Genomic DNA, 56,730 nt, shown 5'->3' with positions numbered 1-56,730 from the left:
GGGCTTTGATCCCAACGCGGACAAGGAAGTCCTGAGCATGACGGTGCAAGCGGACGGGAAGATCGTGGTGGTGGGCAGGTTCAGCACCTTTCAGCCAAACGGCGCGGCCACGGCGACCACCCGCAACCGGGTGGCGCGGCTCAATGCGGATGGCACCCTTGATTCGGGTTTCTCTGTCGGGAGCGTGACCTTCGATGTCTATACGCTCGCAATGCAGGGGGACGGGAAGATCCTGGTGGCAGGCGATTTCGCCAGCATCGGAGGATCATCAAAGACGGGTTGCGCGCGGCTCAATACCAACGGCACGGTGGATACGACCTTCACTTCCGCCATCGGGAGCACCGTCAATAGCATCGCGGTCCAGGCTGACGGGAAGATTCTCGTCGGCGGCGACAGCTTCGGCATGGCACGGCTGAATGCCAGTGGCACCCAGGACTTTTCGTTCAGTCCCGGCGTGAGCGGCGGCCGGGCTTACAGCATGGCCATTCAGACGGACGGGAAGATCCTGATCGCAGGCTTTTTCACCTCTGTCCGGGGCATCCCGCGAAACTACATTGCCCGGCTCTTTCCCAATGGAACGCTGGACGCTGGTTTCAACCCCAATGCGAGCAGTTCCACGGGATGCGTCGCGCTGCAAGCGGATGGCAAGATCCTGCTGGGCGGAGGTTTCACCTCCCTGCGACCCAACGGTGCGGCAACGTCCACCCCGCGAGCGGGATTCGCCCGGCTTCTCAATGACCCGGCCACGCAGGTTCTCAGCGTGCCGACGACGAATCAGATCGGTTGGACCCGTGGAGGAAGCGCTCCCGAGTTCTCACGCGTGAGCTTTGAACTGAGCACGGATGGGGGAGCGCTATGGACCACGCTGGGCGCGGGGGTCCGGCTGGCCGCCACCCCGTCATGGCAAATCCAAGGCCTGACCTTGCCCACCAGCGGCATGATCCGGGCGCGGGGGGTGACCAGCGATGGAAATGGCAGCACGGGCGGTCTGGCCGAGTCAGTCTTGAGCTTCAGCAATCTCACCGCGCGTCCCGAGGTGGCTGTCTTCACGGGTGCCAGCGCCGCTGCGGTGGACGAGCGGTTGAACGGCGTCGGCACGGTGTCGTTCGCTTCGACTGCAGTCGGCGTCACCAGCGTGGCCCAAACTTTCACGATCAAGAATACGGGCGTGGCTGATCTAACCGGCTTGGAACTGAGCATGGCCGGTGCTGCGCCAGGGGACTTCATACTCGGTCAGCCCGCAGTGACGACACTCGCGCCGGGAGCAACGGCAACATTCACCGTGGCTTTCTCGCCCACGGTCATGGGTGCCCGAAGTGCGGTGGTGAACCTCGCGAGCAATGATGAGGATGAAAATCCCTTCAGCTTCAGCGTCCAAGGCACGGGCCTCGCCGCCACCAATGCGAACCTTTCCGCGCTGAGTCTCAGTGACGGCACATTGGCACCGGTTTTTTCCAGTGCCACCACGACCTATACCGCCAATGTCCCGCATGAGGTCACCAACGTGACGATCACGCCAACGAAGGCGGAGATCAATGCCAGCATCTCCGTCCGGCTCAACGGCGGCAGCTACACGACCGTCGCTTCGGGAAGTGCGTCCGGTCCACTGGCGCTGAATGCCGGCCCGAATACGGTGAACGTGCAAGTGATCGCGCAAAACGGCACGACGACCAAGACGTACACCGTGACGATCACCCGCGCCGGCGCGATCGAAGGTTCGCTAGATTCCCTGGATTTGAATATGGGCCTGGTGTTTGCCAAGGCCCTGCAACCGGATGGCAAGCTGATCATCGTGGGGTCCTTCACTTCCGTGCTGGGAGTGCCCCGGAATCGCGTCGCCCGGATCAATGCCGACGACACGCTCGATGCGAACTTTGATCCGAACGCGAACAACTACGTCGAAAATGTGGCGTTGCAGGCGGATGGCAAGGTGCTGCTGAGCGGAGTTTTCACCACCTTGCAGCCGAACGGGGCGGAAGCGCCCACCACCCGGAACCGGATCGCACGCGTGAATACGGACGGGACGCTGGACGCAGGATTCGATCCGAACGCGAACGACATCCTCTACACCGTGGTGCCACAGCCGGACGGACGGATCTTGCTGGGTGGCAGGTTCACCACCCTGCAGCCGAATGGAGCGAGCGTGCCGGTCTCCCGAAACCACATCGCCCGGGTACACGCGGATGGGACCCTGGATGCGAGCTTTAACCCCAATGCCAATTTCGACGTCAACGCCGCGGCGTTGCAGAAGGATGGCAAGGTGCTGTTAGGTGGCCTTTTCACCACACTCCAGCCCAATGGCGCGGGTGCCGCCACCACGCGCAACCGCATTGCGCGGGTGAATGCCGACGGAACGCTCGACTTGAGCTTCGATCCTAACGCGAACGACGAAGTCAGCAGCCTGGCGCTACAGGCGGATGGCAAGGTGCTGTTAGGCGGCCGGTTCACGACGCTCCAGCCGAACGGAATGCCTACAGCCACGAACCGCAAGCGGATGGCGCGGCTGCATGCCGACGGCACGGTGGACGCAGGATTTGATCCCAGCCTGAACGGCAATGTGATCAGCATGGCGCTCCAAGTCGACGGCAAGGTGCTGGTAGGCGGGGAGTTCACCTCACTCCAACCGAACGGGGCGGCAACGGCCACCACTCGAAACCGGATCGCCCGGCTGGGCGCGGATGGCGCGCTGGACATCGATTTCGATCCCAACCCGGACAGCTACGTTTACAGCATCGCCTCCCAGGAGGATGGGAAGGTGCTGCTAGGCGGTACTTTCTTCAAGCTGCGTCCCAACGGAGAGGTTGCGGGTTTTGCGCGCACAGGCCTTGCCCGGATTCTCAACGGGCCTGCGGCACAGAGCCTGACGATCGATGGTGGCAACCGCATCCAGTGGCTCCGCAGTGGTACTTCTCCGGAAGTGGAAGAGGTAAGCTTCGAACTGTCGACCGACCATGGCACCAGTTATACGCTCCTCGGTGCAGGCACGCGCATCAGCGGCGGCTGGGAATTGACCGGTCTTCCATTGCCTAGTGGGCAGATTCGCGCGCGGGGTCGTACTGTGGGCGGCTATCATGGTACGTCCGCGGGCTTCGTGGGGACCGTGACGAATTTCGGCGTGGCCGCCGCGCCTGAAATCCACGTCACGGGCAACGGCGTGAGCATCCCGAATGGTGCCGCTTTTCCGGATCTCTCCAATCACACGGACTTCGGCAGCGTCACGGTCTTCGGGGCGGCATCCACGCGCACCCGCACCCGCGTCTTCACGATCGCCAATACCGGAACCGCCGACCTGACCCTGAGCCAAGTGACCATCAGTGGACCGGATGCCGCGGACTTCACCGTGAGCCAGCAGCCCGCGGTGCTGGTTGACGCGAGCCGCGGCGCGACCTTTGCGATCACGTTTGACGCCAGTGCGGTTGGTTTGCGCGAAGCCGTGGTGACCTTTGACACCAACGATGCGGATGAAGGCCATTTCAGCTTCAACCTCCAGGGAACGGGCTTCATTTCCAACAATGCCGATCTCTCGGCCTTGAGCATCAGTGCGGGCACGTTGACACCGGCCTTTTCCACTTCCGTGACCGACTATGCGGTCAGCCGGCCCTTTGGCGAGATCAGCCTCTCCGTCACTCCGACGAAAGCGGAGGTCAACGCCAGCATCGCGGTGAGTTTGAATGGCGGAAGCTTCACCCCAGTCGACTCCGGCAGTGCCACGGGGGACTTGGCGCTGGGTGTGGGAGTGAATGTCGTGGACGTTCGCGTGACCGCGCAGGATGGCACGACGACCAAAGACTATATGGTGACGATCACCCGCGCCGCGGCGGGATCGGGCGATCTCGATCCCCTGGATGCCAATATTCTGGGCAGCACCGTGAATGCGGTGGTGGTCCAGCCTGACGGGAAGATCATCATCGGGGGGACCTTCACCTCCGTGCTCGGTGTGCCGCGCAACAACATCGCCCGGCTCAATGCAGACGGGACGCTGGACGCCGGCTTCGATCCCAATGCCAACGACAGGGTTTTCACCGTGGCGTTGCAGGACGATGGCAAGGTGTTGTTGGGCGGTTGGTTCACGGCGCTCCAGCCCAACGGCGCGGCCACTCCGACGACGAGACAGCGCATCGCGCGGCTCAATGCCGATGGCACGCTGGACACGGGATTTGATCCCAAGACGAACAGTTATGTGCGAAGCATTGTGATCCAGCCGGATGGCAAGGTGCTGCTCGCGGGCTATTTCACCACGCTGCAGCCCAACGGTGCAGCCACTGCCACGACGAGACAACGCATTGCACGGGTGAATGTGGATGGAACGCTGGATGCCGGCTTCGATCCCAAGTCGAATGCCTACATCAACAGCGTGGCATTGCAGCCGGATGGCAAGGTGCTGCTCGGCGGCGGATTCACCACGCTGCAACCCAATGGCGCGGCCACGGCTACCACGCGAAACCGGATCGCGCGGGTAAATGCCGATGGGACGTTGGACGCGGGCTTCAATCCCAATGCGAACGAAGCCCTCATCAGCATCGCCCTGCAACCGGATGGCAAGGTGTTGCTCGGCGGCGTGTTCACCACGCTGCAGCCCAATGGCGCGGCCTCACCGACATCACGCAATTGCATCGGGCGGGTGAATCCGGACGGGACTCTGGATGGAGGCTTCGATCCGAAGGCGAACGGCTACGTCTACGGCATGACATTGCAGGCGGATGGCAAGCTGCTGCTGTGCGGCTCGTTTTCCTATTTGCAGCCCAATGGCGCGGCTTATGGCCTCTCGGTCGGTCCCATCGCCAGACTCAATGCCGATGGCACGCCAGACAGGAACTTCGATCCCGGCGCGAATATGAACGTCTACGGCATTGCCTTGCAAGCGGACGGACGGGTTCTGATCGGTGGCGAGTTTGCCCTGTTGCAACCCAACCACGCTGGACCAAGCACACTGCGGTTCCTGTTTGCCCGGTTACTCAACGACGTTGCGACGCAGTCCCTGGAGGTTGCCGGTACGACGCAGGTGAATTGGCTGCGCGGCGGAAGTTCGCCTGAGGTTTCGCGTGTCTCGATCGAGCTGAGCACGAATGGAGGCGTCAGCTATAGCCCGCTGGGCAATGCCGTTCGCGTGGGCAGTTCGGCGAATTGGCAGCTCACTGGTTTGAGTCTTCCCTCCGGGGGGCTGCTGCGCGCCCGCGGGCGGACATGGGGTGGCTCTGAAAACAGCAGTTCCGGCTTGGTGGAGACGGTGATCGCCTTCGGTGACTATGCCACTCCCCTGGCAAGCTGGCGGCAGGCTCATTTTGGCTCTCCGGCAAATACCGGCAGTGGCGCGGACAGCTCCGATTTCGACAAGGACGGCGTGGTGAACCTGATCGAGTATGCCTTCGGGCTGAACCCGGCCGTGGCGGATTCCGGGCTGCTTCCCCAAGCCCAGCGCGTGGGAGAGGATTTCGTGATTTCCTTTACTCAACCTGCCGGTGTCAGTGGCGTCACTTACGGTGGGGAGTGGAGTGAGGACCTGACCACGTGGATCCCCGTGACTGATACGGGCGTGGCTCCGCAGCATACGTTCAGCGTGCCGATGGCGGGCAAGGAGGCGCTCTTCCTGCGGTTGAGCGTTTCAGCACCGTGAGGCTGGCCCAGCTCACCGGGAGTGCGCAGGCCGGGAGGACCGGCTTAGCGCACCCCCGGCGGGTGGCAATCCCGTGGTCGCCGGTCATGAGCAGTGACTCGGCCACGGAACCCCACCGAAACGTCAGGGCCGGAAATCTTCAGGCGGGCGAGGCTTTTCGGCCATGCCGGGGGCTCCTTGGGTGAGCCCCAGCAGGCCGGGGAGGTAGCCCCATGCGGAGCAAAGCGGTCGCGAGAGCCAACGGAACAGCGGGGGGGACAGGGGGATGGGGAGGGATCGCTGGTCGCCCGGCTTGGCTCCGGTCCGGCTGGGGGATGCCGGACCGGGGCCAGGTGCTCCGGTTGAATCGAATCGTTTCATCCGAGGGGGGGCGTGAAAGGGAGCGCATGAGCCGATCCAGCCAAGGAAGAGAGTCCCTGGGAGGGGAGAAGAGCGGGACTTTTCTGGATGGGGCGGTTCATGCGCGGATCAGGTCTGGGAGGGCGAACCCGAGTCGTGGGCAGCATCCGAAGTAAAATTACGTAGCGCTATCGGGATGATGCCCGACATGGCATGGGAGAATCTCCCATAAGGCGCGACTGGCCCTTGCGTAAAAACCCGTGTTAGGAACACTTGTGAGATGAGTTTTACCTCCTCCCAAGTGATTCGCGTCGGGCTGGCATGTTCGGCGGTGTTAGCCAGCCGCGGTTACGGGCTTGGCATCGAGTTCACCTATCATGATCCCGAGGTTCTTGCACGTGGAAATGCAGGGGTGGCGTCGAATGGGAATGCGTCCGCCGTTTACTACAACCCGGCGATGCTTGGAACGGGCGAGGGCTCCGACCTGCTGCTGAACGGATATGTGCTCGACTACAAGGTCTCCCATACCGGCGCGGGTGGTCATACCGATCTGAAGGACGGTCCGGCGGTCGCGGCCAGTGCCTTTGCCTCGACTCCGCTGAATGACCGGGTGTCGCTGGGACTGGGACTTTATTCTCCCTTCGGCCAGAAGAACGAATGGCCGGACAACTCGCCGCTGCGCGGCTATGCGACGGACACAGAGTTGCTATTCATGGCAGGCACGGCGGCGCTGGGATTCGAGGTGACGCCGAATTTCCGTCTGGGCATTTCCGGCAGCGCGGTGAAAAGCACGGCTGATATCAACCGCGGGATCTTCGTTCCCGGCGATACGTTTTCGGTGGAGGGCGATGGCAATGGATGGGGCGTCGGCGGTGGTTTCGAGTGGGAACCCTTCGAAGGTCATCACATTGGCGGCACGGTGCGCTACTGGTCGCCCATCACCTACAAGGGCAAGGAGACCGTGGTGCTGCGGGTGCCCTCACCGAGCGCGACGGTGGGACCGGTGCAGTCCGAACTGGAGTTCCCGCTGGAGGCGACGGCCGGCTACTCGTGGACGCCGAATGAGAAGTGGCTCTTCGAGGTGGACGTGACGTTCAATGACTGGTCGTCCTTCGACAACTTCGTGCTGGAGCAACCGGGCGGCAACATCGTGGAGCCGATGAATTGGGAGGACAGCTACATCATCATGGCCGGTGTAACCCGCAAGTGGGACTCGGGCTGGTGGGTGGGCGGCGGCTATTGGTTCTCCGAGAAGACGACGCCTGATTCGACTTTCAACCCGCGCCTGCCGGATGTGGATCTCCATGTCTTCAGCCTGGGCACCGGCTACCGCACGGAGTGCTGGGCGGCGGAGTTCACCTATCAGTATGGCTACGGCGAACCGCGCCAGATCACTGGCAGCGCGCCGGCCTTGCCCTCGGGGGCCAGTGCCGATGGCAAGCTGACGTATCATGCCCACGGCTTCGCGGCCGGCTTACGATGGTTCTGGTAGTCCAAGCATGAGCGATCCCTTCGACCACTGGATGCCATTCCGCCGGCGGGATGGAGCATGGGATGGCTCTCGTGTCAGCGAGCGGATCCGGCGTGAAGTCATCTCGCCGCTGGAGGCTCTGGTGGAACGCGTGAATCATCCGCGGGCGGAGATTCCCGAGGGCTCGCGGCAGTCTTTGGAAAACGTCTTCGCCTCGGTGAGCGAGAGCTTCGCGGCGACCGATCACGCGGGAGCGGTGGAATCGCTCGATCAAGCGTGGCACGGCTGGGAGGTGAAGCTGCAGGGCTTCACGCGCGGCGGCGGCGAGGTGTCACTGAAGCGGATTGGCAAGGTGCCGGACATCGGCCGTGAGGCATCGCGCCAGCTCTATCTGGCGGTGCGTGAGGCGATCGGAAATGCGATGAAGCATGCGGTGGCCGGCCGCATCGAGGTGCTGATGGTTCCGTGGCAAAAGGGCTGTGCGGTGACGGTGGCCGACAATGGGCGCGGAATTTCACCCACGAAGGCCGGAGGGATCGGCATGGACACGATGCGGCGGCGGATGGCGCGCTGCGGGGGAGAGGTGCTGGTGCATCCGATCGAGGGCACGGTGATCGAGTTCCGGCTGCCGCTGCCGAGCCGCACGCTGTGGGAGTGGCTGCTGGCCGGCAGCCGCGTCGACCGCGGAGTGAGCCCGGGCCGGGCGGAGGAAATCATCGGCCGGTGGCAGGAGCGGGTGGAGCGGTTCGGCGGTCTGGAAGTGGTTTTTTCGGAATGGCCGCTGGCTGCCGGGTGGATCGAGTCGCGGCTGCCGGTGGAGCGGCGTGCGCCGGATGATTTGACGAAGTTTCCGGAGTGGCTTGAGACCGAGCTGCGGCACATCGGGGCGGGCGAGGTGGTGGAAACGGAGCCGTCTGCGGATCGGGTGCGCTGCCGGGTTTCCTGGCACGGGGAAGTGGATCCGCTGCATTGGCTGGAGCTGGGTTTGGTGGCCTTGCTGTCGCGGCCGGTGGTGCTGCGGGTGACGGGTTCCTCCAGTCTGGAGCTGATCACGGCGCGGCGGCCGGATTTGCTGCCGGTATCGGCGAATGCGGGTTCGTTCGCGTCGCTGGTGCACAATACGTGGGCGGGTGGGCTGCCTGCGGCGCGCGATGACTTTTCGTCTTATCTGCACGATGTGTTGGCGCAGGAACTCGTCGCTGAATCGATGCGTTGGGAGATCGCGCGCGAGAGTTGTCCGCCGGGGCCCTTGCGGGCGCGCTATGACCAGTGCCAGCACGAGCTGCAAAAGATCGCGGTGCTCGCCCGCGGGCTCTCGCATGAGTTGGCGGATGGCTGAGGGTCAGCCCTCGAAGCCGGCGTCTTCCAGCAGGCCGCGGCCGGTGGCGGCGGTGACGGCGAGGACGTCGCAGCGTTCGTTTTCCTTGTGGCCGGCGTGGCCGCGGAGCCACTTCCAGGTGACCTTGTGGACCTCGGCGGCGGCGGAAAGGCGGAGCCAGAGGTCCTTGTTTTTCACCGGGCCATTAGAGGCGGTTTTCCACCCCTTGGCCTTCCAGCCCTTGATCCAGTTCTTGGTCATCGCGTCGATGACGTAGCGGGAGTCGGACAGGAGCTCGATTTCGCACGGCTCCTTGAGAGCTTCCAGCGCCACGATGGTGGCGAGGAGTTCCATGCGGTTGTTGGTGGTGCGGGTGTAGCCCTTCGAGAGCTCCAGCCGGTGGCGGCCGCAGACCATGACGATTCCGTAACCTCCAGGGCCGGGATTGCCCTTGCAGGCGCCGTCGGTATGGATGACCACGCGTTTCATGCAGAATGGGGCGCAAGGGGTAGGCGGCGGCCCGCCGGATGCAATGTTTTCTTCCGGCTTTCCGGCCCGTCTCTTGCTGATAGAAGGACCACGATGCTAACAGACCTCCTCCGCGCCGTGCTCGGCATTGCCAGCCTTATCGGAATCGGCGTGCTTTGCTCGGAGAACCGGAAGGCGATCGACTGGAAGCTGGTGGGTGGCGGGCTGGGATTGCAGATGATCCTGGCGCTGTGCTTCCTAGTGGTGCCCGGGGGCAGCGATGTTTTCAACGCGGTGGCGGAGTTCTTCGTCTGGATCACCGATTTCTCGATCGAGGGGTCCAAGTTCGTCTTCGGCGAGCTGGCGGAGCGCAGCACGATGGACCGGGTGATCGGGGGCAAGGGAGGGTTCGTCTTCGCGTTCCAGGTGTTACCCACGATCGTGTTCTTTTCCGCGCTGTGCTCGCTGCTGTACTATGTGGGCTTCCTGCAAAAGGTGGTGTGGGCCTTTGCCTGGGTGAGCAAGAAATTCATGAAGCTGTCCGGGGCTGAATCACTGGCCGCGGCGGCGGAGATTTTCCTGGGGCAGACGGAGTCGCCGCTGATGATCAAGCCCTACATCGACCGGATGAATCGCAGCGAGATCTTCGCGCTGATGACGGGCGGGATGGCGACGATCGCCGGTGGGGTGCTGGTGGCCTACATCGGGTTTTTGGGCGGGCAGGACAGAGCCCAGCAGGTTGCCTTCGCCAAGTTCCTGATGTGTGCGTCCTTCATGGGCGCGCCAGCCTCGCTGGTGGTGGCGAAGCTGCTGATCCCGCAAACGGAGCCGATCGATGACTCGCTGCATGTGCCGAAGGACACGCTGGGTGCCAATGCGCTTGATGCGCTTGCGACCGGCACTTCGGAGGGGCTGAAGCTGGCGGCGAATGTGGGGGCGATGCTGATCGCGTTCGTGGCGTTCGCCGGCCTGCTGAATGGCTGCCTGAAGTGGGTGGGCGGGATCTTCGACTATCCCCAGTTGTCGCTGGATGTGTTGCTGGGTTTTGTGTTCGCGCCGGTCGCATGGATCATCGGCATTGACTGGGCGGATGCTCCGAAAGTGGGGGCATTGATTGGCACCAAGCTGGTCTTCACCGAGTTCATGGCGTACCTTCAGCTCGGGGAACTCAAGAGTACGGGGGTGCTGAGTCCGAGGACGATTTTCATCGCGACCTTCGCGCTGTGCGGGTTTGCGAACTTTGCTTCGATCGGGATCCAGCTTGGGGGGACCGGTGGTATTGCGCCGGGGCAGCGGCCGACGATTGCGGCGCTGGGTTTCAAGGCGGTGCTGGCGGGGACGATGGCGACGCTGATGACGGCGACTTTGGCGGGGGCGCTTTACCGGTGGGCGGTGTGAGCGTGATAGGAGACGCGTCGACGGAACGTCGACACCCCTTAAGGCTGCGCCAGCAGGGGGTGGGTGGTGAGCACTTGGAAGAAACGGTAGGGAGCTTCGGCTAGGATGACGGGGCGGGTTTCCATGCTGCCCGAGCCTGCGGTGGCTGTTGTTAGAGGAGTGAGGGAGGAGAGGTTGCTGCCGGAGAGGAGCTGATAGGAGAGGCCCTTTTGCGTGGGGTAGCTCAGGGTGAGTTCGTTGTTGCCGTGTTTTTCCAGAGAGACTTTTGGAGCCGTTACGGGGATGTCGGTTCCGGAGATCGAGACGTCGTCGAAGAGGGCGCGGTCGTCGAAGGAGCCGAAGGCGAGGGCTCCGGCGGGGTAGGTGGTGTCATTGGCGGTGAGGCGTGGGGTGACCATGTTATCGACGAAGACGCGGATGGTGCCGGTGGCGGCGTGTTCGACGCGGATGGTCTGCCAGTTGCCATTGAGGGCGGGGGTGGGATTCGCTTCGAGGTGAATGGTGGCGCGCTGGGTGCCGGCCACTTTCATGATCACGGTGTGAATGGCGTCCGCTTTGCTGGAGGTGTGGGCGTAGTAGTAGTGGGTATCGTCCGCGTAGCCGAAGATGAGGACGACATCGCGAGTGGTGGTGGCGGCGGGTTCGAGGGTCTTGGCATGCACGGTGAAGGTGCAGTCGGTCCACGAGTAGCCATTCAGGAAAAGGTAGGCCTGGGGCCTGCGCACCGGCGGGCGATTGACTCCGGCCACGGTGAGCGCGGCGACGTGATTGCCGCTTTGGTTCTGGATCTCCCAGGTTCCGGAGAACAGCGGTGTCCACGGGCCGAAGCCGGACTCGAAGTTCGTCTCCAGCACTTCTGCATGCAGCGGCATGATGGCCAAGGCCCATGCGATGCCGGATTTGAAGGACGGGAACATGGCGGGGGAGGACCACCTTGGCACGGTGGCCTCCCCGGCGCCATCGACAATTTCCTTATGGCTGGAGCGGGATCACCGACTTCACGCGGAAGAAGCGTCTCACGGCGGCGACATCCAGCGTGGTGCGGGTGGTGAAGTCGCCGGAGTCCGCCGTGAATTGTGCGGGATCCAGCGCTGATACGTGCCATTTCGTGGACGTGCCCATGTCATTGGAGTGCTCCACGACGTAGCGGCGATTGGGTGCGCTGGTCCAGGTGAGCTTGGTCGCGCTGCCGTCCGCGCTGGCCTGCTCGACCTTGGTGACCCGGAAGAAATTCGAGGGATCGAAGGGATTGGTCATCGATTCATACTCATCCACGTCGGAGAAGCCATCGGCATCCTGATCGTGGTTTGCGGCGAGCGTGGTGAGGTTGCCGGCGTAGGCCATTTCGAAGGCATCGGAAATGCCGTCGCCGTCGGTATCGATGACTTCCATGCGGGTGGTCTTCACGCCAGCCAGCGAGATCCATCCGCAGTTGGCGCTCCATGCGTAGCCGGTGAACTCGCCGGTGACGAGGTCGACGCGGGGACGGTTGGCATTGCCGGGATCGAGGGTGGCCCAGCCGAAATTGATCCAGCCGGTGTTAGGACTCCAGGCCATGCCGTAGAGGTCGCCGGTTCCGTAGTGGTTCACGCCGTAGTCGGTGTTACTATTGTTGGCGTAGTTGATACTGTTGGCGGGGGTGCCGTCGCCGCAGTCGATCCAGCCGATATTGGGCGACCAGAGCCAACCGGCGCAGCTGAACTCGCCGAAGCGGAATCCGCGGTCGGCATCCGGGAGGAAATCGATCCAGCCGGTGTTGGCAGACCAGGCGTAGTGCGTGGAAGCATCGATGGTGGAGGTGGCAGCGCTGGCGGGTGCCATTAACAAGAGGCTGGCGCAGGCGAAGGAGGTGAGGTGGGAGAGCGGGAAGAGTTTCATGGCCGTGTGAAGTGAGGGTTCAGCGATCCGGCTCACGGCATGTTGTATTTGTTGGTGGCGACGACAGCCCCGTCCAGCGCGTGGCAGCCGACCGCGGTGGTGACACTGATCGCATTTCCGCCAACGCGTCGTGCGACGCATTGAGTTGCCACCGTGGCGCTGATAGCCGCAGTGCCAGTGGTAGTCCGCGCATAGCTGTTGGTGACCGTGTAGGCGCGGATTCCATACGCTGCGTAGGAGATCGCGTAGCAGTTGCTCACGACCGAGCCTGACGAGTTGTTGTAGTCGATGGCAGATCCCGCATAGGTGGACGAGGATTGCACCACGTGGCAGTTGGAGACCGATTGGCCGAAGATGCCGGTGCCCACGGTGTCGCGCACCGTGCAGTCGGACACGAGCTCGGCGCGGATGCCTTCGCCTCCGGATGTTTCCACGGAGCAGTTGCGAACCGAGTTCCTGGCTTCGTCGTAGTTCAGGATGATGCCGGAGCGCACTTTCGAGCAATGGACATTGTCCACATGGACGTTTCCTTCGAAGCCGTCGAGCGTGTCGATTGCGGCTGCGAATCCCGCGGCGACGCCACCGCCGATGATGAAGCCATTCCGTATCGTGACGGTTTGGTTGTCAGCGCCGGAAATGAGAATGCCTGCGGTGTTGACTTCAGTCCCCGTGGTGCGGCTGACGGTGAAGCCGTTCAGGTCAAGGGTGACGTTGTAAGTGCCGACATTGATACAGGAGGTCGTGCCGGTGGTGATGAGGTTGCCTGTGAGATAGTAGCTGCCCGAGGTGGTAATGGTGATCTCGCCGGTGGGGGCGACGGTAACGCCGGCTTGTCCGGCGACCAGCGGGGTGCGCGCTTCGATTTGATTGAGTGACTTCATCACGGGTGCCGGTGCGCCGGGCGGCGGAGTGAGGGAGCCTTGGCCGTGCACGGTGGCGGTGGCGATGAGGGCGGCAAGCGGGAGGAGAACGGTGGTCTTCATGGTGTTTGGATGATTGAGGATTGGATTGGGGTTGTCGTCGTGACGCCACGATGTCTAACGGACGGTTAGATTTCTGTGAATAGGACCACGGACGGAGGGAATGCCGTTTGAAGAGGCTCTGTTGTCCGACTTTGGTCGGAGGCTAGCGTGGATAGATCCATGTCGCGTGGCGCTTCAGCCAAGTGCCGGTGCGTCTCCTCATGAGCACATCTTCACAAACGGCGAAGCGGGAACGCAGGGAGAGTTGCGGGTGGCGATTTTCCAACGGAGTGCGCACCGCCGGAACGACGTAGTCGTTCCGCTACGATGGAGCCGTGTCGCCGGAACTTCGACACCCCTTTGAGTCAGGACGCGGCGGGCTGCCAGCGGAAGGAGGCAGTGGTGCCTTTGACTTTGAGGAGGCGGTAGCTGTCGAGAAGGTGCAGGGCGTTGCCTTGAAGCGGCGAGTCATCCGTGAAAAGAAACATGCGACCATGGGGAGCCATGGTCGCATGCGGTGAGGTCGTCGCTATGAGATCTGCTTCAGTTCGTTCGCAGGCGGAAGAATTCCCGCGGAGTGCCGCCTGCTGTGACGAAGACGGTTGCCTTGCCTTGTCCATCGAGCGTCACGCTCTTTGCGGTGGTCCATTGGGCGAGGCTTCCATTGACGCCGCGCTCCAGCGTGAGGGTCTTGGAGGGTTGCCGGGAGACGTCGATGCGCACGGTGCCATCGGGTTGAGGGCGAACGAGGGTGATCTGTGGGTCGGGTGCGCCGACTCCCACGAAGAGCAGCAGCACATCGTTGGCTCCGGAGCCGCTAGCAAGAAACCGGCGCAGGCGAAGGAGGCGAGATGGGAGAGCGGGAAGAGCTTCATGGCCGTATGGAGTGGAGGTTTGGCCATTCAGTTCACGGCATGTTGTATTTGTTGGTCGCCGTGACGGTGCCCGACAAGGTATGGCAGCCATTGGCGGTGACCACCGAGAGGGCCACGCCGCCAGCCCGGCTGGCGACACAGCTGGTGGCCATGGTGCCCGAGATTCCGAAGGATCCCGTAACACTCTGTCCGTAGCAATTCATGAGGGTGATGCCAGTGATGCCCACTCCCGAAATGCTGACTCCGTGGCAGCAGGTGGCGACGTTGGCAATGAGGCCAGTGCCGGACCCACTGGTGCCGTAGCAGTTGGTAGCGGTTTCCGCAGAGATACCAGGGCCTCCCACGGCAATACCCCTGCTATTGCTGACGGCTCCATCGGATGCGGAAATTCCCTCCTGCGTTGGCGAGACGGTTTCAGCGAAGCAATCGGAGACGGCGGCCGAACTGGGATCCGAGGATGCCAGGATCGCGATGGCGCCGGTTTTGCGAGCGGTGCTGGAGGAAACCAAACTGGCAAAGAGACCGGTGGCGCCCACCGTGGTGACGGAGCACCGCTCGATGCGGGTGCCTTCATAACAGAGATAGATTCCGTTATTCCGAACGCCGGAGACCTCGACGCCTTCGACGACGAGATTGGGATAAGGCGTGGTCGCGGTGATGCCGTCGTTCCATCCGGCAGCCGTGAACGTGCTGCCGGAGAGAGTGGTGCCGCCGCGGATCATGCCATTCCGGACGGTGACGTTGCCGGCGGTGATCAGCACGGCATTGCCGCCGCTTCCGGTGACGTTAGTCAGGGTGAATCCATTCAGGTCCAGGGTGACATGGCTGGTGCTGATGGTGATGCCATTCACTCCTGGCGTGGTGAGGGTGAGGTTTCCGGTGAGGTAGTAGCTGCCCGATTGGCTGATGGTGATGCCGCCATTGGCATCAATGGTGACGCCCGCTTGGCCGGCGACAAGCGGGGTGCGGGCTTCGACTTGATCGAGTGACTTCATCAGAGGGGCCGGTGCACCAGGTGGCGGGGTAAGCGGGCCCTGGGCGTGCACGCTGGTGGTGGTGATGAGAGCGGCGAAGGGGAGGAGAGCGATGGTCTTCATGGTATTGGATGATTGAGTTTTTTTGATCGGGGGTCGTCCTGGCGATGACACGATGTCTAACGGACCGTTGCGTTTCCGTGAATAGGACCACGGACGGAGGGGATGCCGTTTGAAGAGGGCCTGGCGTCCAACTTTGGTCGGAGGCTGGCGTGGAAGCCGAAGCAGTGAGTCCCTCGTGAAAAAAACATGCGACCATGAGGAGCCATGGTCGCATGCGGCGAGGTCGTCTCTACGAGATGTGCTTCAATTCGTTCGCAGGCGGAAGAACTCCCGCTTAGTACCGCCAGCTGAGACGAATACGGTTGCCTTGCCCTGCCCATCGAGCGTCACGCTTTTCGCGGTGGTCCATTGGGCGAGGCCTCCATTGACGCCGCGTTCCAGGGTCAGGGTCTTGGATGGCTGCCATGAAACGTCGATGCGGACGGTGCCATCGGGTTGAGGGCGGACCAGGGTGATCTGCGGGTCAGGTGCGCCAATACCGGTGAAGAGCAGCACCACATCGTTGGCTCCGGAGCCGCCCTTGTAGGTGATCTTGAAGGGCTGGCCGCCGGCGTAGATGGTGGATCCTTCGGGCATGCCATTGAAGATGCCGGTGACGGCGTCGTTGCTATCGTTGTCGATGATGGTGAAGGTCTCGTTGTTCAGGGGCTGGTAGTTCAGCGCGAGGTTCAGGGTGAGGCCGGTGAGGTTGACGGTGCCGGTGACCTGTAGGCGGCCGAAGCCGGTGCCGGGGACTTCGCTATTGATATTGCAGGCGAGGGTGCCGCCGGTGCCGGGGGTGGTGACGCCCTTGGGCTGGAGGGTGGTGAGGTTGAGCGTGCCGCCGTTGTTGGTGATCGAGCCGGTGATGGCATTGCCTTCCAAGGTGCCGCCGGTGAGGAAGATGGAGCCTTGCCAATTGACCTGCAGCTGCACTTTTCCGGCTTCCACGTAGAGTGCAGTCGATTGATCTCCTCCCACCGGATAGTCACCGCGATAGACGGTCCAAGTGCCGGTGCCTTTCTTGTGAATCGAGGAAAGCGGGCTGCCTTGGATCCGGACCTGTTGTGCGGCGGAGCCGAGCTGGTTGGTGCTGTTGCCGGCCAGCGTCAGCGTTCCATCGCCGAGCACGAGCGCGGCAGTCACACTTCCGTAGACGGTTAAAACGGTCTCCGAGTAGCCGTTGACGTTGAACACGCCGTTTCCTGAAAACCACACCGGTGCCGTATCGGCGATCTGATTGGATGCTCCCAGGGTGAGCTTGCCTCCACCCATTTCGACCGGGCCGGTGACGGCTTGCCCCGCGGTCTTCTTAAGGACGAGTTCGGAGCTGAGGTCGACCTTGACGATGCCGGTGTAGGTGTTGCCCTGGCTGCCGCTCCATTCGACCGCGCCGCCGGCCTTGATGGTGACCTGTGAAGGACTGCCGGAGATGACACCGGTCAGCTTGAGCGGGAAGCCGTAGGCGGCATGAATGGATGGAGTGCCGCCGAGCACGACCGGGCCGGGCAGCTCCGCTGCATTGCGGGCTCGAGATCGCCTTCCAGCGTAATGGTTTCTCCGGCAGGGAGGGTCATGGTAGAGTTCAGGATCAGGGTGGCGCCGGCGCGCACGGTGGTGCCCTTGGCGGTACTGCCGAGTCCATTCGGATTCGCGATATCAAGCTCGCCTTCCTTAACCTCCATGGTTCCGGAGAAGGTGTTGGCCGACAGGAGCTTCAGATAGCCGGCACCGGTCTTCACAAGGCTGGTAGCGGTCGGGCCGTCACCGATCACGGCATAGACTTCCAGGTAGGAATCGGGGTGCGGCAGGTATAGGGTGCGAGTACCGCCGCCGAAGGAGAGGGTTCCGGTGCTCGCGGTAGAAATGGTGGGACTGGTAGTGGCATCATTCACGAAATCCAAGGTTCCGCCGAAAGTGATGTTGCCGTTCACGTTTGCGTTGATGCGGCTATCGCCGCCCATCGTCACATTGTTGAGCGTCTGCGTGAAGGTGGTGTTGCCAGCGGCCGCCAGGGTGCCACCGAGGATTTCGACCACCGCATTGGCGGGGATCTGTTGGGATTGGCGGACCGTGCAAGTGCCAGCGACGATTTCAAGTTTGCCTCCGAAGCAGGCAATGCCCGCCGCCTTTTCCAAGAGAATATCGCCCTGCTCCAGCCGCAGCGTGCCGGTGAAGGTATTCGCCACAGCGCCGATGGAAAACTTCAAGTCGCCGTTGCCGGTCTTCACGATGCCGCCGTTGCCGGAAATCACGCCTTGGAAATCGGCGTAGGCGGGACTGACCAAGACGTTAAAGCGGCAGGTCGACTGGAGGTTGATGCCTGGCTGCCAGGTTACGCTGCTCGAGTTTCCGGTCACCTTGAAATTGTCGCCTGCCGCACCGGTGAAGGTGATGGACGTTCCTGCCGTCGGGAAAGTGTAGCTCCCGCTGGTGAGGTCCACCTCGATGGAGTCGATCTTGAGGTTGGCGATATTCAGCATGCTGGTGCGGGAAGTGGCGTTGGCGGGGAAGATGAGCTTCACCGGGGCGGCCTCGCCAGCGACAGGCACGCCGCCGGAGGACCAGTTGCCGGCAGTGTTCCAATAGGCGTTGGCACCCGCACCCGACCAGACGTGGGTGCCGGCATTGGCGCAGACCGCCAGGGCGGTGAAGAGAAGAGCGAGAAGTGTTTTCATGGCTGGAGGAGAAATTCGATTGGTGTGCTGCCTTCATCCCATGAGTTGTGGATTTGCGGAATAGGACCTCCGCCGGGGTTTCCCGTGTTTCCGGGGGCTTCTGCATACGACTTCGGACGGAGGCGGTGTGGTGCCGCGGAATGGGATTCACGGCGCGCGGTGCTTCCGCTAAGTGCGGCCTTCAACTTCCCATGACTGCGCCCTTACGACCTTCCAGCGAGCAGCTCGATACCTTGATCGAGCGGATCGGCGTGGTGCCCTTGAAGGACATGCTGCGCGAGCTGCTGCAACGCAGTGCTGCCAGCCTGAATGTGGAGCGGGTGGGTTATTGGAGCCTGGATCCCGATGGCCGCGCGATCCGCAGGGAGATGCAGTTCCTGCTCTCCAGCGGGACCCATGACAGTGAGCCGCTGGTGCTGGAGGCGGATACGTTTCCCACCTACTTCGCGGCGCTTCACGAGGGATCGAACCTGATCGTGGCGAGCGATACGATGAGCGATCCGCGGCTGGCCGAGTTCCATGACATCTATTTCACGCCGCTGGGAATCGGCGCGATGCTGGATGCGCCGGTGCATCGTCATGGCCGGCTCTTCGGGGTGGTGTGCCATGAGCATGTCGGCGGCCCGCGCGAGTGGACAGCGCAGGAAGTGGACTTCGCGCGCTACGTGGCGCAATGGATCGCGCTGGCGGTGGAGATTGATGAACGCCAGCGCGGGGAGGTTGCGCTGCGCGAGAGCGAGGCGCGCTATCGCCAGGTGATCGAGCACACGCCGACGCCGACGGTGGTGGTGGACATGGAGACGGGGCGATTCACGGATGCGAATGAGAGCGCGCTGCGCTTCTACGGTGTGGATCGTACTTCATTGCTGGCCGGTGGGCCGGCGGATTTCAGCCCGGAGTATCAGCCGGATGGCCGCTTGAGCATGGACGCGGCGCGCGAGAAGATTTCCCAGGCGCTGGGCGGTGAGACGCCGTATTTCGACTGGGTCCATCGCAGTGGCGACGGGCGGGAGATTCCGTGCTCGGTCCATCTGGCCCGCGTGCCGGGGAAGGGCGCGAGCGTCATTGCGGCGGTGACGGACCGAACCGAGCAACGCCGTACGGAAGAGACCATTCGCCGGGCACTGGAGAATGAGCGGGAGCTGAATGAGCTGCGCTCGCGCTTCACGTCGATCGTGTCGCACGAGTTCCGGACGCCGCTGGGGATCATCATGTCGGCGGTGGAACTGCTGCGGAATTACTTTGATAGGCTGGATGAGGCGAGGCGGTTAGAATTGTTCGAGGACATCCACAGTGCCACGCGGCGGATGGGGGCGCTGATGGAGCAGGTGCTGGTGCTCGGTCGTGCGGATGCGGGCAAGCTGACCTTTTCGCCGGTGCCGCTGGATCTGGAGGCGCTGTGCCTGAAGCTGACCGATGAATCGCAGTCGGCCACGGTGCGACGGTGCCCGGTGGAGATGACCTTCGAAAACGATCTCGCCGGGGCGACGGCGGATGAGCCGCTGCTGCGCCACATCTTCTCCAACCTGCTATCGAACGCGGCGAAATACTCGCCTGCCGGCAGCCCGGTGGAATTCCGCGTGCGGCGCGATGGCGATGCGGCGGAGTTCGTGGTGAAGGATCGCGGGATCGGGATTCCCGGGGATGATCAGTCCCGGATGTTCGAGGCATTCCAGCGGGCGGGCAATGTCGGGGAGATCCAGGGAAGTGGCCTTGGCTTGCTGATCACCAAGCGCTGCGTGGAACTGCACGGCGGCAGCATCGGCTTCATTTCGGAGACCGGTGACGGCACCGCCTTCACGGTGCGGCTGCCGGTGTTCGCCTAGTGGCTGACCCGTGCCGCGCCGCGGAGCATGGTGGAGGCGATGAGCAGGTAGAGCTCGGTCCATGCCTTGCGGGCGTCGGCGTTGAAGTCCTTGCCGAGCACGGACGAAAGCATGGCTAACAGAGCCTCGCCGACCGTGTCGTAGTGCTCGGTCTTCACGCCGTAGGCGACGTGGCGGGCCCCCAGTTCTTCCAGGGTTTCCGTCAGCTCCTCCGGCTTTTCCAGCAGGCTCAGGGCGGTGGAGAGCATTTCCATCAGCTTCGCGGCCTGGAGTTCGATGTCGGTTTTGAAGAGGGGGCGGAGCATGGGGTTGAGCTCGAACAGGCGCTGGTAGAAGACCAGGGCGGCGACGTGGGACTGGCGTTCCACGAGGGCGAAGGTCTTGCGCAGGCGGTGCTTTTGTTCGGGATCCAACACGCGCCCATGGTCGCACGGAACGCGAATTCCGGCACTCCGACTTTAGTCGGATGGTCTTTTCACGTATTTCGTGCAGGATGCCGCGTCTCCTCTCCCTATGAAGCGCATTCTTGTCATCGAAGACCAGGCCCCGATGCGGCGGAATATCGCCCTGATGCTGGAAATGGAGGGCTACGAGGTATTCACGGCGGAGAATGGCCGGGTGGGCGTGGAGACCGCGCGGCAGAAGCGTCCGGACCTGGTGATCTGTGATGTGATGATGCCGGAAATGGATGGTCACGGGGTGGTGCAGACGCTGCGTGGGGAGGATGCGACGGCGACGCTGCCGTTCATTTTCCTGACCGCCCGCAGCGACAAGACCGACATCCGGATCGGCATGAATTTCGGGGCGGATGATTACCTCGTGAAGCCGGTGGTGCGGGAGGATCTGCTGGCTGCGGTGGAAGCGCGGCTTGCGCGGGCAGAGGCGATCGAGGCAAGGGTCCAGGCCGCCGCGGCGGCGAATGGTGGGGGATTCAATCCCGACTACTCCAGTCACGAGCCACTGACTGGGATGGGCCTGACCAACCGCGAGGCGGAGGTGCTGCTGTGGGTGGCGCAGGGGAAGAGCAATGGCGACGTGGCCGGCATCCTCGGGATGAGCGAGAAGACGGTGAAGCAGCACATGGGGAACATCTTTGAGAAGCTTGGCGTGGAGAACCGGAATGCGGCGGCGATGCAGGCGGTGGAGGTGTTAGGGAGGCCGAGGGTTTGATCGCTCCATGAAGGTTTTCGGTTTGGAATCCCTTTCGCCCTACCTCGCTGCGGAGGGGTATTTCGTGAAGTGCGTGCTGAATTCTTCGGCCGCCGTGTTCTTTCCCGGCACGATCCAGCATCGTGACGTGAAGCAGGAAGGGGTGTCCTATGAGGACGACTATCGCGGGAATGCGATGGCGGCGACAATTACGCCGGGAATGATCGACGTCAGATTCCACCGGGACTATCCGGACGAGATGGTAAGATCGATTTCCAAGCGGCTGCTGGCGCTTCCGGAGATGGCGTGGGCGAAGGAATTCATGGTCCGCTATCAAGGGAGGGTGCTTTGAGGATCCCTTGGGATTCGGCTTTGCCCGCCGGGCGGATCTGTTAGCAAGGGAATGGATGCCAATGCCTTCGCCAAAGAAAGCCGCCGGATGGATCGCGATCGCGGTCCTGCTGGTGTTGGTATTGGTGTTGATGCAGTCGAGGGACCGGGCTCCAGCGTCTTCGGCCGGGACGAATGACTCCGCTCCAGCGAGGCCGGTTGGTTCGGCATCCCCTTCCTCCAAAGTGGATCGGGATCGGAATCGGGCGGCCGGGCGAAGCAAGCGCTCCTTCAGGGAACTCGCGGCCTTGGTCATGGGAGAAGGGCCTCCTGAGCGAATCCTCACCAAGGAACAGGTCGAAGCTTTCGTGAACGCGAGCAATCGCAGCGTGGATTCGCTTCTTTCGGCGTTCCGGTTGGGTGGAGATGATGCTTATCTCAAGGAGGCCTTGGAGAGATTTCCGGATCATCCGCAGGTCCTCATGACGAGCCTTTCACAGGTGCAGGATGCGGAGAAGCGGCTGGCCATCCTGGAGAATCTCAAGCGGGTGGATCCGACCAATGCGCTCGGAAACTGCATGGCGGCACGCTCGCTTCTGGCGCTGGGCAGGAAGCAGGAGGCGCTGGAGGAACTGCAAAAGTCTGTGGGGAAGCCGGTCAATGATTTCACGAACGCCTCCACTCAAAATGACGAGGAGGCTTACCTTGCTTCCGGGCTCACGCCCGCGCAGGCGAAACTGATGGCCCTCTCTGGAGGCAGCAAGTCGCTGCTGCTGCAATTTCGCACCCTCGCCGACGGGATGCGGGACATGCGGAAAGACTATCAGGCCGCGGGAGATGACCAGTCCGTGGAATCCCTGCGCGAAATCCAAATCGGAATGGCGCGGCAGCTTCAGGAAGGTGGACGCCTCGTGGACTTCCTGGTGGGAACGGTGGTCGAGAAAGAAGCCCTCAAGGGTCTCGAGTCGGAAGAGGCGACTGCCCGCCTGGAAGAACTCAAGCAGCAGAAGGAACTCCTCGTTGGCAGAACGAATCAGGTCGCAGAGCTGATGAAGGATTCCGCGGTGCCGGAAGGCGACTGGCAGCTCTACTTCGACCGAGTGAAGCTCTTTGGTGAGAACGCCGCGAACGAATGGATGTTAGAGAAGCATCCGCAGAGGTGAGAGAGTCTGGCGCGCTTTGCACGATGATTCGGGCTTGTCGCCGAGGGACCTGAGCCGTCAGCGTAGACCGGTGAAATTCACGCTTCTCCCCCTCCTTATCATCGCCCTTTCCTCCGCCACTGCTTCCGCCGGCTTGATCAGCCCGACGAAGGCGGAGGTGAAGAAATTCGACAAGGCCGACACCGATAATGACGAGGTCATCAGCCGGACCGAGTTCGCTGCGCTATTGAAGACCTTGACCAAGGCCAAGAATGGCGGTCAGGGCAATGTGGCCGATTTGCAGGCGGTCGCCGATGCGTTCTTCGACTACTTCGACAATGACCACGATAACAGCATCGATCTGTTCGAGTGGTTTGTGGCGCGCACCTCGCTTCCCAGCGATCCCCAGCTCCCGGACATCGTGACCTTCCCGGGCCTCGACTTGAATGGCGATGAGTTCGTGAAGGCGGGCGAGTTCGTCAAGGTGCTGAAGGACATCCTGCCCACCAAATTCGTGGTGACTTGGTTCAAGAGCTTGTCGGTGAACTGAGGCGTTTTTTGCGTCTCTGCCGCCAAAGGAAGAAGGCACCCCAGCTTGCCGAGTAGGCGATCAACAGAAGCCAGTGGGAGACGATGAAGACCGAACAACCACGTCCCGGAAGATCGACGTAGACCTGATGGGTGTGGTGGAAGGGCTTGGGGAACCAGAATCCGAACCAACCCAATGCCGGCAAGGTATCCTCCGGAGTCTCGCGTCTGACGACCTTGAACAGCGGGTGGTGCCGGGTTGACCCGCGGTCCATTTCGGGGCTGTTCCAGAACCAGTACCACATGACCTCTCCGCCTCGCTGGCGGACATACACGCGTCCCCGGTTTTCGATCCGGATCTCCGCTCCGGTGTCGTAGTGTCCGGATTCCTGCCATGCCCAGAGGAAGAACAGGAAGCCGGGAATCCCGAGCCAACAGATGCGCGAACGAAAGAAGGCGCGAAGCATGGCGGTTGCTTGAACGGGCAAACCCGCACCCCCATTCACAACATCACGAAATTACTCCCAGCTCCTTACCGGTGGCGACGAAGGCTGCGATGCCCTTGTCGAGCTGCTCCTTCGTATGGGCGGCGCTGATCTGGGTGCGGATGCGGGCTTTGCCCTGGGCGACGACGGGGTAGAAGAAGCCGATGGCGTAGACGCCTTTCTCTAACAACTTGTCGGCGAACTTCTGGGAGAGGGCGGCATCGCCGAGCATGACGGGAGAGATCGGGTGGTCCTTGCCGGCGATGGTGAAGCCGGTGGTGGCCATGGCGTTGCGGAAGTAGTCAGTGTTCGACTTCACGCGGTCGGCGAGTTCGGTGGAGGCTTCGAGCATTTCGAAGACCTTGATCGATGCTGCGACGATGGGCGGGGCGATGGTGTTCGAGAAGAGGTAGGGGCGGGAGCGCTGGCGGAGGAGGTCGATGATCTCCTTCTTGCCAGAGGTGTAGCCGCCGGATGCGCCGCCGAGGGCCTTGCCGAGGGTGCCGGTGGTGACGTCGATCTTGCCGAAGAGGCCGCAGTGCTCGTGGGTGCCGCGGCCGCGTGCGCCGAGGAAGCCGGTGGCGTGGCAGTCGTCGAAGTGGACGAGGGCGTTGTATTTCTCGGCGAGGGCGTGGACGGCGGCGAGATTGCAGATGATACCGTCCATGGAGAAGACGCCATCGGTGGTGATCAGCTTGAAGCGTGCGCCGGCGGCATCGGCGGCCTGGAGCTGGGCTTCGAGGTCGGCCATGTCGTTGTTGGCGTAGCGGAAGCGCTTGGCCTTGCAGAGGCGGACGCCGTCGATGATGGAGGCGTGATTGAGGGAGTCGGAAATGACAGCGTCTTCCTCGGTGAGGAGGACTTCGAAGAGGCCGCCATTCGCGTCGAAACAGCTGGGGTAGAGAATGGTATCCTCGGTGCCGAGGAAGCGGCTGATGGTTTCCTCGAGCTGCTTGTGGAGGGTCTGGGTGCCGCAGATGAAGCGGACGCTGGCCATGCCGAAGCCCCAGCGGTCGAGGGAGGCCTTGGCGGCGGCGACGACCTCGGGGTGATCGGCGAGGCCGAGGTAGTTGTTGGCGCACATGTTGATGACCTCGCGGCCGTCCTTGAGGCGGACGGTGGAGTTCTGGGTCGAGTCGATGAGGCGCTCGCGCTTGTAGAGGCCGGCGGCTTCGATTTCGGAAAGCGTCGTGCGGAGGTGGCTGGCGAGCGCGTCGGAGAACATGGCGGGGTTGGTCTAGCAGGGATTGAGGGTGAGGGAACGCGAATGATGCGCAGGGGATTTGCGGATTTGGAAAATTAACCGCAAAGAGCGCAAAGGACGCAAAGATCGGAACAAGAGCCTGAGGTGCGCGTCCTTGGCCCCTTGAGATGAGCTTGGTCGGATCTGACGGCGCGCGATTTTTTTCGCACGGGAATGAATGCGGAAAGCGGTCGCTGCGTTTAGTCAGTCTCCCCCTTTTGATCATGAAAATCCGAACGATGTTGTTGCTGGGGTGGCTGCTGGGACTTGCCGCAGCCACTGGACAGGAGGCGAAGCCTGAAGCTGCCCCGCCCGCGAAGCCGGGGCCGGAAATGGCGCCGGAAGATACCGATGTCCCCGAGGGGCCGGTGGAAACGGATCCATTCGCTGTCGGAGGGCCACCGGAGACGGTGGTGAAGATTCCAGTCAACCGCGGGAAGGAAACCCGGGCGTCGCTACAAGTCCGCTTCGAGGTCTGGGAGATGGAAACCAAGGTGCTGGCGGCCCGGCTGGATGCTGTGCACGGCTCCGATGAGCTGGAGGTGTTGCGAAAGGAGCTGCTCGCAGATCCCGCCGCGTCCCTCCTTCACTCGCTGGTTTCGTCCACTGACGAGAAGTCGCGGACGACGGACGAGTCGGTCCTGGAGTTCATCTATCCGACTGAATACGAGCCGCCGGAAACGCCACCCGCCGGCATCGATCCGAAGGATGCGAAGAAGGGCAATCCAGCGTGGGAGCGATGGCTGGAGTCGGCGGGGAAATACGCGGTCCCGACGTCTTTCGAAACCCGGAACACGGGTGAGACCCTTGAAGCGGCCGTTCAGCCGGTGGAGGCGGAGAAGAAGACGTGGGACGTGAGCGTTTCCTTTGAGAACGTGGCGCTTGTGGGAATGATCTCCTATGGTGCGGACGATCTCATGATCGAGATGCCCGCGTTCTCAACGACCCGGACCAATGGCATTGTCCGGCTGCGGGAGGACCAGTGGCGGATCAAATCCGTGCAGGAAGCGCCGCGCGGCAAGGATGCCAAGCCGACTGGCAAGAGCTGGCTCACGCTGGTGCGGGTGGACCGGGCGCGCTGAGACACAACGTCGTGCTTTTTGGTGGCCACTGGAGGGGGTGGACCTGTTGGATGAGGAATGCCGTCTTACCTGCCGCCCGAGTCTCCGATCACCCTCGATCTGGAGGCGGGCGGGGAAGAGCAGGCGATCCGGTCGGTGGCGGGATTGTTAGAGGGCAAGGCTGGCATTCGCGACCATGCGGCTTTCATTGGCGCGGTGCTGGAGCGGCAGAAGATCAATCCGCCCTTGTTAGGGTGCGGGATCGCGCTGCCGCATGCGCGGACGGGGGCGGTGTCGGAGATCGTGTTCGCGGCGGCGCGATGTCGGGAGCCGGTGGATTTCAGCGGGACGGCGGTGTCGCTGGTGTTTCTGTTCGGGGTGCCGCCGGACCGGATCGCGGAGTATCTGGCGATGACGGCGGCCCTGGCGCGACGGCTGAGGGATCCGAAGATCGTGGCGGACTTGATGGGGGCAGCGGACGAGGCTTCTTTCCGGTCGATCCTGGAGGGATGACATGAGCACGGGGGCGGGCAGCAGCAGCACGAACTTGGGAACCGGCACCCGCCGGCTGGTGCGGCTGCGGATCTGGTGGGGCGAGCGCTTCCACTTCAACGAGTGGCAGGCGACTTTGTTCTGGGCGGCGGTGATCGGATTCGCGGGGGCGTGGACTTCGATCGGCTTCAAGGAGGCGACGGAGTGGCTGCACCGGGTTTTCACCGGCCATGGCGAGAGTCCGGCCGAGGGCTATGTGGAGAGCTTCCGGGCGATGGAGCCGTGGCAGCGGCTGCTGGTGCCGACGCTGGGCGGCTTGCTGGCGGGGATCACGTTGTGGTTCGGCAGCCGCTACAAGACGGCGGCGCACTCGACCGACTACATGGAAGCCGTGGTGGTGGGAGACGGGAATCTGGCGGTGCGGGTGAGCTTGATCAAATCGGTCTCTGCGTGGTTTTCGGCCGCGTCCGGAGCTTCGATTGGGCGGGAGGGTCCGCTGGTGCAGTTGTCATCGCTGGCTGCGTCACTGTTCGGGCGGTGGCGGGCATTTCCGCTGGCGCAAAAGCGGCAGCTGGTGGCGTGCGGGGCGGCGGCGGGGATCGCGAGTGCTTACAATGCGCCGATCGCGGGAGCGTTCTTCGTGGCGGAGATCGTGCTCGGCTCGTTGGCGATGGAGGCCTTCGGGCCGCTGGTGATCGCCTCGGTGGTGGCGGTGCTGGTGACGCGCTCGCACTACGGGGCGGAGGCGCTTTACGCCGCGCCGGCGATCACGCTGCAGTCGAATCTGGAGCTGCTGTGGTATCTGGGGCTGGGCTTGGTGAGTGGGTTGCTGGTGCCGGTGTTCTTGTGGCTGCTGAAGGCGGGCGAGATGGCGTTTTCGCGGTTGAAGCTGCCGGCACCGGCGCGGCTGGCGCTGGGAGGACTGGTGGTGGGTGGCTTGGCTTGGTTTCACCCCGAGGTGGCGGGGAACGGGCGGGCGCTGGTGTTCTCGGTGCTGCATGGTCCCGGGGCCTGGCAGATCCTGGCGGTGACGCTGGTGTGCAAGGTGGTGGCGACGAGCGCGACCTTCGGCTCCGGGGCGGTCGGCGGGGTGTTTACGCCCACGCTCTTCACGGGGGCGGCGATCGGCTATCTGCTCGGGGTGCTGGCCTCGGTGGTGGCACCGGGTGCGGGACTGCACCCGGAGGCATTCGCGCTGGTGGGGATGGGGGCATTCCTGGCGGCATCGACGGGTGCGCCGGTGATGGCGATCCTGATGCTATTCGAGCTGACCTTGAACTATCAGGTGATCCTGCCGGCGGTGGTTGCCAGCGGGGCGGGGTATTACCTGTGCCGGGCGATGGGGGTGCGGCCGCTTTATGGCGAGGCACTGGAGCGGAAGGGCGCGGTGATCGTCGCGCAACATCTGGCGACGCTCAAGGTGGGCGACCTGGTGGCGAAGGATGCGGCGGTTCTTTCCCCGAATGCATCGTTCGGCGAGGTGGCGCGGGCTTTCCTGCAGAGCCGCCGGGATTCGCTGCATGTGGTGGATGGAGAGCACCTGGCCGGGGTGATTTCGCTGCACGACATCAAGCCCTATCTCGATCAGCCGGAGCTGGAATCGCTGCTGATCGCCCGCGATGTGATGCACGAGGACGTGCCGCGCTGTGCCCCGGACCAGACGATGGGCGAGGCGCTGGAATTCTTCAGCCGGGCGGAAATGGAGCGGCTGCCGGTGACCAAGCCGGACGGGACTTTCCTCGGGGCGATCGCGCGGGCGGACGTGCTGCTATTCTTGGCGGGGAAGCCGCGCGCGGCGGGGGCGTGACGGTAGCGGGTCCGCGGGCGTGGCTGCCGCCATGGCCGCGGCGGTGTCGGTCTGCAGGGCGGTGACCGCGCGGACCAGCACAATCGCGATGAGGTGTAGCGCGATTTGGACTCCAGGCACACCTGCCGATGCCGCCGCGAGGAAGGTGGCGCTCCACTCGAAACTGGGGTTGTTGAGGATCTGCGGCGAGTTGTCGGCCAAATTGCAGAGGATCCACAAGGTCCACCAGGTAGGCAGTAGGAAACTTGGCAGGCCTTCGCGCATCGTGGACGCGCGAACGATGTCGCGCATCGCCACGAAGGGCTTCCACAGGTTGGCGATGGGAATGAAGTACCAGCCCACGGCCCAGCCTGGGGTGTCCTGCAAGTAAGTCTGCTGCACTTGGAAATCGACCCGCTTACGGAAGCGGGCGACTTCGGCGAAGAGCCACGCGTTTTTCGCCGAGCGGACGATCCATATGCCGAAAACGATCATGCAGGCGAACATGACAAAGCCGAGGCCGTTCATGATGCCCTCGATCATCTTCACCCGCTTCTGATCTGCGGCGAAGGCGGTGAGGGTGTAGGCGAGGTGGAGCCCGCCTCGCGCGAGATTGACGAGGGCGCCTAAGACCAGCAGGCCCACAAGCCAAGCGGCGAGCGTGCGATTGTCGCGATAGAGACGGTATTGGCTGGCGACGTCCGGAGTGGCCTCAGCTGCCGGAGCTTCGATAGCGGCTGGAGCGGCGTAGGGATTGAGCTCTTTCTCCTCGGGATCCATGAGTGGAAGGGAATGAGGGGGCAGCTATTCGGTTTCCGAATCCGGAATCACGGGGAGGTTTTCCGCGGGAGCGGGGCGATTGACGGGGCCCGGGATGCGTGTGGCGGCGACCGGTCGCGGGCCGCTGCCCGGCATCACCATGGGTTGGAGGGGGACGGGCAGTCCTTCGTTACGCCAATCCAATTGCCTGAGACTGATGCGAATGATCAGCCAGGCCACGCAGATGCCGGGGATCCAGATGGTGGCCGTATAGAGAGGGGAAGGAGGCATGAATTTCCGAAGGAGACCCGAGACGACGAAGGAACCCCACCAGACGACCACGATGTAGACGAGGGCGCGGGGCGTGCGCTGCCGGAAGGTCGCGTCGGCGATTTCCTTCATGATCATTGGCGGAAAGATCCAGTTCACCAAGGGGATGAAGTAGCTGCCGATGGCCCAGCCGTGCGAGATCTTCGAGCCCGGATGGATGGTCTTCGCATTGGTGATGATGAGGTGGAGCCAGCCGAGGTAGCTGATGACCGACGCGGTGACGCTGATACCGATCGCAAGCGTCACGATCGCCTCCCACACGGGGTGCGGGGGAGTGAACCATTGCAGGGTCAAGGTCAGGCAGAAGATCCAGATGAAGGTAATCGCGGCCCAGCCCCAGCTGCGCGGGTCCTTGATGCGCGAGTCGGGCTCTCCCCCGGTGGTGTTGGCCGGAGCTTCCGGCGCGGTGGGATCGGATGCCGGCGGCAGATAGGGATTGTTCTCAGGGTCGGTGGGCATGGGAGGCGGACCCAGATATCAATTTCCGGCCCGGACCGCGGCACGAAAAAACGCCGCCCGGCGTGACCGGAGCGGCGTTTGGAAAGAACAGGGGCCGGACTGATTACTTGGCGGCGGGCTTGGCCACGGCCTTGAGGGCGTCCTTCACGGCGTCCTCGAAGGCACCGTCGGCCGGGTGGCCGTGCCAGAGGAGCTTGCCATCGGTGCCGAAGACGCAGGCGTGCGGGATGCCTTCGCTGGCGACGCCGCTGGAGCCGCCGGCCATCACCGGGTACTCGACGCGGGCCGGCTTGATGAGCTTCATGATCTCATCCTTGCTGCCCTGCTGGCGCTCGAGGCCGACGACCACGAGGCCCTTCTTGTCATAGCGCTTCGCGAGCTTGGCCATTTCCGGCAGGCTGGCAATGCAGGGGCCGCAGTGCACGCCCCACTCCTCGACGACGACGACCTTGCCGGCGAGGCCTTCCTTATCGAAGGGTGCTCCGTTGACGACTTCGGTCCACTGGACCTTGCTGACCGAGGCGTCCGGCACGGAGGCTGCGGACTTGTCCTTCTTGTCCGCGGCAAAACCGGGGAGGGCGAGCGCGATGAGCGCAACGAGGGCGGGGATAGCTTTCATGGTTTGATAACGAGTGACCCTCTATAACGTCGAAAATCCGGCAGCGATTCAAATTTTTGTCGTGAGATCGCAGGGAGTGAAGGAGTTCCGTAAGTCGGAAGTCTGGTATTTCGAGGAAGGGAGGATAAGTTGTCATACAAAATCTTTTATGGGAACCGGGCAAAAAAACGCTTCGATAGGGGCAACCGGCGGGGAGTGCTGAGCGTTTCAGCCGGGATCACCCGTAACCTCTCCTCTCCATGAAAGCCCCATCCTCCCTGCGCACCGGCTTGCTCGCGTTCGGCCTCTTCGTGCCGCTTTGCCTCGTCCACGGCGCTCCGCCGGAGGACGCCTACGGGGTGTGGGAAACCACCCATGGCATCAGCGGCGCGGGTTCCGCGGTGGATTCCGATGGTGATGGGATCCCGAACGGCATCGAATTCGTCATTGGCGGTGATCCTTCTGGTCCGGGATCGGACTCCAGCAGCCTGCTGCCGACGATCACCGTGGATGAGGATTACGTGACGTTCTCGTTCCGCCGCAGCGATGACTCGGCTCCCTACAATCCTTTCGTGGAATATGGGAGCGACCTGACAGGCTGGACCCAGGCTGAAGGGGGAGTCGATGGAGTAACCGTGGCCGAGGATGGTAATTTCTTCGGCGGCTCGGTCGACCGGGTGCGGGTGCAGATCCCGCGCACGCTGGCCGTCGGGTCGAGGCTGTTCGCCCGCTTGCGGGTGGATATTCCCGGGTGATTCCGGCCGGCGGTGGACTGCCGGTTCCCGCACTTGCTAGAGCGGAGGGCGTCAGCCCATGGTCTGCGGCCGATGCGAAACGATGCCGTGCGCCAACTCTTCCGCGATCAGGGCCCGCTGCTCGGGCTGATCGGGGTCATGTTTGGCATCTACCTGTTTCAGGAGATCCGCGGGCCAGAGTGGTATGCCGCCTACATGGCGGTGCCCGGCAAGATCACGGAGAGCTGGCAGAGCCTGCGCGCCGGGACTGCCGGGGTGGGTGACTTCAAGGCCTTCGGGACGCTCCTGAGCTGCGCCTTTCTGCATGCGAATGCGGAGCACGTGATCTACAACATGCTGTTCCTGTGGATCTTCGCCGCGCTGATGGTGGAGCTGATCGGGGTGCGGTGGATGTTCCTCATTTTCATCGTCACCGCCATTTGCGGGAGCATTTTCCACGTGGTGCTGAATGCCGGGGATTTCGTCCCCATGCTCGGTGCTTCCGGGGCGGTGATGGGATTCGAGGGTGCCTATTTGGGGCTGACCACCCGCTGGCACCTGCCGGAGCCTCATATCTGGCCGATGTCCCGCCCGGTGCCGCCCGGACAACTGGCGATGATGGGGGTGATCGGGGTGGTTTTCGATTACACGTCCCTGACGGGTCATGCGGGCGGGGGAGTCGCCTACGGCGCTCACATCGGGGGCTTTGTCGGGGGGCTGCTGCTCACCGCCCTCGCCTCGCCGAAGCCCCGGGGTGCCTATCAGCGCTAGGGCATCCGTTTGAAAAGCCCCTCGACCCGGGGGAATTCCGGTGTTAGAGGGAGGATGCTATGAAAACGTTCATCCTAGTCCCACTGGGCGTGATTCTGGTTTGTGCCGGCACGTCTTGTTCCACTTCCTACGCTCCCGGCTATCAGGCGGCCGGCTACAGCCAGCACGATGCCTACTACCGCGGCCAGGTCGACGGCAGCGGCGATCGGCTCTACGGCCTGGCCTACGATCCTCACATCAATGAGGACCGGACCCTGCCGAGTGCCCATCGCAACGAGTATCTCTGGGGATACAATGACGGCTTCCGGCACCTGTCCACCCACTACGAAGGCGGGAAATAGACTTGCCGTCCGCCTTGCCGTAAAATCCCCCCATGACCCCCCGCGCAGGAATTCCTGCGTTGCTCTTCCTTTGGTCCGCCACCCTTGCGTTTGGCGGGCTGTATCCGAGTACGATCTCTCCCGGCAATGTGCCGTGGCCGGGGGGCGTGGTTCCCTATGTCTTCGATGCCGGCGTGTCCGCCCCGCAACGGGCGATCTACTTGTCCGGGCTGCGCGAGTATGAGCTGGCGGCGAATGTGCAGTTCGTGCCGAGGACGGCCCAGACGCAGTATGTGCTCTTCAAGTATGATCCGCAGGGGCCGAACCGGGCGTCGGGCAGCCAGCCGCAGGTGGTGGAGATCAATAGCCTGACGCGCGCGCAGATCTGCCACGAGATGGGCCACTCCTTCGGTCTGGAGCACGAGCACCAGCGGCCGGACCGGGGGACTTACATCCAAGTCCTGACGGGGAATATCGTGCCGGGGAACGAGGCTCTTTTCGCAGTGGCGGCGGGGACTACGACCTACGGGCCGTATGACTTCGAGTCGGTGATGCACTATGGCCGCGACCTGCTGTCAGTGCAGCCGGGGGTGCTGGACACGATCCAGGTGAAGCCGGGTTATTCGAAATTCCAGCCGCGGCTGGGGAACCAGGCGCTGAGTCCCGGTGACCGGGCGGTGATGGCTTTCCTGTATGGGCCGCCGGCGGTGGCTCCGTCGGCGGTGGTGACCACCACGGCGGATGGAGGGGCGGGCAGCCTGCGGGCGGCGATTTACTACGCGGAGGATCATCCCGGCACGCCGGTGACGTTCGACATTCCGACGAGCGATCCGGGCTACAGCGCGGGCACTTTCACGATCAAGCCGACGGCTTTCCTGCCGCCGCTGGCGACGGATGGGGTGGTCATTGATGCGACCACGCAGCCGGGCTTTGCGGGGCAGCCGGTGGTGTTTCTCGATGGCTCGGCGATGCCGGTGGAGTCGGGAGAGGCCCCGGGTTTCCTGATCCGCGAATCGGGGTGCCGGGTGAAGGGGCTGGGGATCATTCGTTTCCCATGGTGCGGGATTGTGATGGAGCTGCCGGATGCGACGGGAAATGCGGTGTCGGGCTGTTGGATCGGGCTGAATGCGGCGGGAAATGCGGCGCCGAATGTGAAGCAAGGGGTCCAGATCACGGACGGGGCGAGTGGGAATACCATTGGCGGCACGACCTACGCGGAGCGGAACGTTCTCTCCGGAAACGGCGAGTATGGGATCTGGATGTCGGGCAGTGGCACCTCCGGGAATCAGGTGCTGGGCAACTATATCGGGACCAATCCGGCGGGGACTGCTGCGAGGGCGAACGGTGCCGGGGGAGTGATCGTCACCGGTGGGGCGCATGATCAGGTGATCGGAAGCACGACGGTGGGGAATTTGATTTCGGGAAATACTTCCGCCGGTCTGTGGCTGACGGGTGCCGGTGTGTCTAACAACACGGTGCGCGGGAATTGGATCGGCACCGATGTGACGGGAAATGCGGCGGTGCCTAACAGCTTCGCCGGTGGCTATGTGATCAGCGGGGCTTCTAACAATTTGATCGAGGGCAATGTGTTTTCCGGGAATGTCTCGGAAGGCCTGCGGCTCGGTGGGAGCGGGACTACGGGAAATGTGGTGAAGGGAAATCGCGCCGGGACGAATGCAGCGGGGACAGCGGCCGTGGCGAATGGCTTTGCGGGTTTGACGGTCTTCCAAGGCGCGACCGGCAACCGGCTCGAAGGCAATCTTTGCTCCGGCAATGGGACGGTGGGTCTTGCTTTCGGAGATGCGGGCACCACGGACAATCTCGCGGTGGGGAATTTCATCGGGACGAATGCGGCGGGCACAGGGGCGCTGGCCAATGGCTTCGCCGGAGTTTATCTAACGGGTGGCTGTAGTGCCAACAAGCTTGGCGATGGGCCGGGCAGCGGCAACCTGGTTTCCGGGAATGCCAGTGTGGGTGTATTGATCGCGGATGCAGCGACTCACGGGAATTTCGTGCGCAACAATCGGATCGGGCCGACGGCCACGGGGGCGCTTTCGTTCACGAACCAGTTCAATGGCATCGCGATCCAGAATGGGGCCCAGTCCTGCTTCATCGGTGGCAGTGATGCTGGTGCCGCCAATGTGATCGCGGGTAACGCGAGCAGCGGGATCGTGCTCTACGATGCGGGCACCGGGGGCCATGAGTTCTCGCGGAATTCGATTTATGGAAATGGCTGGCGGGGGATCACGGTGAACAGCTTGAACGGTGGCCAACTGGCACCGGTGCTGGCCTCGGCAACGCTGGGCGTGACGACGCAGGTGAGCGGCTCGCTGAATGGAGCGGCGAATGCCAGCTACGTGCTCGAAGTCTTTTCTTCAGAGAGTGCCTTTCCGATATCCGGCAAGCGTTTCATCGGAAGCGGTAGTGTCACGGCGAATGGTGCGGGGGTGGCTACGATCAATCTCGTACTTCCTGTGCCGGTTTCCGCCGGCCAGGTGATCACTGCCACGGCTCGCGGTGGGGGCGGGACTTCGGACTTTTCCAACGGCGTGACGGTGACCACCACGGACAGCGATGGCGATGGGTTGCCGAATGCCTACGAGAGCACGATCCCGGGATTGAGCTCTGCCAATGCTGCGGATGCGGCCCTGGACTTCGATGGCGACGGGTTTTCAAATCTGGACGAGTTCCTGGCGGGCACTGCGCCGCGCAATTTCGCGAGCCGCTTGTTTGCCGCTGGTCAGCGGAGTGGCAGCGACTTCACCGTTTCGTTTCCTTCCGTCCTCGGCCAGACCTATCGGGTCGATGCGGCTGCCAACTTGGCCGGTCCGTGGGCTTCCGAGGCGATTCATTTGTATGGGACGGGCGGGACGATGGCGGTGACGCTCCCTGCGTCCGGGCAGAGACGATTTTTCCGGGTGGCCGCCGGACCCTAGGCCTGCGGGCTGAATAAATTCAGCGATGCTGGTGAAGAACGCTTGTGAAGGATACGCTTTGCATGGCAAAGCAAGGCGCATGACGACCCACCAGGAAGCCGCGGAACAATTGCGGGTGATCCGAACGATGATGGAACGCGCGACGATCTTCCGCGCACTGTCCGGTGAAGCTGCCTTGGTAGGTGGGGCGATGTCGCTGGCGGCCGGCTGGATGTCGGAGAATCGTCATGGGTGGAGATGGGGGGGCATTTGGCTCGGCGGCCTGGCGATCGTGCTGTTGTTTGCGTTGTGGCAACTGCTGCGGATTTCCCAAGCCCACGGCCGTTCGCTGTGGTCGCACGGGCTGAAAGTGGCGTTGCGCGGAGCGCTGCCGTCCCTGGTCGTCGGTGGGTTTGTCGGTCTTCTGTATCTCAAGTATGGACTCGCGAACGGCGAGTTTTTCGCCGCCTGTTTCTGGATCCTCCACTACGGGCTGGCGCTATTGGCGATCCGGGAGTTCGCTCCCAAATCGATGATTTGGCTGGGTCTTGCTTTTGTGGCTAGCGGGTTACTTGCCTTCTCCGGCGTGACGTTTGTCCAGTCGATGAATCCGCTGCTGGTAAGGCTCGGTCCTTCCGGACTGATGGCCGCCACGTTTGGGGGCTTCCACTTGCTTTATGGGGCGGCCATCGTCACCACCACCCGCCGCGACGGGCCGGGCGCATGATCGACTTTTCCAAACTCGACAAAACCATTCACGAGAAGGGGCGGCTCGGTATCATGACGCTGCTCGCTTCCCGGGTCGAGCCGTGGCCGTTTCAGGACCTGAAGGGCGAGTTGGACATGAGCGACGGGAACCTGATCACCCACCTGCGCACGCTGGAGCAGGCGGGCTACATTTCCGGCGAGAAGCTCACGGGTGATGGCCGGCCGCAGACGTTGTATGTGCTGACGAAGCCGGGGCGGAAGGCCTTCGAGGACTACCTAGCCATTCTCGAACAAATCCTCAACCTCGGGAAATGACGCGCGAGCGACGGTTGCGGATCTTGCGTGGCGTCGCGACGGGTGGCCTGGCGATCGCTTGGGTGGGTCTCTTGTGCCGTGGCAGGGATGGGAACGCCCTCACGGCGACCTTGTTCTATGGAACGCCGTGGCTGCTGCGGCTGCTCGCGGGAGCGCTGGCGGCAGGCGTGCTGAAGCACTGGGGCTTCCGGGTAATGGCGGTGACCTGTGTGATCGTGTCGTTGATGGAAGGCTGGCATTCGTGGCGAAGCGACCAACCGGCGATCCGGGAGGAAACGCTGTTCGCCTCGGTTTGGAATGCGGGCCGCCACCTCAATGAGAACCCCGCCGGGTGGCGCGCCGTGGGGCAGGCAGACATCTCGGCGGTGATCGAATGCGGTGATTTCAGTGCCGACGAATGGCAGCACTTCATCGCGGCGAATCCCGACCACGAGTGGCAGCGCTTTGACGGAAGTACGATGCTCGGCGTACGTGGCAAGATCATCTCCCATGAGTCGCTGGGCGTGCACGACCTCTTCCGCTGCCACCGGGTGAAGGTCGCGCTTACACGCGGTGGGGAGCAGACCGTGATTGTGGTGGATGTCCGTTCGCAGCCGTGGATTTCGCGCGAGCCATCGCTGGCCGGTATCTTGAAGGCCGCGGCGGGCGATCCGAAGGCGATCATCTTGGGCGACTTCAATACGCCGCCGGAGTCGAAATGGTTCCGGCCATGGAGGGAGCAGGGGCTGACGCTTGCGGACGATGGTCCGCGACACGGTTTCCGCGAGACGTGGGCCTATGGGATTCCCTTGCTGACGATTGACCACATCTGGCTCGGGCCGGGATGGAAGGCGGTGTGGACGCGCCGGTCTCGTCATGGATCGGATCACTCGATGGTGACCAGCCAGCTTGAAGCTCCTTGATCTCCTGTGATGAGAATCCAAGGCCGGGATTCAACTGGCGCAGTTGGGATTGCTTGCATGATGATCGCGGCATGGGACTGCTATCCGACCTCTTCTTTGGCGACCTGAGCCAGAGCTTCTCGATCGACCAACAACGCGATGCCATCAAGGCGCAGGCGGTGAAGCAGGCCGAGAGCAGCTCGAAGTTGTCCAGTGCTGCCATGCAGATCGATCGCCTGACGCGGCAGAATGGGGAGCTCCGCCTCGCCGTGGTGGCTCTCACGCGGTTTCTCATCGAGAAGAGAGTGGTGGATGAAGGGGAGCTGGAAGCCTTCATGAGGGAGGTGGATGCCGAAGACGGCAAGATGGATGGGCGCCTCGCCTTTCCGCCGCCGCCCAAGCCGAAAGCGCCGTAGCTTGCCTTGCATGGAGCGGGTGCATCGCGGCATGCTCCGGTCATGCCCTTTTCCGCGGTGATCTTCGATTTCGATGGCGTGGTGATTGATTCCCACGAAGCGCATGAGCGTTCCTGGTTCATGCTCGCGGAGGAACTCGGGCAGACGCTGACGCGGGAGACCTTTGTGTCTACCTTCGGGCAGAGGAACGAGAGCATCCTGCCGTTCCTTGGTTGGGCGGAGGAGGGTGACCGCGAGCGGATTCAGCAGCTGGGGGATCGCAAGGAGGTGCTCTACCGTGACATCCTGCGGGCGGACGGGATCGAGCCGCTGCCGGGAGTGGTGGCGCTGTTAGAGGGGTTGAAGAAGGAGGGGATTCCGTGTGCGATCGGCACATCGACGCCGCGGGCGAATGTGGAGTGCGTGCTGGAGCTGACCGGGCTGGCGTCGTTCTTCAATGACATCGCTACGTCGGAAGATGTTTCGCGGGGCAAGCCAGATCCGGAGGTTTTCCTGAAGGCGGCGGCCAAGCTTGGGGCTGATCCGGCGTCGTGCGTGGTGATTGAGGATGCGCACGTTGGGATTCGTGCTGCGAAGGCGGCGGGGATGAAGTCGGTGGCGGTGACGACGACGCATCCGGCGGAGTCGCTGGCGAAGGAGGAGCCGGATCGGATCGAGGCTTCGCTTGAGACCGTGGATGTTGGGTTTCTACGGGGTCTGTGGTAGTTGAGAGGGCGTAAGGAGCGTGGACATTCTATCCACGCCGTGTCGACAGAATGTCGACACTCCTTAAGGCCGGGTCACTGTCGTGACCCGGCTTTGTTAGAGCCTTAAGCTTACGCGAGATCGAAGCGATCGAGGTTCATGACCTTGTCCCATGCCTTCACGAAGTCGTGGACGAATTTTTCCTGCGAGTCCGTGCAGCCGTAGACTTCGGCGAAGGCGCGGAGTTGGGAGTTCGAGCCGAAGACGAGGTCGATGCGGGTGCCGGTCCACTTGAGTGCGCCGGTCTTGCGATCGCGGCCTTCGAAGGCGGCGGCGTCGGACGAGGTCGGCTTCCACTCGGTGCTCATGTCGAGGAGGTTCACGAAGAAGTCATTGGTGAGCGCTTCGGGGCGGGTGGTGAAGACGCCTTGCTTTGAGGCACCAGCATTGGCACCGAGGACGCGGAGACCGCCGACTAGCACGGTTAGCTCGGGTGCGGTGAGGGTGAGGAGCTGGGCTTTGTCGATGAGCAGGACTTCGGACGGAATGGAGTAGTAGCCCTTGAGGTAATTGCGGAAGCCGTCGGCGAGTGGTTCGAGGACGGAGAAGGACTCGATGTCGGTTTGCTCGGCAGAGGCATCTGCGCGTCCCGGGGTGAAGGGAACGGTGACGGTGTGGCCGGCGTTCTTCGCGGCTTGTTCGACACCGGCGCAACCGGCGAGTACGATGAGGTCGGCCAACGAGACCTTCTTGCCGAAGGAACTCTGGATGCCTTCAAGCGCTGTTAGGACCTTGGCCAGTTGGGTCGGCTGATTGACTTCCCAATCCTTTTGCGGGGCAAGACGGATACGGGCGCCATTTGCGCCGCCGCGCTTGTCCGAGCCGCGGAAGGTGGAGGCGGATGCCCATGCGGTTGAAACGAGTTCCGAAACGGAAAGGCCGGATGCGAGGATCTTGCTCTTCAGTGCGGCGATGTCGTTCGCATCGACGAGTGGGTGATCCACTGCGGGGATGGGGTCTTGCCAGATGAGCTCCTCGGCGGGCACTTCGGGGCCGAGGTAGCGGGCGCGCGGGCCCATGTCGCGGTGGGTGAGCTTGAACCACGTGCGGGCGAAGGCGTCGGCGAACTCCGCGGGGTTCTCCAGGAAGCGGCGCGAGATTTTTTCGTAAGCTGGATCGGCCTTCAGCGCGAGGTCGGTGGTCAGCATCATCGGCAGGCGCTTCTTGGAGGGGTCATGCGCGTCGGGAATCACCGCAGAGGCTCCCTTTGCCACCCACTGTTGGGCGCCCGCGGGGCTTTTGGTGAGTTCCCATTCGTGGCCGAAGAGGTTTTCGAAGAAGTAGTTGCTCCATTGCGCGGGCGTCTGGGTCCAGGTGACTTCGAGGCCGCTGGTGATGGTGTCGCCGCCCTTGCCGGTGCCGAAGCTGTTGCCCCAGCCGAAGCCCTGCGCTTCAAGTCCGGCGGCTTCGGGTTCGGGGCCGACGTGGTCTGCGGGGCCGGCGCCGTGGGTCTTGCCGAAGGTGTGGCCGCCGGCGATGAGCGCGACGGTTTCCTCGTCATTCATGGCCATGCGGCCAAAGGTGTCGCGGATGTCCCGCGCGGCGGCGATCGGGTCGGGATTGCCGTCGGGGCCTTCCGGGTTGACGTAGATGAGGCCCATCTGCACGGCGGCGAGCGGGTTCTCCAGATTGCGCGAGTGGATGCAGCCGTCGGCATTGTCGTCCGAGACGAGCACGCCGCCGTCTTTTTCAACACCGGGTGAACCCTTCGCGTAGCGCTCGTCGCCGCCGAGCCAGGTTTTCTCGGTGCCCCAGTAGACGTCGTGATCCGGCTCCCAGGTGTCCTCGCGGCCACCGGCGAAGCCGAAGGTTTTGAAGCCCATGGTTTCGAGCGCGACGTTGCCGGTGAGGATCATGAGGTCGGCCCATGAGATCTTGCGGCCGTACTTTTGTTTGATCGGCCAGAGGAGGCGGCGGGCCTTGTCGAGGCTGACGTTGTCCGGCCAACTGTTGAGCGGGGCGAAGCGCTGCTGGCCACGGCCGCCACCGCCGCGGCCATCGCCGGTGCGATAGGTGCCGGCGCTGTGCCAGGCCATGCGAATGAAGAGCGGGCCGTAGTGGCCGAAGTCGGCGGGCCACCAGTCCTGAGAGTCGGTCATCAGCGCGGCGAGGTCCTTCTTCAGCGCGGCGAGATCGAGGCTCTTGAATTCGGCCGCGTAGTCGAAGTCGCAGCCCATGGGATCGGACTTGCAGGAGTGCTGGTGGAGGAGTTCGACCTTCAGCTGGCTCGGCCACCAATCGCGGTTGGTGGTGGCGCTGGTGGCCGCGGAGTGGTGGAACGGGCATTTGGCTTCGGTGGACATGGGATTCTTCCTTTCGGGACGTGAATGGTGTGCTGGTGAGGGGGTGTCTAACAACGAGTTCGAGGTCCGCTACGGCACCTCATCTGGCTGGTATCACGAACCAAGCATCTCCCGATCCGGGCGGCAAGGACTCAAGAGTGTCTCAGCAGTGCTCTCCGACGCGATGTCCGGAAAATCCCCTTGGCCGGTGGAAACCCGTAGTCGGCAATGGCTCAGGGATTCGCAAGGCGGTCCTGTTTCACAATCTCGTCAATCCACGGGGAATCGATGTCGATCACACGCCGGCCTTCCGGGTCGCGCTCATGAATGTCTGCTCCATGTTTGAGCAGGCACTTGATGATCTGGAGGTGCCCGGATCGGGTCTTCAGCATCGCGTGAAGAGATCCCGATGGATTCGCCCCGCGCACCGCGAAAAACTCGACCGCGTCCGCTTCGCCTAGGAATGCCGAGTACTGAATCAGCGACATCCCGGAGAATGCCTCCGCATTGATGTCGAGCTGGCCCGACTTCAGGAGGGCATCGAGTTCGTCAAACCGGCGGTCGCTGATGAGTTCCTCAGCGCTTCCGGATGATTCAAATGGAGCAATGGTATCCCGGATCCAGTCGGCAAAATCGGATGCGATTCGTTCGCCTTCGAGGTAAATGGCCCCGTCGCGGAGATCGAGGCCGATAAGATCCTGATTCCCATTTTCGCCAATCGGCAAGACCGTGGCCGGCAGATCTTCTCTGGATTCTTCCCAATGTTCCGAGAGATCATTTGGGCCGTTGTAGATTCCGAACATCACCATCATGGATCCGCTCTTTTTTGTGTTCCGAGCGACGCCACCGTTTTCAAGGAGGAGAAACTGCCGGTATGAAGCGGGAAGAGGTAGCGGCAGCAACTTTTCGAATTCGCTAACATCCGTTTCCGAGATTGGGCCAAAGTGATTCTCAAAGAAGCGTGTTTTGGACCGTGGACTGTCCGTTCCGGTTGAATTAGAAGAGCCGAGCAGCTTGCCATCGGATTGCTGACTCGTTTTCACAGTGTCCTGGTTATTTTTCTGGTTCCGAACCTCCCGCGTCAAACGCAGGGCGACTGCGATACAGACGAACAAGACGGTAGCGACGAAGATCTTCAGCGGTCGTCTCATACTCCTGAGAAATCCGGGAAATTCCAGATCGAGTCAACCTTCCTCGGGATGATCGCTTCGCTGCCGCGAGAACACCGCGTAAACCGCCGGGACCACGAAGAGCGTCAGCACGCCGGAGAAGATCAAGCCGCCGACTACGGCGATGCCGAGGGATTGGCGGGAGCCAGCGGAGGCTCCGAGGGAGAGGGCGATGGGGAGCACGCCGAGGATGGTGGCGAGGCTGGTCATGAGGATGGGGCGCAGGCGGGCGACGGAGGCGTCGAGGACGGCTTCGAGTTTGCCCAGGCCTTGCTCCTTCCGCTGGTTGGCGAACTCGACGATGAGGATGCCATTCTTGGTCACGATGCCGACCAGCATGATGATGCCGATCTGCGAAAAGACATTCAGCGTCTGGCCGGTGAAGTGCAGGGTGAGGAAGGCGCCGGCCATGGAGAGCGGCACGGTGAGGATGATGATGAAGGGATCGATGAAGCTTTCGAACTGCGCGGCGAGCACGAGGTAGATGATGAGCAGCGCGAGGCAGAAGGCGAAGAGCAGGCTGGAGGCGCTTTCGGAGAAGTCGCGCGATTGGCCGGCGAGTGAAGTGCGGAAGCCGTCCGGCAGCACTTGCTTGGCGATGCGATTGAGTTCAGTGATGCCGTCGCCGAGGGTCTTGCCCGGCGCGGGTGAGCCCTGGATGGTGGCGGAGACGGCGCGGTTGAAGCGGAAGATGGCGGCGGGGCTGGCCGATTCGTCGAACTCGACGAGGTTATCCAGCGAGACCATTTCGCCGCCCTTGGCCGGGATGAAGAGCTTCTTCAAGTCGCCGGGATCATTGCGGTCCTGGCGCTGCATCTGGCCGATGACCTGGTACTGCTTGCCGTCTTTCAGGAAGTAGCCGAAGCGGCGGCCGGAGTAGGCGAACTCCAGCACGCGGGCGATTTGTTCGACGGAGATGCCGAGTTCCGCGGCCTTGTTGCGGTTGATGGAGATGATGCCCTCGGGATGGCTCACCTTAAGGTTGGTATCAATCTGCCGGAGGACGGGGCTTTTGCCCGCTTCATCGAGGAACTTCGGCAGGACATCAATGAGCGCATTCAAGTTCGGCGCCTGTAGTACATAGGCCAGAGGCTGGCCTGCGCGGCGGTCGCCGATGGTGGGCGGCTGGGTGGCGAAGGCGCGCACGCCGGTGAAGGCGTTCATGTCTTCCATGATCTGCTTGTAGATGTCCGCCTGGCTGCGGTTGCGTTCCTCGGGAGGCTTCAGGTAAATATTCTGCGTCGCCGTATTCGCGTCTGAACCGCCGCCGCCCATGATGGTGAAGGTGCGGTGGGTTTCAGGGACGCTGTCGTGCACGTAGGTGTCGATCTTATCCATCCAGCTCTCGGTGAACTCATAGCTGGAGCCTTCCGGCGCGGTGACATTGACGCGGATGTTCTCGCGGTCTTCGAGCGGCGCGAGTTCGCGAGGCAGGGCCTTGCCTAGCCAGACGATGAGCGCGGCATTGACTGCGAGGATGAGGAATGCGGCCCAACGGAACTTCAGGAACAAGCGAAGCGCGCCGCGGTAGCTATTCGTGAGCAGGGTGAAGAACGGCTCGGTGACACGGTGGAACCAGCTCGGCTCATGCCGCTTCAGCATGAGGCGGCACATCATCGGCGACAGCGTCAGCGCGACGAAGGCGGAGACCAGGACGCAGCCGGCGAGGGTGATGCCGAATTCGCGGAAGAGGCGGCCGGTCAGGCCAGACAGGAAGATGATGGGCAGGAACACCGCGGCCAGCGCGATGGTGGTGGAGATGACCGCGAAGTAGATTTCCTTGGAGCCCTTGATCGCGGCTTCCAGTGGTGACATGCCGTCCTCGATCTTGGTGTAGATGTTCTCCAGCACCACGATGGCGTCATCGCAGACGAGGCCGATGGCGAGCACGATGGCGACCAGCGTGAGCACATTGATCGAGAAGCCCGCCACATACATGATGAAGAAGCCGGCGACGATGCTGACCGGGATCGCGATGACGGGGATGATGGTCGAGCGCCAGTCGCGCAGGAACAGGTAGATGATGAGGACGACGAGGCCGAAGGCGATGAAGAGGGTGTCCTTCACCTCCGCGACCGAGCGCCGGACGAAGCGGGTGAAGTCGTAGCCGACCTCGATGGTGATGTCCTCTGGAACCTCCTTCTTCACCTGTTCGAAGCGCTTGTAGAACTCATCGGTGATGGCGATCGCATTGGTATTCGGCTGCGGGATGATGGCGACGCCGATCGAATAGATGAGGTTGGTCTTGGTGCCGGTGCGGAGGTTTTCCGCGCCGAGCTCGGCGTAGCCGATGTCGCGGAAGTGAATCTGGCGGCCGGCGTCCTCCTTGATGATGAGGTTCTCGAAATCCTCGGTGGTATTCAGGCGGCCGAGCGTGCGGAGGGACAGCTCGGTGGTGGTGCCTTCAAGACGACCGCTGGGAAGGTCGACGTTCTGGGCGCTGAGGGCGTTCTGGACATCGATGGGTGTCAGGTTGTGAACGGCGAGCTTCACCGGATCCATCCACAGGCGCATGGCATAGCGCTTCTCGCCGAAGATGCGGACGGATGAGACGCCGGGAATGGTCTCCATGCGCTCGCGGATCAGGCGGTCGGCGAAATCGCTGACTTCGAGGATGCTCCGCTGGTCGCTGCGCAGGGAGAGGAAGAGGATGGGCTGCGAGTCGGCGTCGGCTTTTTCCACGACCGGTGGATTGGCGTCCACTGGCAAGCTGCGGATGGCGCGCGAGACACGGTCGCGGACATCGTTCGCCGCATCGTCGAGATTGGTATCGAGGGTGAACTCGATGGTGATGTTAGAGCGTTCCTCGCGCGAATCCGAAGACATCGTGCGGATGCCTGCGATGCCATTGATAACCGCCTCCAACGGTTCGGTGATCTGCGAGGCGATGACCTGCGGATTCGCGCCGGGGTAAGTCGTCTGGACGGTGACGATGGGGGGATCGACGGCCGGATACTCACGGACTCCGAGGAAATAGAAGCCGGTGATGCCAAACAGCAGGATGGCGAGCGACATCACCGTGGCGAGCACGGGACGCTTGATGCTGGTCTCGGCTAAACTCACGGCTGGACGGCTTGAACAGGCACGCCGGGACGAAGCCGGAGCAGATTGGTGGTGAGGAGCTGGTCACCTTCACTGAGGCCGCGCAGGACCTGGACCTGACCGGAGGTGCGGATGCCGATCTGAATGTCGCGGAACTCGGCCTTGCCGTCCTTGAGAACGAAGACGCCCTGGCCTTTCGCGGAAGGGACGACGGCCTGGCTAGGGATGGCGAAGCCGTTTTCGATCGTATCGAGCTGCAATGAGACTTCAGCGAAGCCGCCGGCCACCAGGCTTTCCGGGTTTTCACAGATGCCACGGACCTGAAGGCTGCGAGTGGCGGCTTCCACCACGGGCTCGATCACCTGTACCGCGCCCTCGAAGACCTTGGCATTGCCGGCGACGGTGAAGGTGAATTTCTGGCCGGCCTTCACTTCGGGGGCGTAGCGCTCGGGCAGCGGGAAATCGACCTTGATGCGGGAGAGATCCTGCAGGGTGATGAGCACCGTTTCCGGCTTCACCAGCGCGCCCTCGCTGACGTGGCGGATGCCGGTCCTGCCGGCGAAGGGGGCGAAGATCCTGGTCTTGGAGAGTTCGACCTGCTTGGTGTCCTTCTGGGCCTTGAAAATATCGAGTTCGGCGGTGGCGAGGTCGAAGGCCTGCTGGCTGATTGCCTTCTGGGGAAGCAGGGAATCGGTGCGGGACTTGTTCGATTCGGCGAGTTTCAGGCGGGCATCGATTTCGGCGAGCTCGGCGGCGATGTCGCTGTCGTCGAGGACGAAGAGGACGTCGCCCTTCGCGACCTGCGCGCCTTCATGGACCTCGATTTTCGCGAGGCGCTTGGTGAGTTCCGGCACGATGTCCACCGACTCATTCGCGCGCAGGGTGCCGACCGTTTTCACGGTATTGGCCATGGGCGTCTCGGTCACGCGGAAGACCTCTGCGGCGACGGGCGCGGCGGGGCCCTTGGCCTGAGCGCCTTGGGCGGAGAGCGAGGCCGGGGCGAGGAGCAGGGAACAGAGGAGGGTCTTGGGAATCGGGTGCGGCATGCGGAAGTCGGCCCGGTGAGAGGCGGGAGCGGGACAAATGCTTCCCTGAAAACCCTCCCGGGAGGGAGAGCCTTTCGCCGATTCGTGACATGGCAAAGGCGGAAGTGCCTGAAACCCGGGCTTACTTCCCGAAAATCTCCGCGAAGAAGGCCTTCATTGCCTCCCAGGAGCGTTTGTCGGCTTTCTCATTGTAGGCGACGCCCTTGGACGGGTCGTTTCCGGCCATTTTCTGGGTGAAGGCGTGCACGGCACCGCCGTAAGCTACGAATTGCCAGTCGGCGCCTGCTTCGGTCATCTCTTTGCCGAAGGCGAGCACTTGCTCGGTCGGGACGTTCGGGTCCACGGCTCCGTGGCAGACCAGGATCTTGGCCGTCACATTGCCCTTGGTGGCGGCCATGCCGTCGGCGGCATCGAGGCCACCGTGGAAGGAAACGACGCCGGCGATGTCGGCACCGGCGCGAGCGAGCTCGAGGACTCCGGTGCCGCCGAAGCAGTAGCCGATGGCGGCGATCTTGGTGGTGTCGGTGTGCTCGTCCTTTTTCAATTCATCGAGGCCGGCCTTGAGGCGGGCGCGGTAGAGTTCGCGGTTGCCCTTGTATTTGCCGGCTTCCTGACCGGCGGCGGGTGGCACGGGGCGGACGCCCTTGCCGTAGATATCGGCGGCGAAAACGTTGTAGCCGAGCTGCGCGAGCTGGCGGCTGCGCTCCTTCTCGTAATCGGTGAGGCCGGTCCACTGGTGAATGACGAGCACGGAGGGACGCTTGCCGGTGACGGCATCGTCAAAGACGTGGAAGCCCTCCAGCGTGACGCCATCTTGCTGGTATTCGACGGTCTTTTCGACGAGCGCGGCGGAGGCGGAAGCGGCGGTCATGAGGGAGAGGAGAAGCGTTTTCATCATGGCCAGCAGAGCGCGATCCGGCGGGCTGTCAAACAGCTTTCCGTCGCAATGACAGGACGATGCCTCCGGCGACGATGGCCCAGAAGGCGGCGCCAATTCCGAGCAGGGTGATGCCGGAGAGGGTGACGAAGAAGGTCATCACGGAGGCCTCGCGATAGCCTTCGTCGCTGAGGGCGGCGGAGAGGGCGTTGCCGATGGTGGTGAGGAGTGCGAGACCGGCGACGGCGAGGACCATTTCCTTCGGAAAGGCGGCGAAGAGGCCGGCGACGGTCGCGCCGAAGAGGCCGATCAGCAGGTAGAAGACGCCAGCGCAGGCGGAGGCCCAGTAGCGGCGCTTCGGGTCGGGATGGGCTTCCGGGCCGATGCAGAAGGCGGCGGTGATGGCGGCGAGATTGATCCCGAAGGCGCCGAAGGGCGCGAGCAGGAAGGTGGAGACGCCGGTCCAGCCGATGATGCGCGAGATGGGGGCTTCGTAGCCGCCGACGCGGAGCGCGGCGATGCCCGGCAGGTTTTGCGAGGCCATGGTGACGATGAAGAGGGGGAGGCCGGTGCCGATCAGGGCCGGGATGGACCACTCCGGCGAGACCCAGACCGGTGTGGTGATCTTCCAAGGCACCACCTCCATTCGCAGCAGATGCTGTGCAGCGGCGATGGCCACGCCGACGACGAGGATGACGGGCACATTCGCCCGTGGCCAGAAACGCCGGCCGAGGACGTAGGCTGCTGCCATCGAGAGGACTAACAGCGGGTTTTTCGGGATCGCGACGAAGGCATCGAGGGCGAACCTTGCCAGCACTCCGGCGAGCAATGCAGAGGCGAGCGGCAGGGGGAGCCGCTTCATGATCTTTTCAAAGCCGCCGCTGAAACCGGCGATGGTGATGAGCACGCCATTCAGGAGAAAGCAGGCGATGGCCTGTGGCATGGTGAGATGTCCTGATGCGGCGGCTGCGCCGATGACCGCCGCGCCCGGTGTGGACCAGGCGATGAGGATCGGCTTCCGCGTGCCCAGCGACATCACGATGCTCGGGATGCCCATGCCCATGCCGATGGCCCATAGCCAGGAGGCCGTTTGTTCCGGGGTGGCGTGGAGGTTCTGGGTCGCCTGGAAAATGATCGCCACCGAGCTGGTGAAGCCGACCAGCACCGAGACGAAGCCGGTGATGAGGGCGGAGAGCGAAAAGTCCTTCAGCATGGCGGCGGGCCGCGAGGGAAGCGGATTCAGGCGGCGGTCGCAACTGCTGCGAAATTCCGAAAATCTGTAGCGGAAGGGCTGCGCCCTTCCGGCGGGGCGAGGCCGCGAACCAGATCGCCATTTTGATTTTCCTGCGGTCCGTCCCCCGCCGGAACGACGCAGTCGCTCCGCTACGAAAAATTCCCAAAATCTGCGGTAACAGGTCCGCCGGGTTGCTTCTGGGGAGGGTATGACGCCAAATCCCGACGACCGCCCGATGCCTGCCGACCCATCCGATTCACCGCTCGGCGGGCTTTCCCCCGCGGACTTGCTGCGTCAGGGAGCGGCGGAGGATACCCTGGCCGATGGAGTGCGAGGCGGGTTCGTGCCGCCTTCGCTGGAGGAGTTGGCGGGGATTTTTCCGCAATTCGAGGTGCTGGGGCTGATCGGGCAAGGGGGCATGGGAGCGGTCTATCAGGTCCGGCAGCGTGAACTGGACCGGGTGGTGGCCTTGAAGATCCTGCCGCCGGGAATCGGGGAGGAGGCTTCGTTTGCCGATCGCTTTGCCCGCGAGGCGAAGGCGTTGGCCAAGCTGAATCACCCGGGAATCGTCACGATCCATGAGTTCGGGCGCAGCGGGGAGTTCTACTTCATCGTGATGGAGTTCGTGGATGGGATGAACCTCCGCGAGCTGCTCCAGCGCGGGCGGATCTCGCCGCGGGAGGCATTGGCGATCGTGCCGCAGGTTTGCGATGCGCTGCAGTTCGCGCATGACCACGGGATCGTCCACCGCGACATCAAGCCGGAGAATTTGCTGATCGATCGTCGTGGAAGGGTGAAGGTAGCGGATTTCGGTTTGGCGAAGTTGATCGGTGGCGAGCCGGAGTTGGCCGCATCGGGTTCCTTGCAGGGCGAGGTTTTTCTAACAGAGGCGGGAAAGTTGATGGGGACGCCGAGCTATATGGCTCCGGAGCAAATCGATCGTCCCGCGGACGTGGATCATCGGGCGGACATTTATTCGCTCGGCGTGGTGCTCTATCAGATGCTCACGGGCGAGCTGCCTGGCAAGCAGCTGGAGCCGCCGTCGAGGAAGGTTCAGCTCGATGTGCGGCTGGATGAAGTGGTGCTGAGGGCGCTTGAGAAGGATCCGGAGCTGCGTTTCCAGCAGGCGAGCCTGATGAAGACGGGGGTAGAGGGGGCTGGAGGCACCTCCAAGCCAAGCCATCGTTTCGCGGCATGCGGCCGCTGCGCGTGGCTGGTGCAGATCGCGGGTGTGTTGTTATTCCTGGCCGGGCTGGCTGGTGTGTTCCGTGATCCTGCGAGCCTGCCGTCGTCGACATCGGGACGGTTCGTGTCGACCATTGCCGATGATCACACGATCGAGGAGCGACTCGTCCCGATCATCCGGAAACATGGTCCGCACACATTCGTTTCCCGGAGCAAGGATTCCCGCGAATGGACCATCACGGTCCGGCATGTGGATGAGGACGTAGTGCGGGATGAATTCCAGCAAATCCAAGAGGCGGTGAGGACGGAGATGGAGAACATGCTGACCGCCACCGAGGTGCGGTCGATCTCCTCGAAGATTTTCAACGGTTGGTTGCTGGTCTATTCCAGGCTGGTGATCCCGGGCTCATTGATGGGACTTGTGGGAGCCTTGCTGCTGCTGGCCAAGACGCCGAGTGGTCGCGGGAAGGTCCTCGGGAGGATTGCCTTGGGAGTGGCGATGCTGTCTCTGCCTGCTTCGGCCTTGATTCGTTGGGCTTTCCCGATGGACGGAGTTGGAACGACTGCGGCGATGGTTGTCGTGGCGTTCGGATTCGCCGTGGCTGGCCGTGATTCGAGGGAAGGGCAAGGGGCCTTGATTGGTGTCTGGATCCTGCTGTTCACGTGGAGTGTAACGCTGGCAGGCACGCAGCGAATGATGATACCGTCGTTCGGTAGCGGATGGGTGCCGGTGTCCATCGCTGCGAACGGGGTAGCTCCCGTTCGCGAGCCCGAGCCGCCATCTGCACCTGCCGGGATGCGCCTGCAGATTCGCAAGGTTACTGACTCTGCCAGTGGGGAATTGATGGAGCATCTCGTTCCTCATGGGCCGGATGGTCAGCTTCAGACGGAACAACTGCGGGTGAGCCGGAACGTGATTTTCTGGGAACAACACGTCGAAGGAGTGAGCCTTTCCCAGAAGAGTGGCATAACCGAGTTCTTGCTCTCGCTCGACAAGGAAGGAGGGGAGCAACTCGCGGCTGCGACCGGAGTGGAGCACGGCTGGTATCGGCTGGCCGTGGTGATCGATGGCAAGCTCCAGAGCGTTAGCGCGCGATGGGGAAATCCCGGGCGGAGATTCACCTTCTCCGGCCTGGGCTATGGGGATGCATGGAATCTGGTCCGTAGCTTCCCGACTTGGGAACAGGACATCTGGGGCACGCCCGAGTGGCAGTGGCTGGGCCTGCTGGACGCTGGAAATTACAGCGAGGCGTATGCCGCACTCGCGCCGCTGGCATCGTCATCGGTCACTGCGGAGCAGTGGCAGGCGGCGATGGAGCGTGACCGCAAACCACTCGGTGAAATGAAGACGCGTCGCTTCAAGGTCGCGGAAGAATCGAAGTCGGCGCCGGGTTTGCCGGGAGGCGACTACCTGATTCTCCAGTTCGACTCGGTGTTCTCTAACAAACCAGCCGCCGTCGAGAGCGTGATCCTGACGAAAGCGGGGGATGAATGGAAACTCGCAGGCTATTCCGTCCGTTGAGGCCTTCCATGGCAGAACTGAACCCACGATGACCTCCAGGCCTTCCGACAATTTTTTCGCGACGACTCGCTGGACAATGGTGATGACCGCCGGCCAATCGGGAGGCGCGGCGCTTGGCGAGCTGTGCGAGTCGTATTGGTTTCCGGTGTATGCCTATGTTCGCCGCCGTGGTCATATGAAAGAGGATGCGGAGGATCTCACGCAGGGGTTCTTTGCGAGCCTGCTCGCACGGGGTGACATTGCCGGGCTGCGGCGGGAGAACGGGAAATTCCGGGCCTTCCTGCTGGCGGCGATGAAGCACTATCTCGCCAACGATCATGACAAGCACCAGCGGCTCAAGCGGGGCGGCGGCGCGCCGCATCTTTCGCTCGATTGGCAGCAGGCCGATCTCCGCTTCCGGGTTGCCGACGAGAACTCGTTGCCGCCCGATGCTGCGTATGACCGCGAGTGGGCGACGGCTTTGTTAGAGAGGGTGCTGGAAACGATGGCCGCCGAGTCGGATGAGCGGTTTGTTCACTTGAAGTCCTATCTTTCGCTGGAGCGTGAACAGATTCCCTACTCCACGGCGGCCGCCGCGCTGGGGCTTGAGGAAGGAGCGGTGCGGGTGGCCGTGCACCGGCTGCGCAAGCGTTACCGGCAGTTGCTCCGCCAGGAGATTGCACGGACCTTGGCAGAGCCGGAACTGGTGGACGAGGAGCTGCGCTCGCTGATGGAGGCTTTCGGGTGAGGGAGTTTGCGGTTCCCTTATAGGATTGATGATGCGCGGACGGAGAGAGGTTGCTAATCATGTGCCCGTGCATGCTTCTGCTCGGCTCTTGCTTCTGGTGATCGTCAGCTTGTTTGGCTTGGAAGGATGCGCGACGTCGCCGGTGCGCGCGGAAGACATCGAAGGCGTCCGGATTTCGAAGGTGACCCTTCGCGACGTGAGACCCGGTTTGGTCAGCGAGGAACGGCTGTGGGCGCAGATCAAAACGAGGGCGGGCTTGCGCTACGAAAGCGACAAGGTCGACGAGGACATCAAGTCACTTTACGAAAGCGGGCTGGTCAATGATGTGCGGGTACTTGCGGAGCCGAGGAGGGGAGGGCTGGAAGTGATCTTCGAGGTCCAAACGCGCGGAATGATCGGTCCGGGCTCCGGGTTTGCCGGTAACACGGTTTTTTCGGACCAGCGTCTCGCGAAGGAGACCGGCTTGCGAGCGAATGAAAAGATTGGCCGTTCGGAGCTTCTCACTGCAGCGAGGAGAGTCGAAGCTTACTATCACGCCCACGGTTATCCGGAGACGAGGGTAAGCCTCAGGTCCGATTCTGACGACTGGATCTTCATCATCGAGGAGGGTCCGGGACCAGGCCGGTGATTGACACCAACTCAGAGCTCTCTGCGCCAATCCCGTTCACGCATGAGATAAAGCGCCCATGGTGCGAATATGATCGCAGCGATCACGACCTGCCAGCTGCCCGATAGCAGCCAAGCGAACCACGAGGCTACCAAGGCGCCGGCGAGCGCCACGGCTAACGGGCTCCACCTCTTGATCTGGTGGTCGCGCAGGAGTTTCTCAGCGCCCTCTTGGGAGACGAGACGTGCGTCCGCTTTCAGGCCTTTTTCGGCGAGGATCTGGGCGACTGGCTTGTGAGGGTCCTCGTTCAGGAAGAGGGGACTTTGATTGAAATCCACCACGAGGAATTGGGGCGGGTTTGTCCGTTGGCTCACCCAGAAGAATTGGCGGAGAGACGTTACTTGAATCGCCCAGGCGACGACGAGCAGTCCGCAGTAGAATGCGATGCGGTAGAAATCGGTGGGCTCCTTGTCTTCCATGGCTTCCATAAAAAAGGCGGGTCCGCGTGAACGGACCCGCCTTGTAGAAAAACAAATTGAAGTGCTTCAGACGGTGCCGAAGATCGTCTTTCCGGAGGAAAGCAGATCGTCGCAGGCTTCTTTCATGCGCTCGCAGAGGCCGAGTTCGGCCTTCTTGAGGTAGGAGCGCGGGTCGTAGGCTTTCTTGTCGCCGACTTCCTGATCGATCTTCAGCACGCCTTCGATGTTCTGGCAGACGTGCGTGACGATCGGGCGGGTGAAGGCGTACTGGGTGTCGGTGTCGATGTTCATCTTCACGACGCCGTAGTCGAGGGTCTCGCGGAGGTCGCTCTCGGAGGTGCCGGAGCCACCGTGGAAGACGAGGTCCATCTCGGCTTCCGCGCCATACTTGTCAGTCACGGCCTTCTGGCCATCGCGGAGGATGGAGGGCTTCAGCTTCACTGCGCCCGGCTTGTAGGAGCCGTGGACGTTGCCGAAGGTGGCGGCGAAGAGGAAGCGGCCGATCGGGTTGAGCGCTTCGTAAACTTCCACCATGTCCTCAGGGGTGGTGTAGAGCTTGTCGTGAGGGAGGCCGGAGGTGTCGTGGCCGTCTTCTTCACCACCGACGCAGCCAGCTTCGACTTCGAGGATGATATCGAGCTCGGCGCACTCCTTGAGGAGCTCCTTGGAGATCTTGAGGTTTTCGTCCAGCGGGACGACGGAGCCGTCGAACATGTGGCTCTGGAAGAGCGGGCCCTTGCCGGCGGCGATGCGCTCGCGGGAGGCCTGGAGGAGGGGCTTGAGGAAGCCTTCGACCTTGGCCGGGTGGCAGTGGTCGGTGTGGAGAGCGATGAGGACGTCATACTTCTCCGCGAGGCGATGGACGGCTTCAGCGAGCACGATGGCACCGAAGGCGGCGTCCTTCACGGAGGTGCCGGAGGCGAACTCGCCGCCGCCGGTGGAAACCTGGATGATGCCGTCGGACTTGGCCTCGGCGAAGGCGCGGAGGGCACCGTTGATGGTGGGCAGCGAGGTGACGTTGATGGCCGGGTAGGCGTATCCACCCTTCTGGGCGGCATCGAGCATCGCGCGGTATTGAGCAGGAGTGGCTACGGGCATGAGGGGGCGGGGGTAGCGAACGATTTCGTCCGACGCAAGGCCGGATCTGGACATTGCCGGTACGCAGGGAGCGTGCCAGCGGGGCGTTTTACCAAGTCCGGTCCTGCCGCACCGCCTCGTAGAGGGTGATGGCGATGGCGGTGGAGAGATTGAGGCTGCGGGTGCCGCCGGGGGCCATGGGGATGCGGATGGCCTGCTCGCCGGCGCCGTAGACCATGGCTTCCGGGAGCCCCTTGGTCTCGCAGCCGAAGACGAGGTAGTCCCCGTCCGTGAAGGGGACGTCCCAGTGGGCGCGGGTGGCCTTGGTGCTGAGGAACCAGAATTTGGCGGCGGGGTCGGCCTCTTGTTTCAGGTCCTCGAAGTTTTCCCAGACCTTCAGGTCCACGTCCTGCCAGTAGTCCAGCCCGGTGCGGCGGACGTGCTTGTCTTCGAGCGAGAAGCCGAGCGGCTTCACGAGGTGGAGTCGCGCGCCGGTGGCGAGGGCGAGGCGGCCGGCGGCACCGGCATTGTGCGGGATCTCGGGCGCGACGAGGACAATGTGAAACATGGCGGCCGGGGGCGATCGGTCAGTGCGTGAGTTCCTTCAGCACGCGGTCGGCATGGTAGACCTTTTCCATGGCCGCTTGGATCGCCGCCGGGTGGACGGAGACGGCGCGGCCTTTTTCGTCCGAGTAGAAGAAGTCCGAGACGAGGCCGGGGGCATTGCTGTCGAAGATGAGGCCGACGAGGTCGCCATCGCGGTTCACCACCGGGCTGCCGGAATTGCCGCCGGTGATGTCATTGGTGCTGATGAAATTCATCGGCGTCAGCGGATCGAGTTTGGAGGCCTCGGCCTTCCATTCTTCGGAGAGATCGAAGGGTGGGATGGCGCCCTGGGCTTCGCTGCGCTCATGCATGCCCCAGAAGGTGGTCTGCGCGGGAACCGTTTCCTTGCCGTCGGTGTAGCCTTTCACCACGCCGTAGGAGAGGCGGAGGGAAAAGGTCGCGTCAGGATAGGCGGAATCGCCGTCACGGGCGAAGCGGGCGGTGGCGATTTCGCGGTGGGCCTGGGAGATCACTTCCTCGGTCGCTTCCCCGCGCTGGCGGAGCTTGCGGGATTCGGCGTCGATCAGCTTGGCGAGCTGGATCAGCGGGTCGTTGCTGGCGGCGATGGCGTCGCGGCCGCCTTCATACAGCTTCCGGCGCACGGCGATGTCTTCGAGGGTGGTTCCCTGGATCAGCTCCGCGGCGCGGGTGTCGGGGGATTTGCCGGCGAGGATGCCTTGCACGGTCGGATCGGCGGCACCGAGCTTGGCGCAGAGGAAGGTCAGCGAGTTCGCCAGCCGGAGCGTCTCGAGATTCTTATAGATCGGCTCGGTCGAAAACAGATCCAGCTCCAGCGAGGCGCGCGCGGGTTCCCGGTATTCCTTCAAGCGTTCGCCTTCGGGTTTGGATGCTTCGTCTGCGGCTCGCAAGAGCGTGCGCGCCGTGCTGAAGAGCCCTCCCTTGCCAAAGGCGTCGCCCGTTTCTAGCAGGCGCAGCCGGGTCTGGTATGCGTTTGCGTCCTTTTCGGCGGCTTCGATCCGGGCGAAGGCGGCTGGGGCGGCCTCACGCAGTTTGGTTTCGCTCGCGGCCTTGCGAGCCATCAGTGCGGGATCGAGCAGGCCATCAAGGCGGGCCATGATGGCCTTGCGGCCGTTCTGGGTGCCGACGATGGAGCCCTTCGAGCGTCGGGCATTCTCGAGATCGCGATCTGCCCAAGCCCTGAGCAACGTTTCGGCGCGGAAGATCTGCTCGAGGCGATAGGGGAAGCCATCGTCGCGCAATGCTTCGAGCTGGGCCAGGGTGACCGAGCGATTGGTGCGGCCGGGGTGGCCGGAGGTGAAGACGAGTTCGCCTTCCTTCGCGCCCTCGGTCTTCCACTTCAGGAAATGCGGCGTCTTGGCCGGGGCATCGTTCTCGTAGGCGCGGAAGAAGCAGCAATCGAGGCAGAAGCGGGGGAACTCGAAGTTGTCCGGGTCGCCGCCGAAGGCTGCGGCCTTTGCGTCGGGCGCGAAGACCAGCCGGACGTCCGTGTAGCGATGGTAGCGGTAGAGGTGATACGCGCCGCCTTGGAAGAGAGTGACCACGTCGCTGCGGAATCCGGTGGCGTCGAAAGATTCCTTTTCGATCCCGGCGATGACCGCGCGACGTGCGGTAGCCGCTTCATCCGGTGATTGGCCGTCCTTCACCGCGGCATTCACGCGCTCGGTCACGTCCTCGATGCTCATGAGGACGTTCAGCTCGAGGTCCGGGCATTTCAGTTCTTCGCCTGCGGTGGCCGCGTAGAAGCCGTGCTTGAGGAGATCGCGGTCCTTGGTGCTGAGCTTTTCGATCATGCCCGAGCCGACGTGGTGATTCGTGAGGATCAGGCCATTCGCCGAAACGAAGGAGCCCGAGCCGCCACTGCCGAAGCGGACGGAGGACTTCTGCAAGTGCTCCAGCCATGCCGGGGTGATCTCGAAGCCATACTTCTCCTTTACCTGCCGGACCGGGGGCTTGGTGAAGAGCCACATGCCCTCGTCCGCGCGGGCTGCGGGGAGCATTGCAAGGAGAAGACCGGGGAGGAGAAGGAACGGGCGCATGGCGGCGGAGCTTAGGAGGCCGCCGCCCGGGTGCAATCCCGCTTACGCCCTTGAATCGGGACAGCAGCCTGAGGTCCTCGGAATCACTTTGCCTTGAAGGCCGCGATTTGGCTCTCGATTTCCAGGATTGCCTGGTCCATCGCGACGAGAATCCGGTCCAAGTGGGCGATCTGAAAATCGTCCTCGGCGGTGGCCGCGTAGGCCTTGTGCCTCGCCAACGTCACGAACAGGTCCACGAGCCACCCGCCGCCCCGCCGCAAGAGGCGTGTGCCGGCAAAGCGGGATCGATTTTCACGGAGGCTTGCCGATTCCAGCCGGCGGCGGAGCACCATGCGCTTCCGGCAGTTCTTTAGATCGGCAAGACCGGCCTTCGCGCCTTTGAAGCTCTCGGTTTTAAAAGTCACCCGCGGAATGGCCTCATCAACGTGGAGGTAGTATTCGCCTTCTTTCATGAAGAGGGGGAGGGAATCAACGGCTCTGGGGGTTGTTCGCAACGATTGCCACGCGAGGTCTCCGCTGGAGACTAGGGGATCCAGAGCAGGGACACGGAGTCGACCTTGATGTTGGTTTTGGCTGGCTTAAGCGTCTCCGTTTCGAACACGAGGGCGGAGGGATCGAAGGACTGCGAAAGCTGGGCAATGTCGGCTTCAAGCTCCTTGTTGATTTCGTCGATCTGCTGCTGGACGCCAGCCACCTTGTCTTCCGCGATGGAGACGTCCTGATGTTGCTTGTAGGCACTCGTGCCTGAGGTGATGCTGGAGCTGATGATGGATCCGAGGCTCTTTTTCCG

Annotated in this window: 51 protein-coding genes (2 of these 51 cut by a window edge); 24 read left to right on the top strand and 27 right to left on the bottom strand. The window is 62.9% G+C overall.

The genetic code is table 11. From position 1 onward, the window contains the following. The 3 genes from WKV53_RS09635 to WKV53_RS09625 form a co-directional block, all read left to right on the top strand. Positions 1 to 5,614: the 3' portion of a choice-of-anchor D domain-containing protein gene (locus tag WKV53_RS09635; protein ID WP_341404361.1), read on the top strand. The gene continues 416 nt to the left of window position 1, outside the view; only the last 5,614 of its 6,030 coding nucleotides appear in the window; its start codon lies off the left edge, out of view; its stop codon occupies positions 5,612 to 5,614. 619 nt (positions 5,615 to 6,233) lie between these two features. Further along, complete coding sequence (locus WKV53_RS09630; protein ID WP_341404360.1) at positions 6,234 to 7,445, top strand: OmpP1/FadL family transporter; 1,212 nt, start codon at positions 6,234 to 6,236, stop codon at positions 7,443 to 7,445. A gap of 7 nt (positions 7,446 to 7,452) precedes the next feature. Continuing rightward, a complete protein-coding gene (locus WKV53_RS09625; protein WP_341404359.1) occupies positions 7,453 to 8,763 on the top strand; it encodes a sensor histidine kinase in 1,311 nt (436 codons plus the stop codon). Between the two features lie 3 nt (positions 8,764 to 8,766). On the opposite strand, the gene rnhA is transcribed toward WKV53_RS09625, so the two are convergent. Then, positions 8,767 to 9,231 carry a ribonuclease HI gene (gene rnhA, locus WKV53_RS09620; RefSeq protein ID WP_341404358.1) on the bottom strand — a complete coding sequence of 155 codons (465 nt, stop codon included), beginning with the start codon at positions 9,229 to 9,231 and terminating at the stop codon, positions 8,767 to 8,769. A gap of 93 nt (positions 9,232 to 9,324) precedes the next feature. Between rnhA and WKV53_RS09615 the strand changes: the two genes are divergently transcribed. After that, a complete protein-coding gene (locus WKV53_RS09615) occupies positions 9,325 to 10,608 on the top strand; it encodes a NupC/NupG family nucleoside CNT transporter (RefSeq protein ID WP_341404357.1) in 1,284 nt (427 codons plus the stop codon). A 38-nt stretch (positions 10,609 to 10,646) separates the two neighbouring features. Here WKV53_RS09615 and WKV53_RS09610 read toward each other — a convergent pair whose 3' ends face one another. The 8 genes from WKV53_RS09610 to WKV53_RS09575 form a co-directional block, all read right to left on the bottom strand. Next, positions 10,647 to 11,525, bottom strand: coding sequence for a hypothetical protein (locus WKV53_RS09610; protein ID WP_341404356.1), 879 nt, complete (start codon positions 11,523 to 11,525; stop codon positions 10,647 to 10,649). Between the two features lie 55 nt (positions 11,526 to 11,580). Continuing rightward, on the bottom strand, positions 11,581 to 12,486 hold the full coding sequence (locus WKV53_RS09605) for a hypothetical protein (RefSeq protein WP_341404355.1): 906 nt from the start codon (positions 12,484 to 12,486) through the stop codon (positions 11,581 to 11,583). 32 nt (positions 12,487 to 12,518) lie between these two features. Further along, on the bottom strand, positions 12,519 to 13,469 hold the full coding sequence (locus tag WKV53_RS09600; protein ID WP_341404354.1) for a hypothetical protein: 951 nt from the start codon (positions 13,467 to 13,469) through the stop codon (positions 12,519 to 12,521). A 344-nt stretch (positions 13,470 to 13,813) separates the two neighbouring features. Next, a complete protein-coding gene (locus WKV53_RS09595) occupies positions 13,814 to 13,936 on the bottom strand; it encodes a hypothetical protein (protein WP_341404353.1) in 123 nt (40 codons plus the stop codon). Positions 13,937 to 13,991: 55 nt separating this feature from the next. After that, on the bottom strand, positions 13,992 to 14,246 hold the full coding sequence (locus tag WKV53_RS09590) for a hypothetical protein (protein ID WP_341404352.1): 255 nt from the start codon (positions 14,244 to 14,246) through the stop codon (positions 13,992 to 13,994). Positions 14,247 to 14,355: 109 nt separating this feature from the next. Next, positions 14,356 to 15,420, bottom strand: a complete 1,065-nt coding sequence (locus WKV53_RS09585; protein ID WP_341404351.1) for a hypothetical protein — start codon at positions 15,418 to 15,420, stop codon at positions 14,356 to 14,358. Positions 15,421 to 15,663: 243 nt separating this feature from the next. Then, positions 15,664 to 16,896 (bottom strand): hypothetical protein, encoded by a 1,233-nt coding sequence (locus tag WKV53_RS09580; protein ID WP_341404350.1) that lies wholly within the window; start codon positions 16,894 to 16,896, stop codon positions 15,664 to 15,666. Continuing rightward, positions 16,842 to 18,077: an autotransporter-associated beta strand repeat-containing protein gene (locus tag WKV53_RS09575; protein ID WP_341404349.1), complete on the bottom strand. Its 1,236-nt coding sequence runs from the start codon at positions 18,075 to 18,077 to the stop codon at positions 16,842 to 16,844. The genes WKV53_RS09580 and WKV53_RS09575 overlap by 55 nt, the downstream gene beginning before the upstream one ends. A 191-nt stretch (positions 18,078 to 18,268) precedes the next feature. Between WKV53_RS09575 and WKV53_RS09570 the strand changes: the two genes are divergently transcribed. After that, a complete protein-coding gene (locus tag WKV53_RS09570) occupies positions 18,269 to 19,903 on the top strand; it encodes a sensor histidine kinase (RefSeq protein ID WP_341404348.1) in 1,635 nt (544 codons plus the stop codon). On the opposite strand, the gene WKV53_RS09565 is transcribed toward WKV53_RS09570, so the two are convergent. Beyond that, positions 19,900 to 20,319: a globin domain-containing protein gene (locus WKV53_RS09565; RefSeq protein ID WP_341404347.1), complete on the bottom strand. Its 420-nt coding sequence runs from the start codon at positions 20,317 to 20,319 to the stop codon at positions 19,900 to 19,902. The genes WKV53_RS09570 and WKV53_RS09565 overlap by 4 nt on opposite strands. A 97-nt stretch (positions 20,320 to 20,416) precedes the next feature. On the opposite strand from WKV53_RS09565, the gene WKV53_RS09560 reads away from it, so the two are divergent. The 4 genes from WKV53_RS09560 (at position 20,417) to WKV53_RS09545 (ending at position 23,074) form a co-directional block, all read left to right on the top strand. Next, positions 20,417 to 21,073 carry a response regulator transcription factor gene (locus tag WKV53_RS09560; protein WP_341404346.1) on the top strand — a complete coding sequence of 219 codons (657 nt, stop codon included), beginning with the start codon at positions 20,417 to 20,419 and terminating at the stop codon, positions 21,071 to 21,073. A gap of 7 nt (positions 21,074 to 21,080) precedes the next feature. Next, positions 21,081 to 21,404 carry a hypothetical protein gene (locus tag WKV53_RS09555; protein ID WP_341404345.1) on the top strand — a complete coding sequence of 108 codons (324 nt, stop codon included), beginning with the start codon at positions 21,081 to 21,083 and terminating at the stop codon, positions 21,402 to 21,404. A 292-nt stretch (positions 21,405 to 21,696) separates the two neighbouring features. Then, positions 21,697 to 22,545: a tetratricopeptide repeat protein gene (locus WKV53_RS09550; RefSeq protein ID WP_341404344.1), complete on the top strand. Its 849-nt coding sequence runs from the start codon at positions 21,697 to 21,699 to the stop codon at positions 22,543 to 22,545. Positions 22,546 to 22,615: 70 nt separating this feature from the next. Then, positions 22,616 to 23,074 (top strand): EF-hand domain-containing protein, encoded by a 459-nt coding sequence (locus tag WKV53_RS09545; RefSeq protein ID WP_341404343.1) that lies wholly within the window; start codon positions 22,616 to 22,618, stop codon positions 23,072 to 23,074. Here the strand turns inward: WKV53_RS09545 and WKV53_RS09540 are convergent. Together WKV53_RS09540 and kbl are read right to left on the bottom strand one after the other, a co-directional pair. Beyond that, positions 23,052 to 23,519 (bottom strand): hypothetical protein, encoded by a 468-nt coding sequence (locus WKV53_RS09540; protein WP_341404342.1) that lies wholly within the window; start codon positions 23,517 to 23,519, stop codon positions 23,052 to 23,054. The genes WKV53_RS09545 and WKV53_RS09540 overlap by 23 nt on opposite strands. Before the next feature lie 43 nt (positions 23,520 to 23,562). Beyond that, positions 23,563 to 24,762, bottom strand: coding sequence for a glycine C-acetyltransferase (gene kbl, locus WKV53_RS09535; RefSeq protein ID WP_341404341.1), 1,200 nt, complete (start codon positions 24,760 to 24,762; stop codon positions 23,563 to 23,565). A gap of 242 nt (positions 24,763 to 25,004) precedes the next feature. On the opposite strand from kbl, the gene WKV53_RS09530 reads away from it, so the two are divergent. From WKV53_RS09530 to WKV53_RS09520, 3 genes are read left to right on the top strand one after another with little or no spacing between them, the layout of a single operon-like run. Continuing rightward, entirely contained in the window at positions 25,005 to 25,862 is an 858-nt protein-coding gene (locus WKV53_RS09530; RefSeq protein WP_341404340.1) for a hypothetical protein, read from the top strand. 57 nt (positions 25,863 to 25,919) lie between these two features. After that, positions 25,920 to 26,354, top strand: a complete 435-nt coding sequence (locus WKV53_RS09525) for a PTS sugar transporter subunit IIA (protein ID WP_341404339.1) — start codon at positions 25,920 to 25,922, stop codon at positions 26,352 to 26,354. Between the two features lies 1 nt (position 26,355). Continuing rightward, entirely contained in the window at positions 26,356 to 28,140 is a 1,785-nt protein-coding gene (locus tag WKV53_RS09520) for a ClcB-like voltage-gated chloride channel protein (protein ID WP_341404338.1), read from the top strand. Here the strand turns inward: WKV53_RS09520 and WKV53_RS09515 are convergent. From WKV53_RS09515 to WKV53_RS09505, 3 genes are all read right to left on the bottom strand, one after another. After that, positions 28,102 to 28,899 carry a DUF4328 domain-containing protein gene (locus tag WKV53_RS09515; RefSeq protein ID WP_341404337.1) on the bottom strand — a complete coding sequence of 266 codons (798 nt, stop codon included), beginning with the start codon at positions 28,897 to 28,899 and terminating at the stop codon, positions 28,102 to 28,104. The two genes, WKV53_RS09520 and WKV53_RS09515, sit on opposite strands and share 39 nt — an antisense overlap. Positions 28,900 to 28,923: 24 nt before the next feature. Continuing rightward, the gene (locus WKV53_RS09510; protein ID WP_341404336.1) at positions 28,924 to 29,667 is read right to left on the bottom strand and encodes a DUF4328 domain-containing protein; all 744 of its coding nucleotides are present in this window, start codon (positions 29,665 to 29,667) and stop codon (positions 28,924 to 28,926) included. A 103-nt stretch (positions 29,668 to 29,770) separates the two neighbouring features. Beyond that, on the bottom strand, positions 29,771 to 30,286 hold the full coding sequence (locus WKV53_RS09505) for a TlpA family protein disulfide reductase (RefSeq protein ID WP_341404335.1): 516 nt from the start codon (positions 30,284 to 30,286) through the stop codon (positions 29,771 to 29,773). Between the two features lie 239 nt (positions 30,287 to 30,525). Here WKV53_RS09505 and WKV53_RS09500 point away from each other — a divergent pair, with 239 nt between their 5' ends. The 9 genes from WKV53_RS09500 (at position 30,526) to WKV53_RS09460 (ending at position 38,030) form a co-directional block, all read left to right on the top strand. Then, entirely contained in the window at positions 30,526 to 31,020 is a 495-nt protein-coding gene (locus WKV53_RS09500) for a hypothetical protein (protein WP_341404334.1), read from the top strand. Positions 31,021 to 31,092: 72 nt separating this feature from the next. Beyond that, positions 31,093 to 31,770 carry a rhomboid family intramembrane serine protease gene (locus WKV53_RS09495; RefSeq protein ID WP_341404333.1) on the top strand — a complete coding sequence of 226 codons (678 nt, stop codon included), beginning with the start codon at positions 31,093 to 31,095 and terminating at the stop codon, positions 31,768 to 31,770. A gap of 59 nt (positions 31,771 to 31,829) precedes the next feature. Continuing rightward, positions 31,830 to 32,111, top strand: coding sequence for a hypothetical protein (locus WKV53_RS09490; protein ID WP_341404332.1), 282 nt, complete (start codon positions 31,830 to 31,832; stop codon positions 32,109 to 32,111). A gap of 32 nt (positions 32,112 to 32,143) precedes the next feature. Further along, the gene (locus tag WKV53_RS09485) at positions 32,144 to 35,026 is read left to right on the top strand and encodes a M12 family metallopeptidase (protein ID WP_341404331.1); all 2,883 of its coding nucleotides are present in this window, start codon (positions 32,144 to 32,146) and stop codon (positions 35,024 to 35,026) included. 79 nt (positions 35,027 to 35,105) lie between these two features. Beyond that, positions 35,106 to 35,732: a hypothetical protein gene (locus WKV53_RS09480; protein ID WP_341404330.1), complete on the top strand. Its 627-nt coding sequence runs from the start codon at positions 35,106 to 35,108 to the stop codon at positions 35,730 to 35,732. After that, positions 35,729 to 36,028, top strand: coding sequence for a transcriptional regulator (locus tag WKV53_RS09475; protein WP_341404329.1), 300 nt, complete (start codon positions 35,729 to 35,731; stop codon positions 36,026 to 36,028). Before WKV53_RS09480 ends, WKV53_RS09475 begins: the two co-directional genes overlap by 4 nt. Further along, positions 36,025 to 36,930: an endonuclease/exonuclease/phosphatase family protein gene (locus WKV53_RS09470; RefSeq protein WP_341404328.1), complete on the top strand. Its 906-nt coding sequence runs from the start codon at positions 36,025 to 36,027 to the stop codon at positions 36,928 to 36,930. Before WKV53_RS09475 ends, WKV53_RS09470 begins: the two co-directional genes overlap by 4 nt. Positions 36,931 to 37,001: 71 nt before the next feature. Then, positions 37,002 to 37,325 carry a hypothetical protein gene (locus WKV53_RS09465; RefSeq protein ID WP_341404327.1) on the top strand — a complete coding sequence of 108 codons (324 nt, stop codon included), beginning with the start codon at positions 37,002 to 37,004 and terminating at the stop codon, positions 37,323 to 37,325. Positions 37,326 to 37,367: 42 nt separating this feature from the next. Further along, the gene (locus WKV53_RS09460; RefSeq protein WP_341404326.1) at positions 37,368 to 38,030 is read left to right on the top strand and encodes an HAD family hydrolase; all 663 of its coding nucleotides are present in this window, start codon (positions 37,368 to 37,370) and stop codon (positions 38,028 to 38,030) included. Positions 38,031 to 38,140: 110 nt separating this feature from the next. Here WKV53_RS09460 and katG read toward each other — a convergent pair whose 3' ends face one another. The 6 genes from katG to WKV53_RS09430 all read right to left on the bottom strand — a co-directional run bounded on the left by katG (position 38,141) and on the right by WKV53_RS09430 (position 47,698). Further along, on the bottom strand, positions 38,141 to 40,372 hold the full coding sequence (gene katG, locus WKV53_RS09455) for a catalase/peroxidase HPI (protein ID WP_341404325.1): 2,232 nt from the start codon (positions 40,370 to 40,372) through the stop codon (positions 38,141 to 38,143). A gap of 212 nt (positions 40,373 to 40,584) precedes the next feature. After that, positions 40,585 to 41,502 (bottom strand): SMI1/KNR4 family protein, encoded by a 918-nt coding sequence (locus tag WKV53_RS09450; protein ID WP_341404324.1) that lies wholly within the window; start codon positions 41,500 to 41,502, stop codon positions 40,585 to 40,587. Positions 41,503 to 41,535: 33 nt separating this feature from the next. Continuing rightward, a complete protein-coding gene (locus tag WKV53_RS09445; protein WP_341404323.1) occupies positions 41,536 to 44,583 on the bottom strand; it encodes an efflux RND transporter permease subunit in 3,048 nt (1,015 codons plus the stop codon). Next, on the bottom strand, positions 44,580 to 45,608 hold the full coding sequence (locus WKV53_RS09440) for an efflux RND transporter periplasmic adaptor subunit (RefSeq protein WP_341404322.1): 1,029 nt from the start codon (positions 45,606 to 45,608) through the stop codon (positions 44,580 to 44,582). The genes WKV53_RS09445 and WKV53_RS09440 overlap by 4 nt, the downstream gene beginning before the upstream one ends. Before the next feature lie 121 nt (positions 45,609 to 45,729). Beyond that, entirely contained in the window at positions 45,730 to 46,503 is a 774-nt protein-coding gene (locus tag WKV53_RS09435) for a dienelactone hydrolase family protein (RefSeq protein WP_375341829.1), read from the bottom strand. A gap of 31 nt (positions 46,504 to 46,534) precedes the next feature. Next, complete coding sequence (locus tag WKV53_RS09430) at positions 46,535 to 47,698, bottom strand: benzoate/H(+) symporter BenE family transporter (protein ID WP_341404320.1); 1,164 nt, start codon at positions 47,696 to 47,698, stop codon at positions 46,535 to 46,537. A 256-nt stretch (positions 47,699 to 47,954) separates the two neighbouring features. On the opposite strand from WKV53_RS09430, the gene WKV53_RS09425 reads away from it, so the two are divergent. The 3 genes from WKV53_RS09425 to WKV53_RS09415 all read left to right on the top strand — a co-directional run bounded on the left by WKV53_RS09425 (position 47,955) and on the right by WKV53_RS09415 (position 51,781). Beyond that, the gene (locus WKV53_RS09425; RefSeq protein WP_341404319.1) at positions 47,955 to 50,426 is read left to right on the top strand and encodes a protein kinase domain-containing protein; all 2,472 of its coding nucleotides are present in this window, start codon (positions 47,955 to 47,957) and stop codon (positions 50,424 to 50,426) included. Positions 50,427 to 50,454: 28 nt separating this feature from the next. Continuing rightward, a complete protein-coding gene (locus tag WKV53_RS09420; RefSeq protein ID WP_341404318.1) occupies positions 50,455 to 51,153 on the top strand; it encodes an RNA polymerase sigma factor in 699 nt (232 codons plus the stop codon). A 67-nt stretch (positions 51,154 to 51,220) separates the two neighbouring features. Further along, positions 51,221 to 51,781: a POTRA domain-containing protein gene (locus tag WKV53_RS09415; protein ID WP_341404317.1), complete on the top strand. Its 561-nt coding sequence runs from the start codon at positions 51,221 to 51,223 to the stop codon at positions 51,779 to 51,781. Between the two features lie 11 nt (positions 51,782 to 51,792). On the opposite strand, the gene WKV53_RS09410 is transcribed toward WKV53_RS09415, so the two are convergent. From WKV53_RS09410 to WKV53_RS09385, 6 genes are all read right to left on the bottom strand, one after another. Continuing rightward, the gene (locus tag WKV53_RS09410) at positions 51,793 to 52,248 is read right to left on the bottom strand and encodes a hypothetical protein (RefSeq protein ID WP_341404316.1); all 456 of its coding nucleotides are present in this window, start codon (positions 52,246 to 52,248) and stop codon (positions 51,793 to 51,795) included. Positions 52,249 to 52,305: 57 nt separating this feature from the next. Next, a complete protein-coding gene (gene fbaA / locus WKV53_RS09405; RefSeq protein ID WP_341404315.1) occupies positions 52,306 to 53,337 on the bottom strand; it encodes a class II fructose-bisphosphate aldolase in 1,032 nt (343 codons plus the stop codon). 88 nt (positions 53,338 to 53,425) lie between these two features. Then, positions 53,426 to 53,884, bottom strand: coding sequence for a tRNA (cytidine(34)-2'-O)-methyltransferase (locus WKV53_RS09400; RefSeq protein ID WP_341404314.1), 459 nt, complete (start codon positions 53,882 to 53,884; stop codon positions 53,426 to 53,428). Between the two features lie 19 nt (positions 53,885 to 53,903). Further along, entirely contained in the window at positions 53,904 to 55,940 is a 2,037-nt protein-coding gene (locus WKV53_RS09395) for a S46 family peptidase (protein ID WP_341404313.1), read from the bottom strand. An 83-nt stretch (positions 55,941 to 56,023) separates the two neighbouring features. After that, positions 56,024 to 56,392, bottom strand: coding sequence for a hypothetical protein (locus tag WKV53_RS09390; protein WP_341404312.1), 369 nt, complete (start codon positions 56,390 to 56,392; stop codon positions 56,024 to 56,026). Positions 56,393 to 56,463: 71 nt separating this feature from the next. Next, on the bottom strand, positions 56,464 to 56,730 hold the 3' end of the coding sequence (locus WKV53_RS09385; RefSeq protein WP_341404311.1) for an ATP-binding protein. It continues 2,139 nt past the right edge of the window; the window shows 267 of its 2,406 coding nt (coding positions 2,140-2,406); its start codon lies beyond the right edge, outside the window; the stop codon is at positions 56,464 to 56,466.

The sequence above is a fragment of the Luteolibacter sp. Y139 genome, assembly GCF_038066715.1.
Taxonomy (GTDB): Bacteria; Verrucomicrobiota; Verrucomicrobiia; order Verrucomicrobiales; family Akkermansiaceae; genus Haloferula; species Haloferula soli.
This window is presented reverse-complemented; position numbering and strand designations above follow the sequence as displayed.

Bases quoted from the DNA above. Each gene is read 5' to 3' on its own strand.
- WKV53_RS09470 (WP_341404328.1), top strand. From the start codon at position 36,025: ATGACGCGCGAGCGACGGTTGCGGATCTTGCGTGGCGTCGCGACGGGT.
- WKV53_RS09420 (WP_341404318.1), top strand. From the start codon at position 50,455: ATGACCTCCAGGCCTTCCGACAATTTTTTCGCGACGACTCGCTGGACA.
- WKV53_RS09630 (WP_341404360.1), top strand. From the start codon at position 6,234: ATGAGTTTTACCTCCTCCCAAGTGATTCGCGTCGGGCTGGCATGTTCG.
- WKV53_RS09570 (WP_341404348.1), top strand. From the start codon at position 18,269: ATGACTGCGCCCTTACGACCTTCCAGCGAGCAGCTCGATACCTTGATC.
- kbl (WP_341404341.1), bottom strand. From the start codon at position 24,762: ATGTTCTCCGACGCGCTCGCCAGCCACCTCCGCACGACGCTTTCCGAA.
- WKV53_RS09390 (WP_341404312.1), bottom strand. From the start codon at position 56,392: ATGAAAGAAGGCGAATACTACCTCCACGTTGATGAGGCCATTCCGCGG.
- WKV53_RS09500 (WP_341404334.1), top strand. From the start codon at position 30,526: ATGAAAGCCCCATCCTCCCTGCGCACCGGCTTGCTCGCGTTCGGCCTC.
- WKV53_RS09480 (WP_341404330.1), top strand. From the start codon at position 35,106: ATGACGACCCACCAGGAAGCCGCGGAACAATTGCGGGTGATCCGAACG.
- WKV53_RS09505 (WP_341404335.1), bottom strand. From the start codon at position 30,286: ATGAAAGCTATCCCCGCCCTCGTTGCGCTCATCGCGCTCGCCCTCCCC.
- WKV53_RS09465 (WP_341404327.1), top strand. From the start codon at position 37,002: ATGGGACTGCTATCCGACCTCTTCTTTGGCGACCTGAGCCAGAGCTTC.
- WKV53_RS09460 (WP_341404326.1), top strand. From the start codon at position 37,368: ATGCCCTTTTCCGCGGTGATCTTCGATTTCGATGGCGTGGTGATTGAT.
- WKV53_RS09515 (WP_341404337.1), bottom strand. From the start codon at position 28,899: ATGGATCCCGAGGAGAAAGAGCTCAATCCCTACGCCGCTCCAGCCGCT.
- WKV53_RS09495 (WP_341404333.1), top strand. From the start codon at position 31,093: ATGCGAAACGATGCCGTGCGCCAACTCTTCCGCGATCAGGGCCCGCTG.
- WKV53_RS09425 (WP_341404319.1), top strand. From the start codon at position 47,955: ATGCCTGCCGACCCATCCGATTCACCGCTCGGCGGGCTTTCCCCCGCG.
- WKV53_RS09490 (WP_341404332.1), top strand. From the start codon at position 31,830: ATGAAAACGTTCATCCTAGTCCCACTGGGCGTGATTCTGGTTTGTGCC.
- WKV53_RS09400 (WP_341404314.1), bottom strand. From the start codon at position 53,884: ATGTTTCACATTGTCCTCGTCGCGCCCGAGATCCCGCACAATGCCGGT.
- WKV53_RS09435 (WP_375341829.1), bottom strand. From the start codon at position 46,503: ATGAAAACGCTTCTCCTCTCCCTCATGACCGCCGCTTCCGCCTCCGCC.
- WKV53_RS09450 (WP_341404324.1), bottom strand. From the start codon at position 41,502: ATGAGACGACCGCTGAAGATCTTCGTCGCTACCGTCTTGTTCGTCTGT.
- WKV53_RS09410 (WP_341404316.1), bottom strand. From the start codon at position 52,248: ATGGAAGCCATGGAAGACAAGGAGCCCACCGATTTCTACCGCATCGCA.
- WKV53_RS09575 (WP_341404349.1), bottom strand. From the start codon at position 18,077: ATGAAAACACTTCTCGCTCTTCTCTTCACCGCCCTGGCGGTCTGCGCC.
- fbaA (WP_341404315.1), bottom strand. From the start codon at position 53,337: ATGCCCGTAGCCACTCCTGCTCAATACCGCGCGATGCTCGATGCCGCC.
- WKV53_RS09560 (WP_341404346.1), top strand. From the start codon at position 20,417: ATGAAGCGCATTCTTGTCATCGAAGACCAGGCCCCGATGCGGCGGAAT.
- WKV53_RS09430 (WP_341404320.1), bottom strand. From the start codon at position 47,698: ATGCTGAAGGACTTTTCGCTCTCCGCCCTCATCACCGGCTTCGTCTCG.
- WKV53_RS09585 (WP_341404351.1), bottom strand. From the start codon at position 15,420: ATGAAGACCATCGCTCTCCTCCCCTTCGCCGCTCTCATCACCACCACC.
- WKV53_RS09615 (WP_341404357.1), top strand. From the start codon at position 9,325: ATGCTAACAGACCTCCTCCGCGCCGTGCTCGGCATTGCCAGCCTTATC.
- WKV53_RS09600 (WP_341404354.1), bottom strand. From the start codon at position 13,469: ATGAAGACCACCGTTCTCCTCCCGCTTGCCGCCCTCATCGCCACCGCC.
- WKV53_RS09440 (WP_341404322.1), bottom strand. From the start codon at position 45,608: ATGCCGCACCCGATTCCCAAGACCCTCCTCTGTTCCCTGCTCCTCGCC.
- WKV53_RS09485 (WP_341404331.1), top strand. From the start codon at position 32,144: ATGACCCCCCGCGCAGGAATTCCTGCGTTGCTCTTCCTTTGGTCCGCC.
- WKV53_RS09395 (WP_341404313.1), bottom strand. From the start codon at position 55,940: ATGCGCCCGTTCCTTCTCCTCCCCGGTCTTCTCCTTGCAATGCTCCCC.
- WKV53_RS09605 (WP_341404355.1), bottom strand. From the start codon at position 12,486: ATGAAACTCTTCCCGCTCTCCCACCTCACCTCCTTCGCCTGCGCCAGC.
- WKV53_RS09530 (WP_341404340.1), top strand. From the start codon at position 25,005: ATGAAAATCCGAACGATGTTGTTGCTGGGGTGGCTGCTGGGACTTGCC.
- WKV53_RS09550 (WP_341404344.1), top strand. From the start codon at position 21,697: ATGGGAGAAGGGCCTCCTGAGCGAATCCTCACCAAGGAACAGGTCGAA.
- katG (WP_341404325.1), bottom strand. From the start codon at position 40,372: ATGTCCACCGAAGCCAAATGCCCGTTCCACCACTCCGCGGCCACCAGC.
- WKV53_RS09510 (WP_341404336.1), bottom strand. From the start codon at position 29,667: ATGCCCACCGACCCTGAGAACAATCCCTATCTGCCGCCGGCATCCGAT.
- WKV53_RS09625 (WP_341404359.1), top strand. From the start codon at position 7,453: ATGAGCGATCCCTTCGACCACTGGATGCCATTCCGCCGGCGGGATGGA.
- WKV53_RS09525 (WP_341404339.1), top strand. From the start codon at position 25,920: ATGCCGTCTTACCTGCCGCCCGAGTCTCCGATCACCCTCGATCTGGAG.
- WKV53_RS09595 (WP_341404353.1), bottom strand. From the start codon at position 13,936: ATGTTTCTTTTCACGGATGACTCGCCGCTTCAAGGCAACGCCCTGCAC.
- WKV53_RS09540 (WP_341404342.1), bottom strand. From the start codon at position 23,519: ATGCTTCGCGCCTTCTTTCGTTCGCGCATCTGTTGGCTCGGGATTCCC.
- WKV53_RS09520 (WP_341404338.1), top strand. From the start codon at position 26,356: ATGAGCACGGGGGCGGGCAGCAGCAGCACGAACTTGGGAACCGGCACC.
- rnhA (WP_341404358.1), bottom strand. From the start codon at position 9,231: ATGAAACGCGTGGTCATCCATACCGACGGCGCCTGCAAGGGCAATCCC.
- WKV53_RS09610 (WP_341404356.1), bottom strand. From the start codon at position 11,525: ATGTTCCCGTCCTTCAAATCCGGCATCGCATGGGCCTTGGCCATCATG.
- WKV53_RS09475 (WP_341404329.1), top strand. From the start codon at position 35,729: ATGATCGACTTTTCCAAACTCGACAAAACCATTCACGAGAAGGGGCGG.
- WKV53_RS09555 (WP_341404345.1), top strand. From the start codon at position 21,081: ATGAAGGTTTTCGGTTTGGAATCCCTTTCGCCCTACCTCGCTGCGGAG.